The sequence below is a fragment of the Halorussus marinus genome, assembly GCF_004765795.1.
GTDB classification, from domain to species: domain Archaea; phylum Halobacteriota; class Halobacteria; order Halobacteriales; family Haladaptataceae; genus Halorussus; species Halorussus marinus.
In genome coordinates this window covers 52,799-106,341 of sequence record NZ_SBIV01000002.1, presented here as the reverse complement: position 1 = coordinate 106,341, position 53,543 = coordinate 52,799, and the positions used below count along the sequence as shown (strand labels likewise).

The window sequence follows — 53,543 nt, the reverse complement described above, 5'->3', positions numbered from 1 at the left end:
CGTCGACGAGTGTGCGGCCTGTGGCGGCCGCGTGGCCGAGGTCGAACTCGACGACCTCATCGGATTCTAGACGGGGGCGCCGAACCAAAGCGACCGAGACCGGGGGGTCTTTACTCGCTCGCGCCCGAATCGACGACCATGACCGACAACTGGGTGAGCCTCTTTTCGGGCGGCAAAGACTCCTCGTGGGCGCTGTATCGGGCCCTCGAGGAGGGACTGGACGTCGCCCGGCTGGTCACCGTCCACCCCGAGGGCGACTCGTACATGTACCACGTCCCGGCGACCGAGCTGGCGACTCTCGCGGCCGAGAGCGTCGGGATCCCACTGGTCGAGGTCGCGCCCGACGACTTCGAGGCCGAGGCCGCGACCGAGTCGGGCGCGCAGGGCGACGCCGAACTCCGGCCCCTCGAAGCCGCGCTCGGGGAACTCGACGCCGACCTCGAGGGCGGCGTCGCGGGCGTGACCGCCGGCGCGGTCGAGAGCGAGTATCAGACCTCCCGCATCGAGGCGATGTGCGACCGGCTCGACGCCGACCTGTTCGCGCCCCTCTGGCAGGAAGACCCCCGCGAGCTCGCCGACGCGATGCTCGACGCCGGCTTCGAGATCACCATCATCCGAGTGGCGGCCGACGGGCTCGACGAGTCGTGGCTCGGGCGCAGGCTCGATGCGGCGGCTCTCGACGAACTCGAAGCGCTCAACGAGCGCCGGGGCGTCCACATACTCGGCGAGGGCGGCGAGTTCGAGACGCTCGTAACCGACGGGCCACACATGGACCGCGCTATCGAATTGGAGTCCGAGACAGAGTGGGACGGGACCCGGGGGACGCTTCGGATCACGGACGCTCGGCTCGCCGACTGACCGCCGAGCGTCGCCGGAGCGTTGGGCTTATCGACTCGGGGCCACCATGCTCGCCGTATGGCCCCCGACCGAGAGACCGACGGAGCGGGCGACTACCGGGCGTTCGTCCCGGTTGCCCTCTCGAACCTCCTGCCGCTCGCGGGCGTGGTCGTCCTCGACTGGGCGGTGGTGCAGGTGCTTGCGACCTACTGGATCGAGATGGCCGCCATGCTTGGCGCCTACAGCGTGGCGGCGCTCTTCGCCGAGCGACCGATTCGACTCGAAGGGCGGAGCGTCTACCTCCCCGGCGTCGGCAAGAACACCGAACTCGACCCCAAGTGGCGCGAGGAGCCCGATCCCGTTGGCCTGCCGGGGCCGCTCCCGCCGGTGTACCGCCGGAACGCGTTTCTGGTGTTCATGTCGCTCGTCTTCGGCGTCTTCTGGATCGCCGTTCCCCTCTGGGGGGACTTCCCGTACGTCGACGTCGCGTCGGCGGTGTCGCCGGCGGTCCTCGCGGCCGCCGTCGGCATCCTCGTCTCCCAGCTCGTCGAGCTTCGCCGCGAGTTCTTCGGAAAGCGCCGCTACGAGGAGCTGTCGGTCCACATGGTGCTCGAGATTCCGATTCGGATCATCGCGTTCATGGGCTCGGTGCTGTTGGTCCTGCACGTCGGGGGCATCCTCCTGCTGATCGGGATCCAAGAAGCGCTCGGCCCGGCGGTGTTCGAGACCGTGCTGACCGGGCGGGTCATCGCGGTCTGTTACGCGCTCGTCGTGACTGCCGCCATGCTCGTCGTCGAGTGGTCCCGGTTCTGGGCCCGCCGCGAGCCCGACCTCGGCGGCGTCGCGACGTGGTTCACCCCAGAAGACCCCCGAGAGCCGTAACCCTCGGGGCTACTCGCCGTTCAGGATCTGGGTGTGGGCGCCGATCAGGGCACCGGCGAGGTCCATGTTCTCGACCCGGGTCTTCTCGTCGATGATGGAGTCGCGGATGTCGCAGTCCCGGATCGTCGCCGAGGGGAACACGATGGAGTTGTTGACGCTGGAGTTTATCAGTTCGGCGCCCGCCATGACGTGAACGTTCTCGCCGAACGTGGTGTTTTCGACCGTGGCGTCGTCGGCGATCCGGTTCTCGCCGTCTAGCTCCCACGCGACCGCGTCGAGGTAGCTCTCGGGGGTACCGATGTCGAACCACGCCTCGTCGAAGGTGTAGGCGTACACCGACTCGCGGGCCTGGAGCCACTGGAGGAACCACCCGGGCTCGTCGGGGTTGTTTCCGCCCTCGAGGTACTCCTCTAACATCGGGATCGTCTCGGCGGTGAAGGCATAGCAGGCGATCGAGACCAGCGTGCTCTTGGGGTCGTCTGGCTTCTCCTGGAAGTCGACGACCTCGTCGTCGTCGAGTTCGACCAGCCCGTAGGACTTCGCGCGCTCCCGGGAGCCGACGTCGTAGGCCGCGAGCGTCGGCGACTCTTTCGCCTCGAAGAAGTCGACGAAGTCGCTGACCCCGAAGCTGATGAGGTTGTCCCCCGCGATGACGAGGGTGTCGTCGGTCACGTTCTCGCGGTCGAAAAGCTGGGCCAGCGCGCCCACGACCCCGAACTTCTCGTCTTCCTCGGTGGTGTCCTCGATGGTGAGCGTCGGCTTGTCGAACTCGCTGTCGTCGAGGTGGTCGCGAAAGTCCTCGGCGAACCGCTCGTTGGTCGAGACGAACACCTCGTCGATCCGATCGTCGGCCTCGAGCTCGCCGAATATCTGGTCGATGACGGTCGAGTCGCCGACCGGGAGGAACATCTTCGGTCGATGTTTGGTTATGGGCCACAGTCGCGTCGCGTACCCGCCCGCAAGAACGACGGCTTTCATGCCCCGAGAGTCGACTCGGCGCGATAAGTCCTTTTTCATTTCGCAAGTCGGGCCGCCGACCCCCTCGGGCGGTCGCTCTCGTCGCCGTCGCTACCGGCGGGCGAACTCGACCCACGCCGTCACCGCTTGTGACCCGCGATAGCGGACCGTCTCGCTCCGGGCGTCGTACTCGACGAAGCCCTCGTCTTCGAGTTTCGGTAGGTGATTGTGGTGGAGCCGGAGGGTCGCGCGCTCGGGATCCTCGCCGTCGGCGATCCGGTCGGCGAGCTCGGGGAGCGTCGCGACGCCGTCGTCGGTCTCGACTAGATATGCGAGTATCTGCCGACGCTGTCCGTTCGCGAGAATCCCGAACAGCGAGTCGAGTTTCGCCGTCGCGATCGACTGTTCGTGGGCGAACTGCGAGACCGCCTCTCGCGGAGTGGTCGGCCCGTTCGCTCCGCCGCCGTCCGGAAACCCGTCTTTGCTCATGATGTATCCCCGTCGCTACGGTGTTTCGTACAGACGGTTAAGAACGGTCGGCCTAACTGTCTAGGGTCCGCCCAGCTCGTCGTCGAAGAACGCCCCGAGCAGTTCGCGTTCGGCCTTCCGGAGGTGCTGGTGGAGCGTCGGCGAGGCGATCCCCAGCGAGTCGGCGACCTCCTCGGCGGTGCTGTCGCGGGGCCAGTTGTAGTAGCCCGCGAAGTACGTCGCCCGGAGCGCGCTCCGCTGGGCCTCGGTCAGCCGGCCGCTCAGCTCTCGCCTGAACTCCCGTGCGCTTCGCACCTCGCGCTCGCGGTCGCGCTTGGCGACCAACTCTACGTCCGGGAACGCGGCCCGGACGCGCTCGATCACCGCCCGGAGGTCGGCGTCGGCCGGGAGCTCGGCGACGATCCGACCCTCCCCGCGGTCGGCCACGGCCTCGGTGGTGTGTGCTCCGTGCTCGGAGAGTGCGAGCACCACCGACGCGCCCGTGGCGGTGAACTCGAACAGCGTGCGCTCGGGACCGTCGCTGACGATCCTCGCGTCCTCGATCCCGTCCCAGTCGGCCGCGAACGCCAGCACGGCGTCGGGGTCGACGTCGGTCACCGAGTCGTAGAACAACAGCGATCCGTCCGGCCCCGGGGTCATCCCTTCGAGCTCGAGGGTGCAGTCGAACGCCTCGGTGAGCGAGAGGTAAAACGAGTCGGCGTCGGTCAGCCGGAACTCCACCTCGGTCACCGTCGGCGACAGCGCCAGCCGCCGGTGGTTGACCGCGTCGATCGCGAACCCGACCACCTCGCCCAGTAGCTCGAAGGCGTCGGTCTCGGGCTGGCTGAACGCCGCGGGCCGCTCCGAGCCGACCGCGAGGACGCCGTAGGTGGCGTCGCCGTACCGGATCGGCACTGCGATCCCCGACTCGACGCCGCGCTCGACGAACGCCTCCCGGCGGTCGGCGTCGAGCGACTCGTGGTCCGAGACGTTCTCGACGACCTGCGGTTCGGCGTCGTAGTAGGCGAGCGCGAGCGGTTGATCGCTGTCCTCGCTCGCGTCGGCGTCGGCGATAATCTCCCGGAGGTCGTCGTCGAGGCCCGCTCCGGCGACGCCGGTCACGCGCTCGCCGGCGGGCTCGGGCGCGCCGATCCACGCGAACTGATAGAGCGTCGACTCGAGCAGCCGCTCGCAGACCGACCGCTCGATGTCCTCGCGGCTCGGCTCGCCGATGAGTCGCCGGATCACGCCTCGGGTCACGTCGTTGATCCGGTTCAGCGTCGCCAACTGGTCGCGCTGGGTCTCTAAGGTCCGCTCGCGCGCGATCCGATCGGTCACGTCCCGACAGACCGTGACCGTCCCCGCGAGGTCGCCGGTCGGGTCGTAGTAGGGCGAGCGAGTGGTCTCGAACACCCGCTCGCGTCCGCCGACCCTCAGCGTCTCCTCGAACGTCTGGGTGCGTTCGGTCTCGCGGACGGCCCGTTCCTGTCGGCGGATCCGGCGGCCGGTCTCCGCGCCGAACAGGTCGACGTCGGTCGCGCCGACGACGTCGCTGGGCTCGCGGTCGAGGTACTCGGCGGTCGCGGCGTTGACGAATCGGTATCGGCCCGCGTCGTCTTTGAGGACCATCGGGTCGGGGGTGGTCTCGACGACGGCCTCGAGCCGGTGGACGCGCCGTCGGAGGTCGTCGAGGTCGCGTTGGGTCTCGGTCATCTCTCGGTCGTTCCGCGGTACGTCGCACGTCCGGTATTTAACTCCCCCGCCGGGAGAAGGGTTATGTCCGTGCGGGGGCGACCACCGGGCATGCGCGAAGCCGACGCAACCACCCGCGAGCGCATCACTACCCACCTCCGCGAGACCGCCGCGTCGCCGAGTTCGCTCGCGGCCGAGTTCGACGTGACCGCGAACGTCGCGGTCGAGCACGTCCGGCACGTCGCCCGGTCGCTGTCCGACCGCGACGAGGAGTTGCTGGTCGCGCCCCCGGAGTGTCGGGACTGTGGCTTCGACCGGTTCGACGACCGAGCGAACCGCCCGTCACGGTGCCCGGAGTGCAAGAGCGAGTCGGTCGCCGAGCCCGAGTTCCGGATCGCCGAGGAGTCCTGACTCCGAGTTGATCTCCCGGGGCCTCAGAACCCGAGCGATCGGTCCGACGAGAGGTCGTACTCCATCGCCGACCCCGTCTGGACGAACTCGTAGTCGTCGTCGGTGAGATACACCCCGTCGCCGTCGACCGTCACCTCGACCGACTGGAGGGTCGCGCCCTCGCAGGGACCGTGGGTACAGGTCCCGGTGTCGACGGCGAACAGCGCGCCGTGCTTGCCACAGACGAGTTCGCCGTCGCGTCTGGCCGCGCCGCTCCCCTTGTCGAGGCGCACGTCGGTCCAGTGCTGGCAGTAGTTCTCGTAGGCGACCGCGTCGCCGTCGTCGGTCCGGGTCAGGACGGCCTCGCGCTCGTCGAAGCCGTCCCGGACCGTGAACAGTAGCGTCGAGTCTGCGGGTACCGCGTCGAGGTCGGCGATCCGGCTCTCGTCGTCCATCGGCTCGTCGGTTGTCGCCCGCCCGGTTTGAACGCTTCCGTTCGCGAATGGGAACCTACTCGTCGCTCGCCACACTGGTTCCGTACCGAATGCCCGAGATGGAGATCTACCACGACCGACTCGCGGCCCAGTTGGACCGAGCCGACCGCGCACTCGCGGTCGTGACCGCGACGAAGCCCGACTTCTACAAGCAGGCGCCGCTGGTGACCGCGGCCGACCGGCGCGGCGTCCCGTGTTTCGTGCTCCACACCGGCCAGCACTACGACGACGTGCTCGGCCACGGACTGACCGAGTACGGCATCGAAGACCGGGTCGGGGCCGACCTCCGGGTCCGGGGCGACCTCTCGGAGAAGACCGCCCAGCTGATGCGGAAGGTCGAGCGGTTCGCCGAGACGCTCGACGAGCGGTACCCCGACACGACGGTGTTGCCGATCGTCCACGGCGACACCCTCGCGGCGGGGATCGTCCCGCAGGCGTGGCTGTTCGCGACGAACCAGCTGGTCGCGCACAACGAGGCCGGGCTCCGCGGGATGGCGCCGGTCGAACTGGAGCCGTCGGCCGACCCCGCCGAGGTCGTCGCCGCCCAGTGGGACGGCGAGTGGGAGCGCAACCGGACCGAGCCGTTCCCCGAGCAGTACGACACCTTCGTCGGCTCGGCGGCCGCGCTCTATCACTTCGCGCCGACCGACCTGAACCGCCGCCACCTCCGCGAGGAGGGCTATCCCGGCGCGGTCGACGGTCGCGAGCGCATCCCGGTGGTCGGAAACTCCGTGGTCGACGCGATCGAGGCGAAGAAAGACGCCGACCTCGACGAGAGCGTCTTCGACGTTTACCCGGTCTTAGAAGACCGCGACGACTGGATCCGGGTCGACATCCACCGCCGCGCGAATCTGCTCCCCGAGCGCTTCGAGAGCGTCGTCGACGCCGTGATCGGACTGGTCGAGGACGGCCACAACGTCAACTTCGTCGAGCTCACCGCGACCGAACGCGCCCTGCGCGAGTACGGGCTCCGCGAGAAGCTGGTCGGGCTCGCCGACGAGCGCGACAACTTCCTGTTCACCGGTCTGTGGAAGAAACACGCCCACGTCTACGAGTTCCTCGAATCGGGCCAGTGTTTCGCGGCGTTCACCGACTCGGGGAGCATGCAGGAAGAGCTCAACCACATCGACGAGGCGCTGTGTCTGACCGCGCGGTTCAACACCGACCGCCCCGAGACGGTGTTCGACGCGAACACCAACCTGCTCGTCCCGCCCGTCTCGGGCGAGTTCGTCCGCGAGATGATCGAGCACGTCTACGACGACGATCGGACCCGCGAGCGCATGGCGGCGGGGCCGGCCCTCTACGGGAGCGACGTCGGCGACCGGATCGTGGAGTTCCTCGCCGACCGAACCGACGAGCGCCCGTTCGAGTGGGCCCACGAGCGACAGGGGTTCGAGACCGGGACCGACCGCGAGTTCGACTACCTGTAGCCCGCCTCAGAACACGAGCACCGTCGAGCCGACGAGAAACAGCGTCACCAGCAGGCGGCCGACGCTCCCCGCGAACGTCGCCAGCGCGAACTTGCCGTAGTCCTCTTCGAGCACCGCGAACGCGTAGATGGAGATGGTGTCCGGGAAGAACGGCACCGAGAGCGCCAGCGCCATCCCGAGGTATCCCCACTTGCGGGCGAGCTTGACGGTGTTTTTCTCCGACCACTCGATGATGTCGAACCGCGATCGCCTGAGCGCGGAGATGATCGGCCCCGACTCTTTGGCCTCCTGTCCGATGTGGAACGCGAGCATGCTCCCGGCGGCCTTGCCGAGCCCGCTGATGACGATGATGACCGCGAGCTTGGCCGGCCGCGAGAGCCCGAGGTCGAGCGGCGCCGCGAGCACCACCTCGCTCACGCCGGGGAGCGCGAAGGCGATGAGAAACGAGTAGACGAAGATGATGACCAATCCGACCCACCCTGTCGCGGTCTCGACGGCGTGTTGGACCCACTCGAACGATCCGAGCGCGGGGACGTCGAGCAGCAGCGGCAGACCCAGACTAAACACGGCTCGTAGATGGGAAACCGCGGTCTTAGTTGTTGTGTCTCCCGGTGGCGAGCGCGACGGGCCGGCGCCGGCCGAGGCGGTGACGGCGTTCGCGAGAAACGCCGTGAGCGCGGTCCCCAGATCGTCCCGGCGGTCACGCCGCGTCGAGGTCGGCCACGAACGCTTCGAGCATCTCGCGGGTGACGTGGGGCATACAGACCACCCGGAGCTCGCCCGCGCCCGTCGGCGAGACCCGCCACCCCTCGGCCCGTAGCGACTCGACGGTCGCCGCCGGCACGTCGGCCGCGACGAGCGGGAGCACCGGCTCGATCACGTCGTACCCCCGCGATTCGAGGGCGTCGGCGAGCCACTCGGCGTTCGCGAGCCCACGCTCGTAGTTGCGGCGGTAGCCGTCGGGCCACAGCGCGTCGAGCGCCGCGCGGGCGCCCGCGACCCCCGCGCCGCTCCGGGTGCCGGTCAGGCTGGCCTGGGAGGCCGAATCGAGGTAGGGCGTGTCGACCGCGAGCCCGTCGACGACCGCCTGCTCGCGAGCGAGGAACCCGCCCGCCGGAACCGGCGCCCGGCCCAGCTTGTGGGGGTCTATCGTCATCGTGTCGACCGGGGCGTCGGCGAAGTTCCAATCGCGGTCGGTAAACGGGAGGGCGAACCCGCCCCACGCCGCGTCGACGTGCACCAGCGCCCCGACCTCCTCGGCGACCGCGGCGAGGTCGGGAATCGGGTCCACGCGCCCGTACTCGGTGGTCCCCGCGACGCCGACCACGAGCGCGGTGTCGGGGTCGGCGAGCCGCCGGACCGCGGCGGGGTCGGCCCGGCGGTCGGCGTCGACCGGAGCGAGCCGCAGTTCGACGCCGAGTACGTCCGCGGCTTTCCGGAAGCTGAAGTGGACGCTCTCGGGGGCCACGACGTTCGGGGCGTCGGCGTCCGAGCGATTCCGGGCGGCCCGCACCGCCTGGAGGTTCGCCTCGGTGCCCCCGCTGGCGACGTAGCCGTGGGGGTCCGAGAGGCCGGTGATCTCTCCCAGCGTCGCGACCACCTCCCGTTCCAGGTCGGCGACCGCGGGGTAGGTGGTTGGGTCGCCGGGGTTGCTCGCGAGGAAGCGGTCGGCGGCCGCGCGGGCGTCGGGGTGGGGCTTGGTACACATCGACGAGAGGACCCGCCCGAAGTCCTGCGGTTCGCGCTCCATGCGAGTAAAAATTGCCGGGATTCGTTTATCGGTTCCGTTCCCGACCGGCCTCGGGGCTCGGTCCGGCGTTGGGCCTTCGATTCGGAGCGATCCGGCGTAGAACGCGACTGCACTCGTGAAGACCGCGAGAACGGCGTCTGCCGGAACCGCGTCAGGCCTCGACCGCCAGCCCGGCCTCGCCGAGCGCCTCGTCGGCCGAGTAGCCCTCGTGGACCACGAGCGCGACGGCGTTCGAGAGCGCCTCGGGGTCGCCGTGCTGGAACATGGTCCTGCCCATCGACACCCCCGAGGCTCCGGCGTCCATCGCGCCCCGAACGTTTCGGAGCGTCGCGCGGTCGCCCTCGGGCTCGCCGCCCGCGATGATGACCGGCTTGGCGGTCGACTCGGTGACCCGCTCGAAGCTCTCGGCGTCGCCGCTGTAGGCGGTCTTCACGAGGTCCGCGCCGACCTCCTCGGCGAGTCGGACCGCGTGGCCCAGACTCTCCGCGTCGTGTTCGTCGACCCCCGGCCCGCGAGCGTAGGCCATCGCGAGCACGGGCATCCCGTACTCGTCGGCGGTGTCGGTGATCCGGGAGAGCGCTTCGAGCTGGTCGCGCTCGTAGTCGCTCCCGACGTTGATGTGAAACGAGACCGCGTCCGCGCCCGCCCGGACCGCTTCCTTGACGCTCCCGGTGAGCCGCTTGTCGTTGTTGTGGGGACCGATCGTCGTCGAGGCGTTGAGGTGGACGACGTAGCCTTTCCCGTTTTTGTTCGGGTGGACGCGGGGCGCGATGCCCTTCTGGGTGAGCACCGAGTCCGCGCCGCCGCGGGTCACCGCGTCGACGGTCGATTCGATGTCGACGAGGCCGTCGACGGCTCCGAGCGTGATGCCGTGGTCCATCGGGACCATTACGTAGTTTCCGTCTGTACCGATCCGGTCGAGTCGTGCCGCAGTTCCGGCGTCCATAGTATGTGAGTCTGTGGCAAGCGGCCGTTAAGTTCGTTCTGGTTCCGGTACTTTCTCCGCGCCCTCGACCGCGCCCGCCTTGAGTTCGCGGGCCTTGGCTTCGAGGCGGTCGGCCACGTTTTCCTGGGAGGCCACGATGTCCACGAACGCGCTCCCGACGATCACGCCGTCGGCGCCACCCGCGACGATCTCGCGGGCGTGCTCGCGCTCGCTGATCCCGAACCCGACCGCCTTCGGCAGGTCGGCGGCGTCCAGCCGGTCGAGGCTGACGTGGGTCTCGTCGCTCACGTCCGAACGCGCGCCCGTCGTCCCGAGCCGTCCCTGCACGTAGACGAACCCGGAGGCCCGCGCGAGCATCCGGTCGAGCCGGTCGTCGGTCGTGGTCGGCGCGACCATGAAGATCAGATCGAGGCCGTGGGCGTCGCAGGCCTCCTTTAGCGGGTCGCTCTCGTCGACCGGGAGGTCGGGGACGATCAGCCCCGCGATGCCCGCCTCGGCGGCGGCCGCGACGAAGGGCTCGACGCCCCGGTCGTCGCCGTACTGGTAGATCAGATTGTAGTAGGTCATACAGACAAGCGGCACGTCGACGTCGAGGTCCGCGACGAGGTCGAGATACGTCTGGGGCGTCATGCCCGCCTCGAGCGCGCGCCGGATCGCGCCCTGAATCGTCGAGCCCTCCGCGATCGGCTCGGAGAACGGCAGGCCCAACTCGACGATGTCGGCCCCGCCCCGGACCAGCGCCCGGACGTACTCCTTCGTACTCTCGGCGTCGGGGTCGCCCGCCGCGACGTACGAGATGAGCGCGGGGTCGTCGTCGAAGGCGGCTTCTATCTCACTCGCCACCGTTGAACACCTCCATGCTCGGCGCGGCGTCGATGTCGCGGGCGTCGCTCTCCTCGATGACCGTATCGAGGTCCTTGTCGCCCCGCCCCGAGACGTTGACGACCACGAGGTCGCCCAGTTCGTCGGCGCTGTCGTCTCCGGGCTCGCTTTGCTCGCCGCTCGACCCGTCGGCGACGCTACGCGCCGCGCGCTCCAGATAGGCCAGCGCGTGGCTCGATTCGAGCGCCGGGATGATCCCCTCTAACTTCGAGAGCCGGTGGAACGCTTCGAGGGCGGCGTCGTCGCCGACGTTGACCGGCGTCACCCGGTCGTCGTCGACCAGATGTGCGAGCTCCGGGCCGACCCCCGAGTAGTCGAGCCCCGCGCTCACGCTGTGGGACTCGAGGATCTGGCCGTCGGGGTTCTGGAGGAGCTTGGTGCGCGCGCCGTGGAGGACGCCCTCCTCGCCCGCCGACAGCGACGCCGAGTGGGGCGCGAGGTCGTTCTCCTCGTCGATTGTCAGCCCCGAGCCGCCGGCCTCGACCGCGTAGAGGTCGACCGCCTCGTCGTCGACGAACTCGTGGAACGCGCCCATCGTGTTCGAGCCGCCGCCGGCGCACGCGACCACGCTGTCGGGGAGCCGGCCCGCTTTCTCGCGGATCTGCTCGCGGGCCTCCTCGGAGATGACCGACTGGAAGTCCCGGACCATCTGGGGGAACGGGTGCGGGCCGACGATCGAGCCGATCACGTAGTGGGTGTCCTCGACGTTGGTCGCCCAGTCGCGCATCGTCTCGTTGATCGCCTCCTTGAGCGTGCCCGACCCCATCTCGACGGGGTTGACCGCCGCGTCGTGGATGCGCATCCGGAAGACGTTGGGGCGCTGGCGGTTGATGTCGGTCCGGCCCATGTAGATCTCGCAGTCGATGTCGAGGTGGGCCGCCGCCATCGCGGTCGCGGTGCCGTGCTGGCCGGCGCCGGTCTCGGCCACGATGCGGTCTTTGCCCATGTACTTCGCGAGCAGGACCTGCCCGAGCGCGTTGTTGAGCTTGTGGGCGCCCCCGTGGAGCAGGTCCTCGCGCTTGAGGTAGATCTCTCGATCGTACCGCTCGGAGAGGGCGTCGGCGCGCTGGAGCGGCGTGGGCCGGCCGCCGAAGTCGGCCAGCCGGCGCCGGAACTCGTCGACGAAGCCGTCCTCGTTTTTCAACACGTACCGCTCGTACGCGTCGGTCAGTTCCTCGACGGCGGGCATCAGCGCCTCGGGGACGTACTGGCCGCCGTAATCGCCGAACTTGGGTTCGCTACTCATGCGTGTGTCAGCCTCTGTGTGTTCTCGGTCACCGTTTCGAGGGCGTCGCCTTCGCCGTCCGCGACGCCGTCCATGATCGCCGAGCCGACCAGCAGCGCGTCGGCGCCGGCCGCTCGCATCCGCCGGGCGTCGTCGGGGGTCGCGATCCCGCTCTCGGCGACCAGCGTCACGTCGTCCGGGACGTGGGGCGCGACCGACTCGAACGTTTCGAGGTCGACCGCGAGCTTCGCCAGATCGCGGTTGTTCACGCCGACGATCTCGGCGCCCGCCTCGATCGCCCGTCTGAGCTCCGCGCGGTCGTGGACCTCGACGAGCACCTGAAAGCCACGGGCCTTCGCGGCGGCGACCAGCCCGTCGAGGTCGTCGACGAACCGCGCGATGAGCAAGACCAGATCCGCTTCGACGGTGTCGAGTTGGGCCGCTTCGAGCAGAAAGTCCTTCCGGAGCACGGGCACGTCGACCGCCGCTCGGACCCGCCGGAGGGTCTCGGGCGAGCCGCCGAAGTGTTCGGGCTCGGTCAGCACCGAGAGCGCGGCCGCACCGCCGTCGATCATCCGCTCGGCGAGCGCCACGGGGTCGGCCTCGCGGGTGCCCGCCGTGGTCGGGCTCGTCGGCTTGATCTCCGCGACGACCGGGAGGCGGCCGTCGGCCTCCGCCGACGCGACCGCGTCCGGGAACGATCGAGCGTCGACAGACAGTCGGTCGGCGTCGGGGTCGCCCCGGTCCTCCGCGGCCCGCAGGATCGATCTGACCGCGGGCGCGAGCGCGTCGTTTTCGTCCATCATTGTGCATTAACGGACGGAATTGTACATAAGGCTTGCGTCTGTCCGGGCCCGCCCGCGGAATCTTCAAGTCCGAACCGCTCGAAGCGGCGGGCATGGACGAGATGGACGACGTCGCCGGCATCTACGCGCGAGAATCGTCGTACCTCGACCGATACGTCCAACTCGGCATCGCGAGCGGGCGGGTGCTCAGCGTCTCGTTTCCCGACTCGCCCGACAAGGAGGCGATCGAGGACCACGACCTGCTCGACCGGATCACCGACTATCTCGGGGGCGTCGAGGACGACTTCTCGGACGCGGAGGTCGCGCTGACCGTGCCGACGACCCAGCGGGCCGTGCTAGAGCGCGTCCGCCGGGTCCCGTACGGCGACCAGATCACCGTCGAGACGCTGGCGCGGATGACCAGCGGCGTCGACCACACCGACGAGGCGGACCTCGACGCGGTCCGGACCGCGCTCGCCGAGAACCCCGCGCCGCTGGTGATCCCGGACCACCGGGTGCGCGACGGGCCGAGCGCCGCGCCCCCGAGCGTCGAGCAGAAGCTCCGGTCGCTGGAGGGGCTGTAAGACACCTTTTTGGGCCTCGGGTGTCCTCGCTCACGCCGTTCGCTGTGGGCACCGCTCGGCGCAAAAATCTGGACCAAAAAGACCGACCGCGAACGCGGTCGGTGAAACGCCACACTCCGTTCGGCGTACGCCGGCGACTACCGCTCTTCGGAGTCCAGCACCCGGATCTGGTCGCCCCGGACCGTCACCGGAATCGGGACCGTGGCCTCGTACAGTTCGACGGTCACCTGGTCTTTGCCCTCGTCGATGCGCTGGACCTGGGCCTTCTCGCCCTTGAACGGGCCGGCGATGAGTTCGACGATGTCGCTCTCGGCGATCCCCTCGACGTCCGGGGTCGGCGACAGGAAGTGTTCGACCTCCGAGATGTCGCTCTTGCCCGGCACGATGCTCTGGGCGTGGGGGATCTCTTCGAGGACCCGGCTGATGGCGGCGTCGTCGTCGGCCTCGACCATCACGTAGCTCGTGAGCGAGTCGGGCGCGAGCGCGGCGTGGATCTCGGGCTCCTCGCGGTTGATGATCATATCTGCGACGGTGCGTTCCTGGCTCGCGGTCGTCTTGACGGCGTACATTGGCATCCGAGATCACCTACGAGGGGAGGAAGCTCATGACCGCGAAGATGAGGAATCCGAGCAGGCCGACCAGCACGATTCCGGCGCCGGCGATCTTCGAGATCTTCGAGAACTCCTCCCACGACGGCGTGCTGGCGAGCTTCAGCACGCGGACGTACGACGAGAGGTCTAGCTTGACATCCATGTTATCGGGGGTTAGAGAGCGAGGGTTTTCTATCTATTGTTCTGGGGCGGGGGCGGCGATCGACAGAACGGGAGAGACGCGGGGCAGGGCGATCGGGGGGAGCGCTACTCGACGTAGTCGATGTCCTGGAGCTTCTGGTCGGCCTTGGCCTGCTGGGCCTCGTTGCGGCCGTAGATCTGGGGCGACTCGACGCCCGTGACGACGATCATCGTGCGCATCTCGCCGTCGAGTTCCTCGTCGATGGAGGTCCCCCAGATGATGCGGGCGTCGGGGTCGATCCGGTCGTAGATCTCCTCGACGACGCCCTCGGCCTCCTCGATCGACATGTCGTTGCCGCCCGTGACGTTCACCAGCGCGGAGTTCGCCCCGGAGATGTCGACGTCGAGCAGGGGAGAGCGGAGCGCCGACTTCACCGAGTCCTGGGCCTTGGCGTCCGAGTCGCTCTCTCCGAGCCCGATCATCGCGACGCCGCCTTTCTCCATGACGGTCCGGACGTCGGCGAAGTCGAGGTTGACGAGTCCGGGCTTGGTGATGAGTTCGGTGATGCCCTTGACCGACCGCATCAGCACCTCGTCGGCGACCTTGAACGCTTGGCGGACGGGGAGCTTGCCCACCGAGTCGAGCAGTCGGTCGTTGGGGACGACGATGACGGTGTCAGAGACGTCCCGGAGCCGTTCGAGGCCGGCCTCGGCGTTGGTCCGTCTGACCTCCCCCTCGGCGGTGAACGGCGTCGTCACGATGGAGATGGTGAGCGCGCCCGACTCGCGGGCGGCCTTCGCGACGACCGGGGCCGACCCCGTACCGGTCCCTCCGCCCAGACCCGCGGTGACGAACACCATGTCCGAGCCGTCGATGGCGTCGTAGACCTCGTCTTGGCTCTCGAGGGCGGCCTCCTCGCCGACCTGCGGGAGCGATCCGGCGCCCCGGCCCTGGGTCTTCTGTTCGCCCATCAGGATCTTGGTGTCGGCCTCGATCTCGACGAGGTGCTGTACGTCGGTGTTTGCGGCCACGAGCTTCGCGCCGTGGATGCCCTCCTCGGCCATGCGGTTGACCGTGTTGCCGCCGGCGCCGCCACAGCCGACCACCGTGATGTCGGTCTGGAGGTCCTGCAGAACGTCTTTCAGCTCCTCGTCGGTCATCGTTCCCGACGGGGTCACGTCTTGGGCGGCTCCCCCCGAAGTGGGCTGCCGGGAGGGCTCCTCGTCCTCCTCGGCTTCCTCGATGGCGTCTTCGACTAGCGAGTCCATGCTGAAGTTGGCTTGAGAACGGAGCTTAATTATCTTTCCCCTCTTCGTCGGACGAATGTCTGACGATTTCTGATATTTCCGGCCCGCCGGGAGGTCAAACCGGGAATTCGTGAACGCGCTCGGTCCGGACCGCCTCGGGGTCGATCTCCCGGCCGCCGAGCGTCACCGTCTCGCCGGTGGACAGTTTCCCGAACGCGGGACCCTCGGGGACGCCCAGCGTCTCGGCCTTCTCGGGATCGAAGGCGACCTCGCGCGCGAGGATCGCCCCGTCCGATCGTTCGATCGAGTCGTACTTCCGGGCCAGCACGTCGGCCAGCGCGTCGACGATCGCGTCGCGGTCGGCGGTCGCCCGGACCGCGACCCGGCCCGCCGCGCGGCTGGCGCCCTGCTCGGTCTCGAACGCGAGCGCCCGGGACGCGACCGCCTCCCGGACCGCGTCGGGGTCGATCCCCTGGGCCTCCGCGAGCAGTTTCCCGGGGAGCCCGACCACCTCGTAGTCGGCGTCCGGGCCCGCCCCGGTCGCCGGGTCGCCGAACCGAAGCCCCTCGGCGACCGACGCGAGGTCGGCTTCGAGGGCCTCGACCAGCCCGAGGGCGACGCCGGTCGTCTCGCGGAGCCACGTCTCGCTCACCACGTCGTAGCCCAGATCCGCGATCGCGGCCGCCAGTTCCGGGCGGTCGCCGTCGACCACCGCCCGGTCGGCCCCGCTCGCCGCGAAGGCCCGCCCGAGCACGTCGCGGTTCGCGTCGGGCGCGCCCATCGCGTCGAGCACCCAGTCGGCCGCGACGTGGCCGACCGCCCAGTCGGTCTCCCGGACGATCCGCTCGACCCGGGGTGCGTAGTGGCCGCCGCCGAACGCGACGACCTGTCGGTCGCGGTGGGGCTCGACTCCCTCCAGGTCCAGCACCGCACGGGCGACCGCTCGCGCGCCCTCGGGGTCGTCCCACTGGGGCTCGTCGCTACCCAACTCGACGAACATCGAGGGGACGCCGACCGACGACGGGCCGTGGTGGGTGCACTCGGTGCCGACCTCGTAGCCGCCGGGCGCGTGCTCGTCGAACGCCGCGAGCAGTTCGGCGTGGGCGTTCGGGCACGCCTCGGCGAGTCCGCCCGCGGTGCCCCCGAACTCCGCCGGTCCGAAGTTCCCCGTGAAGTGAGCGGTGAGAAGCGGGCCGGTCTCCCCCGAGTGTCGGGAGACGAACACCAGCAGATCCGGGGTCGCTCGCGAGCCCGCCGGCTCGCCGAAGGCGTCGGCGACGTCCTCGATTTCGAGGTGGAGGTCGTCGAACGTCCGGAGTTCGAACCCGTCGCGTCGGTAGTAGGTCCCGCCGCCCGCGCCGTCGGGCCGGGCGTCGTCCTCCCGGGGCTCCCAGTCGGCGAGTTCGAGCAGGCGGCCGCCGATGTGCTCGGACGCCGAGTCGGCTCTGCTGACGACGATGGCTATCACGGCCACACGTAGGGTCCGAACCGGGGAAAAGCGCGTCGGAAGGCGCCACGGGCTCGCGAACGACCGGCTCAGTCGGCGTGCTCGGGCGATTTCGAGCGACCCGGCAGGGCGCTCCGGGCGTTCGCGGCGGTGCGACCGAAGATTCCACGGACCTCGTCGCGACGCACGACGAACAGCGCCGCACCGATCGCGAGGTACACCGCGGTGTACGCGTAGAGAATGAGGATACTGAGCTCGGTGGCCGCCGGCTCGGCCGTAGTCCGGATCACGTAGAACTCCGCGAGCACCTGCGAGGCGAACAGCACGAGCACCACCAGCGCCTCCCGGACGCTGATCTCGAAGTTGGCGAGCACGCCGAGCGCGAAGAAGCTCTGGGCCGCCGTGATCCAGATCTCGGCCTGCTGTTTCTCGTCGAACGGGAGCGCGCCGACCGACCCCGCCGCGATGCTGTAGACGACCGCCAAGGTCCCGATGAGCAGGGTCCACTGGTTGAGCTTCGAGGAGATGAGCGCGTTGAACCCCGCGGTCGACCGGGCCTTGTTGACGAGGTAGGCGACGACGATGAGCTCGGGCGACTCAGACGCCAGCGGCGCGATCCACTGGATCATGAAGAACGGCGGGATCCCGAGCGCCAGTCCGATCTCCTCCAGCCCGTGGGCGAACGGGTGGACCGCGGTGTAGATCATCGCGCCCGAGTAGCCAAACAGCAGGAGGACGCTCGCGATCCGGCGCCCCTTGGGGAACGACTGGAGGTACGCCGGGATGCCGACCTGCTCGTCGTGGTCCTCGACGTCACCCCGGATGATGATGCCGATGTAGACCGCGTAGATGCCGACGAGAACGATCGTGTCGACGATGCCGATGCCCGCGCCGAACGGAACCACGAAGGCGTAGGCGGTCGCGGCCAGCAGGAAGGCGATCTCGGTCGCGAGGTTGCGGTCGAGCTGGACCGTGCTCCGCAGGAAGCCGGGCTTGCGGACGACCGCGGGGTCCGCCGAGCTCAGCGTGCGGTAGACGGTGAACAGCGCGATCCCCGACCAGCCGAGGCCGATGAGGATCCGGTTCGCGCCGGTCATGTTCGCGACCGCGAGGTTGGCGGCCTCGATCCCGCGCTCGGTGCCGACGTTGGCCCCGGCGGTCCACGCGTAGAGGGCGTCGACCGCGTACTCCGGGGCGACCGCCAGCACGGCGAGGATAGCGATCGCGAACGCCCGCGGGACGTCTTTCTCCGCGGTCTCGGCGCCCCACGCGAGCAGAAACGAGGCGCCGAGCACCGCCACGCCCGAGATCGCGACCGTGCCGAGCGTGCCGACCGCCTCGGCCGAGCCCGTGGCGTAGATCCCCAGCCACGGCACCGTCAGTAGAACCGTGGCCGCGACTGCGGTCAGCGGATGGCGGAGTCGAGCAGACATAGCGTTCCGCGTGGATAGACCGGGCGGAAAGGTAGGTTTTGCGCTCCGAACCGACGACGGTGCGCGCTCGTCCCGGCCGGCTCAGGGGAGCAGGAAGTAGACGAACACCGCGTAGCCGCCGAGCAACGCGACGCCGTTCGGTCGGGAGATCCGCCGGCTGGCGGCCATCAGCCCGATCGCGCCGACGGTGAACCCGATCAGGACCGGGAAGTGAAACGACTGGACGCTCGGGGCGACTCTGAGGGGGTCGACGACCGCGAGGACGCCGATAACCGCGAGCACGTTGTAGATGTTGCTCCCGATGACGTTGCCGATGCTGAACTCGGCCTCGCCCCGGAACGCGCTCACGACCGAGGTGGCGAGCTCCGGGAGCGACGTGCCGAACGCGATGACGGTCAGGCCGATGAAGAGGTTGCTGAACCCGTAGGCACGCAGGAGGTTCGTCGAGCCTTCGAGCAGTCCCATCGACCCCCCGAGCAGGCACACGCCCGCGCCGAGCAGGACCACGCCGTCCCGCACGGTAGCCGAGGCGCTGTCGTCGATCTCGACCTCCTCGGTGACCGCGACCTCGCCCTGCTGGGAAGTGTAAAACAGGTAGCCGGTGAACCCCGCCAGAAGCGCCAGCAACAGCGCGCCGTCGAGCGCGCCGAGCGAGCCGTCGAGCCCGAGCACCACGAGCAGCGCCGCGGCGGCGAACATGAACGGCCCGTGTTTCATCAGCACGTCCCTGTTGACGTTCATCGGCCGGACGAGCGCCGACGCGCCCAGCACCAGTCCGATGTTGGCGATGTTCGACCCGAGGATGTTCCCCAGCCCGATGTCGTCGCCGATGCCGATCGAGCCGACGGTGCTGACGAACAGCTCCGGGGCGGTCGTGGCGAACGCGACGATCGTGACCCCGACGGTCGCGGGGTTGATGCCGAAGCCGACAGCGAGCTTCGAGGCGCTGTTGACCAGCAGTTCCGCGCCGAGGTACAGAAACAGGATGCCCCCGAGGAGGAGCCCGAGATCGAGTAGCGGGCCGGTGGCGATCGCGAGTGGAGCCAGTGACATTTAGCGCTTCTTTCTGTGGGGGTGGTTAAAGTTCATCGAAACGCCGCGACCGAACCAACCGGGGGAACTATCGGGTTCGGCGCGCTCGGCCCAGACATGGACGTGTTCGGCCTGCTCGGCAACCCCGTCGGCCACTCGCTGTCGCCGCCGATGCACGAGGCGGCCTACGACGAACTCGGCCTCGACGCCCGCTACGTCACCTTCGAGCCCGACCCCGACGACCTCGGGGCCGCGATCGAGGGCGCGCGCGCGCTCGGGATCGCGGGACTCAACGTCACCATCCCGTTCAAGGAGGCGGCCCTCGATCGGGTCGAGCCCGACGACCTCGCGGCCCGGATCGGCGCGGTCAACACCCTCGATTTCTCCGACGCCGGGCCGGGCGACCCCCCGACCGGTCACAACACCGACGCCGCGGGCGTCCGGCGGGCGTTCGCCCACCACGACGTCCGACTCGCAGACCGGCACGCGGTCGTCGTGGGCGCCGGCGGGGCGGCGCGGGCGACCGCGTTCGCGCTCGCCGATGCGGGCGCGACCCTCCACGTCGCCAATCGGACCGCCGACCGCGCCGAGGCGCTCGCGGCAGACGTGGGGCGGGCGACCCCCTCGGCGTCGACCGCGCCGACCGCCGGCGGACTCGACGACCTCGACGACCGGGTGGCGGCGGCCGACGTGGTGGTCAACGCCACCAGCGTCGGGATGGAAGAAGACCGATCGCCGATCCCGGCCGACGCGCTCCACGCCAATCTGGCGGTGCTCGATGCGGTCTACCGGCCGCTCGACACCAGACTGCTCCGGGAGGCCCGCGAGCGGGGCGCGACCACCGTCGACGGGGCGTGGATGCTCCTCTATCAGGGCGTCGAGGCCTTCGAACGCTGGACCGGACTGGACGCGCCCGTCGACGCGATGAACGCGGCGCTCCGGGCACGACTTTAAGTAGTCCGGTCGTCTACTGTCACGCAAATGGGACTGCTCACCAAGCTGAAGTCGTTGCTCGGACTCGACGATGACCGCTCGCAGGTGCGCCGCACCGACTCGGGCGTCACCATCGAGCGCGAACCGGAGGCGTCGCCCGACACCGAGACCGAGAGCGCGGTCAAAGGCGTCGACGCGGGAGCCGAGGAGTCCTTCGAGGCGACCGACGAGTCCGAGACCGACGCGGACAGCGCGGAGACCGGCATCTCGACCGAGGACGTGACCACGGCGCCGGCGGCCCAGAGCACGGAGAGCCAGACCGACGACGCCGCCGAGCCGGCCGAAGCGGTCCAGCCGTCCACGGAGGCCGCACAGCCGACACAGACGGCGGGGACCGAGCCCGAGCCGACGCCGGAGTCGGACGTCGACGGCGACGACGAGGACGAAGCGACCGACGACGGGCTCGACGAAGAAACGACCGACGACACCGAAGACGAGGAAGTCGCCGACGACGAGGACGAAACGATCGACGGGGCCGGCGAGGAACCAGACGACCACGAAGAAACAGCCGACGAACAGGCGCCCGCCGACGAAAAAACGGACGACGAGGCGGAAGCCGACGACGAGCCGGCCGCCTCCGACGAACAGCTCGGCGAGGGCGAACCCCTCGACGACATCAAGGGGATCGGCTCGGCGTACGCCGAGCGGCTCAACGACGCCGGCGTCGGCGACATCGCCGAGCTCGCGAGGGCCGACCCCGAACAGCTCGCGGCCGAGACCGGCGTCTCCGAGAAGCGAATCGTGACGTGGATCGACCGCGCGAAGGCGCGGTGATCGCTCCGACTCGGCGACCGCGGTTCGCCGGCTGTGGTCTTCGAACCGCTTTTGTAGGCCGCCTCACTACCTCTCTCCAATGACGCGTATCGTCGTGGTCGACAACCACGGGCAGTTCACCCACCTCGAACACCGGACGCTTCGCGACATGGGGGTCGACACCGAGATAATCGACAACACCACGCCCCCGGAGGAGATCGACGCCGACGGGCTTGTCCTCTCGGGCGGTCCCGACATCGACGACGCCGGCAACTGCGCCGACTACCTCGAACTCGACGTGCCCGTGCTGGGCATCTGTCTCGGGATGCAACTCATCGCCGACGCGCTCGGCGGCGCGGTCGGCGAGGGCGACTACGGCGGCTACGCCGACGTGACCGTCGACGTTCTGGACGACGACGATCCGCTGGTCGGCTCGCTCGCGCCCGAGACCCGGGTCTGGGCCAGCCACGCCGACGAGGTCAAAGCGGTCCCCGACGGCTTCGCCCGGACCGCCGAGAGCGACGTCTGCGGCGTCGAGGCGATGAGCGACCCCGAGCGGGACCTCTACGGCGTCCAGTGGCATCCGGAGGTCGCCCACACCGCCGAGGGCGAGGAAGTGTTCGAAAACTTCGAAGCGATCTGCGAGTAGCATCTTTTAACCGTTCGGTCGCGTATCCTCCGCGTATGTCAGCGACGCAGGGCGATCTGGCGAGCCTGTCGCGGTACATCTTCCGCGCGCCTCGCTGGTACGCCAGCGTGGGCTTCGCGCTCCTCGTCGCCGCGGTCGCGGGCGTCGGCGCGTTCGACGCCGGCTACGTGCTGGAGGACGCCTGGCAGGGCGTGTTCTTCATCGGCGTTCCGACCGTGGTCGCCAGCCTGCTCACCACGCCGGTCGACCGACGACTCGGCGGCCAACTCACCTACAACCGATCGTCGTTGCTCGCGCTGACCTGCGAGGGCGTCGTCGTCGCGGTGATGGCGGCCGCGGGCGCGGCCACGGTCCTGTTCGAGGGGCTCGATCAGGGGTTCGTCTTCGACGCGCTCATCGTCGCGCTCGCGTCGGTGTTCGCGCTCCGACTGCTGGTCGTCCTCGCCATCTCCGGGACGTCGGTCGTCGTCGCCGCGATCCCGGCGAGCGTCCAGACCGCCGCGGCCGCGGTGCTCGTGTTCATCTACAGCGGCACCATGCAGTACCTCTACGTCGGCGGCGGCCCGCTGGTCGAGACGTTCATCGACATCACGATGACACGGGCCGCCGAGGCGCCGCCGGAGCTCGGCGCCATCGTCGCGGTCGACTTCGTGCTGTTGGGTCTGCTCTGTCTGCTCTACGGGGTGGCGGTCTGGGCGTTCGTCCGGTTCATCGACCGGCCGTGGGAGCGCAGTCTCGGGGTGAGCATGCTCGATTTCCTCCGCGGGTTCGTCGGCCACCTCGCGGAGGGGACCGACGAGCTCGAGGACTTCTTCGAACAGATCGGCGAGGAGGCGGTCGTGCCGGTCACGGTGCTGGCGTTCCGCCGACGAGACCACACCGAGAAGGCCCGGTTCGTGTTACCGATGATCCACCCGGGGCCGATGGGCGAGATCGGGGGCGGCAACCTCCCCAAACGAGTGGCCGAGACCGCGGACGGGCTCGGGTTCCCGCCCCACGCGACCGCCGGCCACGACTTCAACCTCGTCACCCAGCGCGAGCTCGAATCGGTGATCGAGACCGCCGAATCGGCCTACGACGACATCGAGTACGGCGAGACGGCGACGCCGCCGGTCCGATCGCAGGTCGGGGATGCGAAGGTGTTCGGACAGGCGTTCGGCGACGACCTCCTGTTGACCGCGACCTACGCCCCGGGGTTCGCCGACGACATCATGTACGCGGTCGGCCTCTCGGCCGCCGCGGAGGCCCGATCGAGCGGCTTCGACGACGTGCTGTTGGCGGACGCACACAACTCCAACGACGGGCTCAGCGACGTGGAGGACCTCGGCCACGTCTACCCCGGGAGCGAGCGATCGTTCGACCTGATGGCGGCCGCCCGCGAGGCCGCGACCGAACTCGACGAGACGACCCAGCGCCCGATCCGACTCGGCACCGCGTGGGACCCCACCGAGTGGGAGCCCCGCGAGGGGGTCGGACCGCTCGGGGTCCGGGTCGCGGTGTTCGAGATCGGCGACCGGACCGCCGCCTACGTGCTGGTCGACGGCAACAACATGGAGCCGGGGCTTCGCGATCGCATCATCGCCGCCATCGAGGGCGTCGACGACGCGGAGGTGTTGACCACAGACAACCACGTCGTCAACACGGTCGAGGCCGAGAATCAGGTCGGATCGTCGATCTCCCAGGACGAACTGGTGGCGCTGATCGCCGACCTCGTCGCGGAGGCCCGCGCGGACTGCGAGCCCGTCGAGGCCGGGATGGCGACCGAGCGTGCCGCGGTCACGGTGTTTGGCAACGACCGAACCGAGACGCTGGCGAGCCACGCCAACGCCGTCGTCTCGATGGGCGGGGCGCTGGCGGGCGCCGTCATCGTCGCCGCGATGGCGATCAGCCTCGTGATCTTCTTCCTGACGTGAGCACTACCGCCGACGGGTTCGGTCAGTTCCCCGCCGCGACCGGCTCGCGTTCTGTCGGAGCCGCAGTTTCGAGCAGCGACTCGACCGCAGGGTGCTCCCGGTAGCGGACCGTCTCGTCGGCCTCGTCGTAGGCGACGAGACCGACGTCGGCCAGCTTCGGCAAGTGAACGTGCCGGAGCGTCGCTTCGAACGCGCCGGGGTCGGCGCTCGCTGCTCGACACAGTTCGGCGGCCAGCGTCCCGACGTGGGCGGTTCGGTCGGTGCGGTCGATCAGATACCGGACGACGACGCGGCGCCGGCGATCCGACAGCGCGTCGAACAGCGAGTCGATCGACGGGGGTCGCTCGCTGTCGGGGAGAGTTTCTGCCATACTGTAGTGGTGGTCACATGGCTCCCTCCCGGTGTCGTGTGACGCGTCACATCGTTCATATGGGGTCAGAAATCGTGTACGAGCGTGTTCTCGACCAGGTTGCCGTACCCCCGCCGGAGCCGGGCCGAGGCGGCGTTCTTCGATATGTCGAGCGCCTCGGCCAGGTCCGCGAGACTGATCTCGCCCGGCACCTCGAAGTAGCCCCGCTTGTACGCGGCGACCAGCGCCTCGTACTGTTCGTCGGTCACGTCGTACTTGCCGAGCATCTCGGGGTACTCCGAGCGTCGCAGGCGTTCGAGGACGAACGAGACGTCGTTAGCCGCCGCGTACTCCTGGAACGACTGCAGGGCGTCCTCTTCGGGGAACAGAATCTGGACCGACCACCCGTCGGCCCCGCCCTCGGCGTCGAGAATCGTCGCGTCGGTGTCCGAAACCGCGTAGGTGACGTGCTGGTAGTTCTGGCGCCAGTTCGCTTGATAGAGTCGTCCGTCGTCATGGTCGTCGAGCATCCGAACGTCCTCGACCGACGGATCCTCCGCGAGGGCGTCCTCGAACGTCTCGAAGTCGCTCCCGCTCGCCCAGAAGAACGGCGTCACGTCGCGGCTCTCGACGACGACGCGCTCGATCTCGACGTGCATTTCGGGGACGCTCTGCAGCGACCAGTTCAGCAGGAAATCGTCGGCCGGAACCGAGAACTCGGTCAGGATACTCATCGAGGCGACTACGAGACACTAATAAATTAGATTTCTCATATTGAACCGCCGCCGTTCGGCGCGGTCACGAAAGAACACCGCGAAGTACCCCTACCCGCGGTGTTCGGACTGAGCCCAGGCGAACGAAATATACTTTGTGGTGTCACGCGGTTCGCGGGCGCGTCACAGTCTACGCTCGGGGTGAGAAAATGACGGCCGGATCGGGACCTCAGCCGTCAGTCTCGGCGAATAGGTCGTCGACCGCCGAACGCGCCGCGAGGGCGGCGTCCTCGGCGACCTGGTCTTCCTCGTCGCGGGCGTCAGGAACGTTGAGATACACGTCCACGTCGAGGATCCCGTCTTCGAACGTGACCGTCACGTCGAAGTCTTTCACCGCCGACTGCTTGAACCGGGCGAAGATGACGCCTTCGGCGGCCTCGGCGGCGGTCTGGACGACCTCGTCGTCGCTGGGCATCTATGCGCCGCCGGCGCCGCCGCCCATGCCGGGGCCCTGCGGGCCGCCGGGGCCGCCACCGCCGCCCAGCATCTGCTGGAGCTCCTGCTGGAGGCTCTCGAACTGCTCTTGAACGCGCTCTTCCTGTTTCTGGAGGGTCTCGACGCGGATTTCGAGGCTGTCGACCTTCTCTTCGAGGTCGTCCTGGGCCTCGTCGTAGCCGGTCTTGACGAGCAGTTCGCCGACCTCGCGGTACATCGTCGTCTCCTCGTCGATGTCCTCGAGCTCGTCGAGGGCGGTCTGGGCCTCGGTGAGCTGGGTCTCGGCCTGGTTCTTCTGGGCGGCGACCTGCTGGGCCGTCTCCTGAAGGTCCTGCAGATCTTCGAGTTTCTCTTGTGCTTCCGGTGGCAGATTACCCTGCATACGTCGATGGATGCTCCCCGGACTGAAAAACCCCCGCTTTCGGGTCCGGCGGCGCTGACCGGCGGTCGTCCCGGACTCGGCGACCCGGCGCGCGGGCGCTCGTACGCCGTCGGGAGTGGCCGCCGATCGAGCCCGAACTCACGCGGCCGCGGTCGTCCGCTCGGCCACCTCGACCAGCGACCCCCACGAGTTCAGCCCCGCTCGGAGCGCCACGAGGTCGTCGGCGACCACGCGGACCGCGACGGTCGCGCCCTCTCGGGAGACGCTCGCGGCCGACCGGTCGCCGTCGATCTCGCCGACCTCCCGGGAGACCGCGCGGGCGACGGTCCGGGCGCGGCTGGTCGATTCGTACGAAAAGCGGAGAACGGCGTCGTGCGGGCGGTCGCTCATGCGGGGGCGCGGACGCTCAGTTGACGCTGACTTCCTTGACGTCGCGGCTCCGCTCTTTCAGTAGCACGCGGTGGCCACAGTACGGACAGCGGACGCCGCCGTACTCGTCGAGTTCGACGTCGCGCTTGCACCGCGAACACTTGTAGCTCATTCGTCGCTTTCGTCGTCGCCGAGCGCGGCCCGGATGGATCGGGTGACGGTGCGACCGGCGGGCGTCTCGGGGCGGTAGGTGCCGCCGGCGAACTTGTAGTCGCACTTGCCACACTGCCAGATGCCGGTGCCCTTCCGGTCGACGGCGTCCGAGCCGCACTCGGGGCAGGCGTGGTCGTCGTTCATGTCGCTCTCGATGTCGGCGACGCGCCTGCGAGCGACGCGCCCGTATCGCGCTCCGAACCGCCCGGCGCTGCCGGTGCGGCTCTGAGTGTCTTCGGCCATAGTACTGCGAATTTATCCGGGCGCGCTCATAAAGCCTTTGAGTCGAGGCGGCGCTCAGTCGCCCGCGCCCGGCGGATCGAACAGTTCGTGACCGATGACCGCGAGCGACGCCACCAGCCCCGCGATCGCGCCCGGAAGCCCCGTGAGCTGTCCCACCAGATACCCGCCCCCGGAGAGTAGCGGTATCGCCGCGAGGACCGCGTCGTAGTAGCTGACCATCGCGTAATTAGATATAATTACTTCCCACAAGAAGCTTGCGGCGCTCGATGCGGACCGCCGCCGACGTAGCGTGCGCTGAACGCCTTCGGAACCCGTTTTTCGAACGGAGAACTCGACCCGGGACCGCCTACTGCAACTCCGCCTCGGTCAACACGTCGTTGAGGTCGGCCCTGACGCGCTCGCCGGTCTCGCGGTCTTTCGCGGTCGTGACGATCCGGTTTTCCTGCACGCTGGAGCCGTCCCGGAGCAAGAGTCGTACGTTGCCGTTCTCGCCGGCCCGGGTCGCCTTCGCGCGGATGCCGGTCCGGCTCCCCGAACCGCCGGCCTCGATCGGTCCCGGGATCACCTTCTTGACGTGCGGGTGGCCCGCGACCGTGTGGACGACCTTCCGGCCGGTGCGGCCCCCGATCAGCGTCGAGTGGCTCCCGCCGATCTTCTCGGCCGGCGGGGTCTCGACCACCTCCAGCGCGCGGTCGCCTCGCCGGGACTGGACCGCCGCCACGGGGTCGTCGTCCTCGACCCGGTAGAACGAGTAGCGCAACTGCCCGCGGGTCGCCCGGAGCACGTCGCGGTCGCCCGCGGCGTACACCTCCTCGGGGCGCTTTCGCCGGACCTCGTCGGCGACCCGCCCGGCGAAGTTCCGGAGTTCGACGACCCCCTCCTCGCCGCCGTCCTCGGGGGTGGTCGTGACGATGGTCTCGCCGACTACTTCCTCGCCGTCGAGCATCGTGAGCGTCGCCCGGTCGCGGTCGAGGTCCAGCACCACGGCGTCGGCGTTGGGCGTCCGACAGACCAGACAGTAGTCGCCCGGTCGTTCCAGCGGGGACGCACACTGCCGACACTCCATAGTCGGGTCCTAGCCGCGGGCGGGATTTAACCCCGGTGTTTCGCGTCGCGCCGATCGACTCCCGCCGGGCGCCCCGACGCGCGGCTCGCCTCGGCGACCCAGCCGGCGGTCGCTCACTCGTCGGCGGGATCGGTCTTCAGAAACTCCCGGAGCACGACGGTCGCGTACGAGCCCTTCGGGAGCGAGAACTCGAAGGTCACCGCCTCGTCTTCGATCGCGACGTCGAGGTCGGTCCGCACGAGGACGGGCCGACGGGTCCCGGTCGAGTCGAACTCCCCCGGCAGGTCGAAGTCCCCGGGACTCAGATCGAGATCATCGAGCACCTCGCGCTCGATCTCGCCGGGCTCGCCCGCCCCGAGTTCGGTCGCGGTCCCGACCAGCGGCGCGGTCACGAACGCCCGGCCGCGCTCGCAGTGGCGCGCGACCGTCTCGACCCGGCTCTCGGTCACGCGCTGTTCGCGGTCGGTGTCGGGCACCGTCAGCCCCGAGACGGTCTCCGAGAAGCAGACCACGTCGCCGGCGACCGGCCGGTCGAACGGGAGCCCGCGTTCGAGGCGCTCGCTCAGGATGCGGTTGAACGCGTACGACTGGGCGGCGTTGACGAACAGCCGCTGGAGGTTCGATGGCACCGCTTCGAGCGCCGCCCGGAAGTCCTCGGGGGCGTCGCCGCCGCGCTCGGCCAGCCGGTTCGCCATCGCGCGCTCGAAGCCGAGCCGCCGCGGGAGCGCCTCGACCACGCCCCGCCAGTCGCGGGCCGCGAAGGCGTCTGCGGCCTCCCGGCGCGCCCGCCGGGTGTCTTCGGGCTCGGTCTCGTAGGGTTCGACGACGTACGCCCGGACCGCCGCCTCCCACTCGCCGCGGACGACGGCGAGCCCGACCTCGTGGGTGACCGGCCGGTGGCTCCCGAACCGCTGTTGGCCGAAGAAGTCCGGGACGCCGACGGTCCCGGGGTCGCCCCCGCCGAACGCTTCGAGTTGCTCGCGGACTGCCGGGGCGTTGGCGGGGCGATCGGCGTCCCGGACGGTGATCTCGAAGGCGTTGCCCGCGAGGTCGCCGAACTCCAGCCCGCGGCCCGCGCGCCCGACGACGTCGAGGTCGACGTCCCGGACGTCGAGGCCGTCGAGGTCCTCCGCGTCGACCTTCCGGAGGCTGAACAGCTGGGTCGTCACCGCGTGCTTGTCCTTGGTGCCGGCCCACGAGACGCGCTCGCGGCTGATCCCCAGCGCGTCCGAGAGCCGTCTCGCGAAGTCGTTGGTGTCCCACCCACGGAGAGTCGCCCGGACCACGAGGTAGGGGTAGGCGCCCGGGTCGGCGCCGACCGGTTCGGCGTCGAACCGTTCGACCTCCCGGACCCGGAAGTCGGCGTCCTCTTCGCGGATGTGGCCGCCGACGCCGTCGGCGTCGCTGACGAAGTGCTCGATCCCGACCGCCCGCTCGACTGGGTACGCCTCGCGCATTCGTCGGCCCTTGGTCGAGGAACCGCTTGTATCTGGCTTCCGCCGACGGCCGACGGTCCCGCTCCGAGTCGCGGGTCGGCGAACGCGTCGCCGCGTCGGTGTTCGACCGCGATCGCGTTCACTCGGTTAATCAATACCCGCTCGATCGTGAAAAGCTCGCAAGGGTTTCCGTTTCGAGTCACAAATAGAGCTGATGTCCGATACAAACCGACTCGGAGCGACCGACGCCGAGAACGGGCTTCGAACCACTGAGACGGCCGACGACGCCGCGCTGAACCAGGCGTTCGACGTGCTCGGTGATCGGCGCCGGCGCGCGGTCCTCGAAACGCTGTACGCGGCCGACGAGCCGGCCCGCTCGATCGAGGACCTCGCCGGTGTCCTCGCCCGCGGTCCCGACGGCTCCGATCGGGAGCGCGCGCTGGTCGGGCTCCACCACAGCACCCTACCGCGGCTGGCCGACGAGGGCGTCGTCGATTTCGACCCCCGAACCGACGTCGTCCGCTATCGCGGGACCGATCCGCTCGACGAGCTTCTGGACGTGCTCGTCGACGAGTCCGACTGCCCGGATTAGTACAGCGAGAGGTCGCCCGTCACCTTGTCGACGAGCTCCTCGTCGGCGGGACCGACCGCGAGCGCGGTGACGGTGCCCGGGTCGAGTTGGGTGTGGCCCGCGTCCCGGACCACGGCGTGGGCGAGCCCTTCGGCTCGCGCTTTCTCGGCGAGCTCGAAGATCCGGTCTTCGCCGTCGGCCTGCAGGACGATCTTCTTCTGGCCGCCGCCTTTCCACTCTTTGCGGGCCTTGGTTCCGGTCTCCTCGTAGGCCGACAGCGAGGCGTGGGCGACCTGCGCGGCGAGCTTTCCCTGTCCCATGCCGACGTCCGTTCGGGCGACGATGGCCTGTTTCATGTCCGCTCGAACGCGGTCGGCCGTTAAATCGGTGACTACTCGAACCGGCGGTGGCGTTCGGGCTGAAACACGCCCGCGACCTCCCGACGCGCCCGGCGGCGTTCGCCGGGGGGACCGTCGCGCTCGCCGGCCTGCTCGTCTCGCTCGCCTGAGAGACCGGATTATTTAGGCACCCTCGCACTAACTGCCGGGTATGATACTCTCGGACGCGGACATCCTCGACCGGATGGAGGCCGGCGATCTCGTCGTCGACCCCCTCGACGACCCGGACCTCCAGATCCAGCCCGCCAGCGTCGACCTCCGACTGGGTCGGGAGTTCCTGGAGTTCCAACGTACTAACATCTCCTGTATCCACCCCGACAGCGAGCAGGAGATCTCCGAGTACGTCTCCGAGACGGTCGTCGAGGAGGGCGAAGAGTTCATCCTCCACCCCGGGGACTTCGTGCTCGGCACCACCAAAGAACGCGTCGAGATCCCGGCCGACCTCATCGCCCACGTCGAGGGCCGGTCGTCGTTCGGCCGGCTCGCGGTCGTCATCCACGCCACCGCCGGGGTCGTCGACCCGGGCTACTGCGGTCAGATCACCCTCGAACTCTCGAACCTCGGCACCGCGCCCGTGGCGCTCAAACCGGGCACTCGCATCTCCCAGCTCATCTTCACCGAGCTCCGGACCGCCGCCGACCGCCCCTACGGCGAGGAGCGGGGCTCGAAGTATCAGGACCAGTCGGGGCCGCAGGCCTCTCGGATCGGCGGCGACCACGAGTTCGGCGGCGACCAGAAGGCCCCCGACGGGTCGGGTGACTCCCGATGAGGTTCGTCGAGGAGATCGTCGTCGAGGAGTTGCTTCCGACGGTGCGGTCGATGCTGGCCGAGGACCTCCGCGAGCGCGGGCTCACCCAGAGCGAGGTCGCGGACCTGCTCGGCATCTCCCAGAGCGCGGTCTCGAAGTACGCCAACGGCGAGGTCGAACGCAACGACCGGGTGCTCCGGGACGACCGGGTCGAGTCCCTCGTCGCCCGGGTCGGCGAAGGGCTCGCCGAGGGGACGATGAGCCGAGTCGAGGCGCTGGTCGAGATCGAGGTGCTGGTCCGTCGGCTCGAAGACCGCGACCTGCTCGCGGAGATCCACGAGCTCCAGATGCCCGAACTGTCGGGCTACGGCGGCGACTTCAACGTCCACGATCCGGAGGGCGACCTCCGGGTGACCGAACGCGTCCGGTCGTCTCTGAGGCGCGGGCTGACCATCGTCGAGAGCGCCAGCGGGTTCGCGTCGCTCATCCCGGCGGTCGGGTCGAACCTCTGTGAGTGTACGCCCGACGCCGACGGAATCGACGACGTGGCCGGCGTCCCGGGCCGGATCTTCGACGTGAAGGGTCGGGCGACGATCCCCTCCGAACCGGAGTTCGGCGTGAGCGAGCACGTCGCCTCCGTCCTGCTGGCGGCCCGGGCCAACGGTAGCGACGCGCGAGCGGCGATGAACCTCCGCTACGACCCCGATCTGGTCGCGGCCCTGCGCGACCTCGGCCGCGAGACCGCGGCGTTCGACGCCGAGTACGACGACCTCGACGCCGCGGTCGGCGCCGCCCTGCGCGAGACGCCCGGCGCGACCGTCCTCTATCACACCGGCGGCTACGGGATCGAGCCGATCACGTACGTCCTCGGCGACGACGCCGAATCGGTGGCCGAGACCGCCCGCGACCTGCTGTGAGACGCGGCCGGGCGCCGTGACGGCGTCGGCGGGACGACCGCACGCCGGTCGACAGCTACGGCGCCCGACCGCGGACGCAGTCGGTCGCCCCTACGGCGGCGTCACGGCTTCGCCGCTTTCGTCGTTCCGTCGCGATCCCGTACCGTCCTCGTCGCCGTTCCGGGCCTCGTCGTTCCCGTGATCGCGGCCGTCGCTCGCCCCGCGGCCGTTCGCGTCCCGGTCGTCCGAACGCTCGGCGCTCGCGGCGTCCGGGATTCGATCGATCTCTCGGTCCCCGGCCGTCTCGAAGGATTCGAGCAGGGCGTTCAGGTCCTCGGCCCGATCGGCCAGCGCGGCCACGCCGTCGGCGGCGTCGTCCAGCGCGGTCGTCTGCTCGGTCGCCGCCGCCGCGACGGTCTGGGCTTCGGCGGCGGTCTCCTCGCTGATCGCCGAGACCGCTTCGACCGTCTCGACGACCTCGCGAGCCGACTCGGCCTGTCGCTCGGTCGCGTCGCTCATCGCTTGGATGTCCCGGTTCGTCTCCGCGACCCCGTCGACGACCGCCTCGAAGGCCTCGACCGCCTCGGTGACCGTCTCGGCGCCGTCCGAGACCGCCCGCCGGGTCTCGTGAATTCCCGCCGCCGCGTCGTCGGTCTGTTCGCGGACCCGGTCGATAGAGGCCGCGATGTCCTCGGTCGCGTCGCGGGTCTGGTCGGCCAATTCCTGTATCTCCTCGGCGACGACGCCGAACCCGTCTCCGGCGTCGCCCGCGCGGGCCGCCTCGATGGAGGCGTTGAGCGCGAGCAAGTTGGTCTGCTCGGCGATTTCGGTGATGAACTCCGTCACGTCTTCGATGTCCGCGACCAGATCGCGCAGTTCCTCGATCGCCTCGACGGTGTCTTGGGTCCGGGCCTCGATGGCGTCGAGGTCCCGGACCGCGGAGGCCGCCGACTCGCGCCCGTCCTCGCCGCGTTCGGCGACGCGCTCGGCCCGTTCGGCGGCCTCGTCGGCGGCGGCCGACACCTCCTCGACGGTCGTCGAAAAGTCGTTTATGTCGGCGACGGCCGTCTCGAGGTGGTCGCTCTGTTCGGCCGCGCCGTCGGAGATCTGCCGGACGGAGTCGCTCACCTCGGCGCTGGTCTCGGTCACCTGCGAGACCGTCTCGTTCACGAGGTCGCTCTCGTCGGCGACCGCCTCGCCGAACGCGCGAACCGACCGCAGGGTCTGGTCCCACTCGTCGAGCATCTCGTTGAAGGCGCGCGCGACCGCCGCCATCGCCTCGCTGTCGACGTCCTCGTCGAGCCGACGCGTCAGGTCGCCGTCGGCGCAGTCCGCCATCGCGTCGCCGAAATCGGCGGCAGTCGCCTCGAGTCGATCGCTGAGGCGCTCGGCCTCGGCGCGGGCGCGCTCGGCCTCCCGGCGCTCTCGCTCGACCTCCTCGCGGGCGCGCTCGGCTTCGGACTCGGCGGACTCGGCGGCTCGGATCTCGTCGCGCAACGAGTCGCGCATCGCGTCGAAGCCGTCGTAGAGCCGGCCGAACTCGTCGATACGCCCGGTTTCCAGCGGAACGTCGAGGTTCCCGCGTTCTATCTCCGCCGCCGACTCCGTGAGCGATTCGAGCGTCTCGGTCTGTCGCCGACCGAACCAGATCGCCGCGACGCCCAGGATGGCGATGGTCGCGACGACCATCGCCGCGAGGCTCGTCCCGACGCTGTCGCGCATCGCGTAGGCGCTGGCCTTCGGCGCGTGGGTCAACACGATCCAGTCGGTCCCCGTCACGGGCGCGTATCCGACGACCGACGACTCCGTCGCGGCGAATCCGGTCGCGTTCCGCGTCGCCGACCCATCGGCGTTCCCCTCTGTCCGCCGGGCCAGCGCCGCCGCGTCGAACGACTCGGCCTCGGTGTCGTCGGTGTCGAGCACCGTCTCGCCCCCGCCGTCCACGACCATCGTCTCGCCGGCGTCGACGGTCTGATGGAAGTCGCTCGCTCGCGCGCCCAGACTGGCGACCGCGACCACGGCGTGCTCGGTGTTTTTCGGCGGCGCGCTCACGAACGCGATGGACCGATTCCCGGAGACCGGGCTCTCGTACGGATCGCCGGTGACGTGGACGTACGACGGCTGGTTCGTTCTGTTGTCGATGGTGGCGGTGTCCCAGCCGGCGAGTTCGGACAGATTCCCGCCGACCGTTTCCCGCGAGGTACTGGCGAGTATCTCGCCCGAACGCACTCTGACGTAGTGGACCGCGACGAGGCTCCCGTCGAGCGACCGCTGTCGGTCCAGCAGATAGAGGCCGATCTCCTCGACGTTCCCGTTCTGGAACTGCTTGGCCTGCGAGAGGGTCTCAGTCTGGCGCGAGCGCCCCTCGATCCACCCGTTCAGGCCGTCGGCCTGCAGTTCCGCGGTCGAGGTGAGCTGATTCCGGACCTGCGACTCCAACCGCTCTTGGGTGTTCGCGTAACTGAACGCACCGACGGTCCCGGTCACGAGTATCACCACCAGAACGCCCACGAAGAACTTGCGAGCGTATCGACGCCGAATCGCATCGGGAACGAGCGACGACGCGTCGACCTGCCGGAACCGCCTGTCGGAGTCCGTCATCGCGCGGACCTCGATTTCACGACCGTATAAAACCTAAGAATATATAGGTAATGTACGGGAATATATTTCTCCCCTTTCGCCGCCCGAAGGCGGGACCGCTCGCGTCCCGTTTGGCCCGTACGATTTACCTGTCGGGCGCCGTATGACTCTCCATGTCACGCGAGGCGGCGGCCCAGCAGTTCTACGCCAGATGGGCGGATCTCTACGACGTGCTGGCGCGCTCGACGCCCGGCCTCGGACGGCTCCGCGGGCGGGCGGCCGACGCGCTGGCGCTCGAACCCGGCGACACCGTGGTCGAGATGGGCTGTGGCACGGGCGCGAACCTCCCGCACCTCCGCGAGCGGGTCGGTCCCGAGGGGCGAGTCGTGGGCGTGGACTTCACGCGGGGGATGTTGGCCCGGGCCCGCGACCGGATCGAGCGCGAGGGGTGGGCGAACGTCCACCTCGTGCGGGCCGACGCCGCCGAGGTCGAGTTTCGCGAGGCGGTCGACGCCGTCCTCGCCACGTTCGTCGTCGGGATGCTCGCGGACCCCGGCGCGGCCGTCGACCGGTGGGCGGACCTGCTGGCGCCCGGCGGCCGGATCGCGTTGCTCGACGCCGCCCAGACCGCGCGGTGGTTCGGCTGGCCCGTCAACCGGGCGTTCCGGGGGCTGGTCGTCGCGTCGTCGCCGACCGGCACGGACGGCTACGAGCGCGCGCCGTGGACGGTACTCGACAACCGCGTCGACGCCGCCCGGCGAGCGCTCCGGGCGCGCGCAGACGAGACGACCCACACCGAACACGCGCTGGGCGTGGTTCGGGTGACCGGCGGACGGATCCCGTAGCAGTCGCTCGGGGGCTGTCGGATCCGGAGGGATCGAAACAGTGGTTTCGGGGTGTCAGCCCGGGATGACAGACACTCCTTGACAGGCGTGTTCCGTGTCTGTCAATCGGTCACAGGGGTCAATGAACAATAAAACTAACTATCGGACAGATATGCGGAACCAGTCCGGAACCGGTCGCTCGTTTCGGTGACGGACCCAACTTCCGCGTCCGGGTCTCAGCGAAACGATGGCCCCGGAACCGACTCGTCTTCGGCCGTCCGCCAGGAGTGGTCGGGGGTCCAGCCGAACCGCTCGCGGGCCTTCGCGGTCGAGAACGCCGACTGCTCGCCGTCGAGATCGCAGTCGTCGGGCAGGCCGCCGAACACCGCCGCGACGGTCTCGGCGGTGGGCCGACCGAGGTAGTTGTCGTCGGCGACCGCGAGGTACGCCTCGTGGCCGGACCGATCGGCCGCCAGCGCCGCCGCGACAAGCGAGACCACGTCCCGGACGTCGACGTACGACCAGAAGTTGCCCGATCGATCGGCGGTCTCGGGGTCGAAGTCCTCCCGAACCTCGGACACCTCGTAGCGGCCGGGGTAGTTCACCCACGACGGGCGCAGGGAGGTGACCGCGATCCCGTACCGCCGGACGACCATCTCGGCGACCTCCTCGCCGACGAGCTTCGAGGTGCCGTAGGGGTCCTCGGGGCGCTTGGGGTGGGCCTCGTCGATCGGCAGGTAGTCGGGCAGCGACGGCTCGCGGGCGAACGGCATCCCGTAGAGGCTCTCGCTGGAGGTCCAGACCACGTCGGCGCCGACCGTCCCGGCGGCGACGAGCACGTTGTACGTACACTCGACGTTGTTGCGGAACGTCTCGGTGCCCGGGTGGGTGCCCGCGACCGGGATCGACGCGCAGTGGACGACCTGATCGGGGTCCTCGCTCTGGATCAGCTCCCACGCCTGCCCCTGGTCGGTCAGATCCGCCGCGTAAAAGCGGGCGTTCTCCCGGTCGCCGGGCGGGCGTTCGAGGTCGACGCCGACCACGTCGTGGCCGTCCGCGGCGAGGCGCTCGACGATCCAACTCCCGATGGCGCCGGTCGCGCCGGTGACGAGTACGTCCATAGTCTCGGCTCGGACCGCGGGGCAAAAACGGTAGGGCTTGCGGCGAACGCGGGGCGATCGCGCGGTCGGCCGGTCGGGGGTCGGTCGTCAGCGGGGTCGGTTCTGGGCCGTCGAGGTCGGGGCTCAGTCGTCGGCGGGCGCGGTCGGCGGGGACATCTCGACGGGGTCGGCGTCGACGCCGAGTTCGTCGAGGGCACACTGAGCCGCACGCTTGCCCGACACCAGCATCGCGCCGAAGGTCGGGCCCATCCGCGGGAGGCCGTAGGTCGTCGCGGTCGCCATCCCGGTCGCGATCAGGCCGTCGTGGACGACCCCCGTGTGGTCGACGACCGCGTCCTCGCTCTCGCCGACCCACATCGAGTCGTGGCCGGGTGAGTCGTGGCCGGGCGCGCCGTACGAGTCGTCGCCGGTCTGGTCCATCCCGGTGGCGTTTTCCTTCGCGTCGCCGATGCCGGGCGCGTCGAGTACGCCCCGTTCGTCGAGCTTCGAGACCGCCATCGCGTCGTGGCCGGTCGCGTCGATGACGAGGTCGGACTCGACGGCGATCGGGTCGACGCAGGTGATCTCCCGGGGCAGGGCGTGGACCGGCGTCCAGTTCATCACGATGCCGCCCACCCGGTGGTCCTCTCGGATCACGATGTCGGTGAACTCGGTCATGTTCTGCATCTTCGCGCCCGCGTCGCAGGCCGCCTTGATGAGGCCGGAACACGCCTCGGGACCGTTCGCGACGAACAGCCCCTCGCTGTCTTGGGCGGGCTTGTAGTCGACCTCGAGTTCGTCGAGGATCTGCTGGGCCGGGTCCCGGACGGTCACCTTGTTCATCAGGAAGCCGCCGAGCCAGAACCCGCCGCCGAGGTAGTTGTTCTTCTCGACGACCATCGCCTGGACGCCCCGGTCTGAGAGTTCCTTCGCGGCCATCAGCCCCGACGGGCCGCCGCCGACGATGATCACGTCCGAGTCGGTGAAGTCCATGAACTCCTCGGTCCACTCCTGTCCGATCGCGCGGGTCACTTCCGCCTCGCCGACGTCGCTGAACTGGTCGAATTCGCGCATACAACCTAGTAGTATTATTGCGTGGTGAAAGTCGTTGCGGTGCGGCTTCGGGCCCGCCCGGACGAGCAAATCACCGCTTTGAGGCGCCGAAAACCGTGATACCTCGACTCTCGGAACAGTTATGCGTGGCTGGCGCCTCCCTATACTTGCAATGGCAAACGGAACTGTTGATTTCTTCAACGACACTGGCGGCTACGGTTTCATCTCGACGGACGACGCGGACGGCGACGACGTATTCTTCCACATGGAGGACGTTGGCGGCCCCGACCTCGAAGAGGGAACGGACATCGAATTCGACATCGAACAGGCCCCCAAGGGCCCGCGCGCGACGAACGTCGTCCGCGCGTAAGTCGGAACACAACGTCCCGCACGGGACGCGATATAGCGATTTTTACGGACCGCTCCGGCCGAAAGCGACGCCGCCGTCACTCGAGGTCGCCCTGCCGAATCGCGCGCTCGGCCTCCCGGAGCGCGTCCTCGGGGTCGAACTCGGCGACGATTCGCTCTAAGGCGGCCTCGTCTGCGTCCCGCAGGTCGCGGGCGTGCTCGGTCACGTTCGGCACCGCCCGCAGGATGTTGTCCACGATCGGGACCGCGGCCGACCGCGCCGACCGCGAGAGGGGATTTAGATCGATCACGATCTCGGTCTTGCCCATCTCGGCGAGCGCCTCGGCCCGGTCGCCGTCTTCGAGCGGCACGACGACCACGTCGGCGGCGTGGATGCCGTCGGCGTCGACCTTCGCGCGCTCGTGGTCGAGCCCCGGAATCCGGGCGTCGGCCGCCAGTCCCTTCACCGACTCGGCGCCGTGCTCGCGGAGGTGGTCGGCGATGGCTCGCATCCGTTCGTCGGTCCGGTTGAACAGATTGACCTCGATGTCCGCCTCGACCGCCTCGGCGAGTTCGACGATCTCTCCCGGGACGAGCGCCGCGACGTTGCCGTTGACCGACAGCACCGGCCGGTCGGCCAGCAGGAGGTGGGCCGCGGCCGCCCGCGCGGCGTCGTCGGCGCTGGGCAGAGTGCGCTCGCCCAGCAGGTAGTCGAACGCCTCGCCGCGACCCTCCGCGATGAGCCCCTGTCTGCTGGTGATGCCCTTCTCGACGCCCTCCTCGATGCGGTGGCGGGTGAGCAACGACTCCTGTCGGGGGTGGTCCTCGGGAATCTCGGTCATACTCGTGGCTTGCCCCATATCACCGAAAAGGCGTCGTTACGTCCGACCGCGGGGCGGACGATCGCCGTCACTCGATTTCGGGGTCGCGTTCGGGCGTCCGGTCGCGCTCGTCGGCCGCGGGCTCGCGGTCGAGCGACGCCCGGGCGCTCTCGGGGGTCTCGGTTTCGAGCAGGCGTTCGAGCCGGCTCTCGAACTCCGCCTCGGTGAGTTCGCCGCGGGCGTACCGCGCCCGAAGCGCGTCGAGCGCGTCCTGCTCGTCGCTCTCGTCGACCCCGCGGTCGCGGTACCACTGGGCGAGACCGACCGCCAGCGGGATCAGTCCGCCGCCGATCGGGAACGCCATCCACCACCACGAGACGCCCGCGGCGAGCAACGCGACCGCAAGCACCCCCATGAGTACCATGCTCGCGCCGACGGCGATGGTTTCGAGCGCGCCGTCGGGGTCCTCGCCGTACCCGGAGCGGGTGTCGGGACTGCGGTCGCCCATACGCGATTTCGCGCCCGCGATCACCGAAAAGCTATCGCTACTTTCGGAGCGTCGCGCCCGCGGGATGGACCTCGCAGGCGTCGGCGTCGTAGCCCGCGTCGGTCAGGCCGGTCCCGAGCGCGAACACGGTCTCGCCGAGCATCGCCATCGCGGCCTCGCCGCCGGCGGCGGTCACGTCGGCCAGAACGCCCTCGACCTCCGGCGTGAGGAGGTCGGCCGATTCGGCGAACTCCCGGGAGGCGTCCATCAGCATCGGCAGGGTCGGCGTCTCGACCAGTCGGACCAGCATGTCGACCCCGACCGACGAGAGCCGTTGGGTGTTGCCCGACAGCACCGCCTCGGTTGAGCGTTCGCCGAGGGTGAGATACTCGATCCGACCCGCGGCGGGCACGCCGTCGAGCCGGTTGTACTCGGGCGCGCCGGGGTCGAGTCGGATCGGGACGCCCCCGCGGGCCTGCGCGACCACGTCGCCGAGCCCGGTGCCCGACTCGACTTCGGCGGCGTGGGCGAGCGCGATCAGTTCGTTCGCCGAGCGCTCGCAGTCGAACGCCCGGTTCGCGGCGAGCGCGGTCCCGAGCGCGGTCGCCCCCGAGACGCCGAAGCCGGCGCCGACGGGCAGGTCGGTCCGGGCGGTCACGCGCGCCTCGGCGTCGAGCGCGTCGAGCACTCGCGTCACCGCCTCGATCGCGGCGGGCTCGTCGTTCAGTTGCATCGCGGTCTCCGCGGCGGGCTCGACGTCGACGGTCACGCCCTCCGAGAGGGTCACCCCCGCGCCGCGCGACCCGGCCTGCTCGGGGTCGTCGGCGTCGTGGACGCTGAAAAAGCCCGTGACGTGGCCCGGCACGAACGCCCGCGCCGACTCTCGGTCGTCAGTCATCGCCCGCATCTCGGGAGCGGTCACGTTTAACGGTTACAATCTCGGGCCGCGGTGGCCCGTTTCGAGCCGGACCGCGGACCCCCGACCGAGCGCAGACTCCGGCGCGACGCCACAGAAACGGACGTCAGCTCAGAACGAGTCCTACGGGCTCAGCCGTTGGCGATCGCGCGGGAAGAGGACGGCCTCCCGGATGTTCTCCAGCCCGAGCATCGTCATGACGAGCCGTTCGCCGCCGAGCCCCCAGCCGGCGTGGGGCGGCATGCCGTACTTGAACATCTTGGTGTAGTAGTCGAACGCCTCGGGGTCGAGACCCTGCTGTTCGAAGCCCTCCACGAGCCGGTCGTAGCGGTGCTCACGCTGGCCGCCAGAGACCAGCTCCATCGAGGGGTGCATCAGGTCGAAGCCGGTCGACAGCTCCGGATCGTCGTCGTGGTCTTTGATGTAGAACGGCTTGATCTCGCTGGGCCAGTCGGTGATGAAGTAGTGCGAGCCGACGTCGTCGCCGAGCGCGGTCTCGCCCTCGGTCGGCAGGTCGTCGCCCCACACGAGCTGGTCGTCGAGCGCGCCCGTGGCGTTGATGCGCTCGATGGCCTCCTCGTAGGTCAGCCGGGGGAACTCGCCCGACGGCGCCTCGAACTCCTCGTAGCCCAGCGCTTCGAGCTCGGCCTGACAGTTCTCGGCGACGCCCTCGTAGGCGGCCTTCACGACCGTCTCGCAGGCGTCCATCGCGTCCTCGTAGTCGAAGAAGGCGCTCTCGAAGTCGATCGAGGTCGCCTCGTTGAGGTGGCGGGGCGTGTTGTGCTCTTCGGCCCGGAAGATCGGCCCGATCTCGAAGACGCGTTCGAGCCCGGAGCCGACCATCAGCTGCTTGAACAGCTGGGGCGACTGGTTCATGAACGCCTCTTGGCCGAAGTAGGTGATCGGGAACAGCTCGGTGCCGCCCTCGGTGCCGGTCGCGACGATTTTCGGCGTGTTGATCTCGGTCGAACCCAGCTCGCGGAACGCCTCGCGGACCGACCGCAGGATCTCCGCGCGGATCTCGAAGATGGCCTTCTGCTCGTCCTTGCGGAGGTCGAGGGTCCGGTTGTCGAGTCGGGTCGAGAGGTCGGCGTCGACCTTGCCCGAGGGGTCGAGCGGGAGCTCGGGCTCGGCGGCGGCGATGACCTCGACCGAGTCGGGCACGATCTCGACGTCGGTCGGAGCCCGGGGCTCTTCCTCGACGTCGCCCGAGACTTTCACCACGCTCTCGCGGTTGACGTCCGTCCCGGTCTCGACCAGGTCGTCGTCCATCTCGTCTTTCTCGAACTTGACCTGAATCTTGCCGGTGGTGTCCCGGACGATGAGAAAGGCGATGCCGCCGAGGTCGCGGATCTCGTGTGCCCACCCGGCCACGGTGACCGTGTCGCCGGGTTCGGCGTCCGCGGTGTACGTTCGGTCTTGCATACCTCTCGATTCACGCGGCCCGGTCTTAAACGCGGTCATTTTCCGCGCGACCGGTCGCCGCGCTCGCGGTGGGCGCGGCGTCCCGACACCGGAACCGCCGCGTGCCGGCCGCCACCGGCGTCGCTGTATCCCCGGGTAGCGAAAACGGAACAGTTCTTTTGAGGCCGCCCTACGACACCGAACGTATGAGCGACGAACGCCTCGACGACCTCGACAAGTACATCATCCACATGCTCCAGCGCGACGCCCGGAAGGCGTCGACGAGCACCATCGCCGAACACGCCGACGTGTCGGCCAGCACCGTCCGCCACCGGATCCGCCAGCTCGAGGACGACGGTATCATCACCGGCTACCATCCGGCGGTCGACTACGAGGCGGCCGGGCTCCAGCTCCGGACGCTCATCGTCTGTTCGGCCCCGATACCCGACCGCGAGGCGCTCGCCCAGAGGGCCAAAGAGGTCGAGGGCGTGGTGGCGGTCCGCGAGGTGATGACCGGCCACGAGAACATCCACATCGAGGTCGTCGGCACCGACGGCGACGATCTGAGCCGGATCGGCCAGGAGCTCGACGAGCTCGGGCTCGAAATCGAGGACGAGGATCTGATCCGCAACGAGTACGAGAACCCCTACGAGGGCTTCCGGACGTTCGAAGCCGACGACGCCTGAGGAGCGTTTCTCCCCGGATTCCCAGCCGCGGTAGCCACGGCCGTCGCGATCTCATTCCTCATCCCCGAAACGACAATATATTCTAAATATATTCACGGACCGGGCATTAATCCGATCCATTTATTGCTATCCGTGGTCTACGGTCGGGTGACGGAACCATGCAATCGTTACGACTCGACCGTTCGTCGAGAGACGCCCGCGGACCGACCACGTTAGACTCACGGCCGAGAATCCCTGCCGTTTCCTTCGGAGGAGGTGAGTTCGAATGTCCCGAAACGGACCGACCGCCGGGCTGATGTCGGCCGTCGGATCGGGGACCGCCGCCGGGTCCGCCCGTCGGCGTCGTGCCCTCGTCGTCGGGGGCGGTCACGTCGGGCGCCTGCTCGCCGAGCGTCTCGCAACCGACTACGAGGTGACGTTTCTCGCCACGGCGCCGGAGGCGGCCCAACGAGCCGACGAATCGACCGTGACCGCCAGACACGTCGAAGAGATCAGCGCAGAAACGCTCGATCGGATCGGCGCCGGGGAGGCGTCGCTCGCGGTCGTCGCGTCGCGGACCGACGGCAGTAACCTCCTCGCCGCGCAGTTGCTCCGGACCCGGTTCGGCGTCGACAGGATCCTCATGCTGGTCAACGACCCCGACCGCGTCGACTCGCTCGAAACCCTCGACGTCGACGCGGTGTGTGCTTCCGATCTGGTCGCGTCGGGTGTCAACGACCGCCTCAAACGCTCTTCCGGGGAGAGCTGACCATGGGAAAGGAACTCGAACGAGACCTCGGACTGTTCGCGGTGATCGCTATCAGCATCGGCGCGATGATCGGCAGCGGTATCTTCATCCTCCCCGCGCTCGCGCTCAAGATGGCGGGTCCGGCGGTCATCCTCGCGTATCTGGCGGCGGGCCTCCTCGTGCTCCCCGCGGCGTTGAGCAAGGCCGAGATGGCGACCGCGATGCCCGAAGCCGGCGGGACCTACATCTTCATCGAACGCGGGATGGGCCCGCTACTGGGCACCATCGCCGGGCTCGGAACCTGGTTTTCGCTGTCGTTCAAGGGCGCGCTCGCGCTCGTCGGTGGGGTTCCGTACCTCGTCGTACTGTTCGACCTCCCGGTGAAGCCGGTGGCGCTCGGACTCGCCGCCTTCCTCGTCGCGGTGAACATGCTCGGCGCCAAGCAGACCGGCCGGCTCCAGGTCGGCATCGTCGCCGCGATGCTCGCCGCGCTCGTCTGGTTCGTCGGCGGCGGGGCCGGGTCGATCGAGGCCGCCCAGTACGAGGGCTTTTTCGCGAAGGGCGCCGGCGGACTGTTCGCCGCGACCGGACTCGTGTTCGTCTCCTACGCGGGTGTGACGAAGATCGCCAGCGTCGCCGAGGAAGTCGAGAACCCCGACCGGAACATCCCGCTCGGGATCCTCGGCTCGCTTGGCTTCACGACGTTGCTGTACGTTCTCATCGTGTTCGTCGTCGTCGGGATCGTGCCCGGCGAGGTGCTGTCCGGGTCGCTGACGCCGATGGCCGACGCCGCGGAAGTCGCGCTCGCCCAGCCCGGGGTCGTCATCGTCGTCGTCGCGGCGGTGCTGGCGCTCGTGAGCACCGCCAACGCCGGCATCCTCTCGTCGTCGCGGTACCCCCTCGCGATGAGCCGCGACAAGCTGATGCCCGACTCGCTCAGCACCGTCAGCGATCGGTTCAACACGCCGACGCGCGCCATCTCGCTCACCGGCGTGGTGATGCTCGCGCTGATCGCGTTCGTCCCGATCCTCGACATCGCGAAGCTCGCGAGCGCGTTCCAGATCCTCGTGTTCGTGCTCATCAACGTCGCCGTCGTGGCGTTCCGCGAGGGCGACGTCGAGGACTACGACCCGGCGTTCGAGTCGCCGCTCTACCCGTGGACGCAGGCGTTCGGCGCGGTCGGCGGCCTCGCGCTCCTCACCCAGATGGGGACCGTGGCGCTGCTCGGGTCGGCGGCTATCATCGCGGGATCGGCGGTGTGGTACGTCGTCTACGTCCGCGACCGCATCGACCGCGAGGGCGTCGCCAGAGACGCCGTCAGGCGGTCGATGGGCCGGCGCGTCGTCGAACGGACCCGCTCGGCGGTCGACGGCGCCGGCGGCTACGAGGTGCTCGTCCCCGTCACCGAGGACACCTCAGAGGAGCGCGAGGCCGCGCTCCTCGGCGTCGCGGCCGACCTCGTCAGGCAGGGCTCGGGGACGGTCCGGGTGGTCCAGTTCGACGAGGTGCCCGACCAGACGCCCCTCGAACAGGCCTCGGCGACCCAGTCGCCGGCCGACATCCGGTTCGAAGAACGGACCGACCGGCTCGCGGCCGACGTCGACGTGCCCGTCGAGTACGGCGAGATCGTGAGCCACGACACCAAGCACGCGGTCGTCAACTTCGCCGACCACCACGACACCGACGTGATCGTGCTCGAACGCGACTCGACGCCGCGCCGGTTCGGTCTGTTGCGCAACGACTTCGAGTGGGTCCTCGACCACGCGCCCTGCGACGTGCTCGCGGTCGACGACCGGGGGTTCGACGCCGTCGGCGTGCTCGGCATCGTCACCGATCGGGGCCCCTACGACCCGCTGAAGGTCGAAGTCGCGAACGCGCTCGCGGCGCAAGTGGGCGCGGAGATCGAACTGCTCTACCCGGTTTCGCCGTCGGCCACGCCCGAACGCCGCGAGACGCTCCGGGACTACCACGCCGAACTCGAATCGGTCTGTTCGGTGCCGGTCGAGTCTCGACTCGTCGAGACCGACGGCGACGCGCTGGCGGATCTGGCCGACGCGACCCACGCGGTCGACATCGCGGTCGTGGGCGACGACGGCGGACAGGTCCGCCGGATCCTGTGGAGTCGCTCGCACGAACAGATCGTCGACGAGTCCGAGACGCCCTCGATCCAGGTGTACCCCCACCGGTCGCGGCGTCCGGGGCCGGTCGGAAAACTCCTCGAACGACTCGCCTTCTAGGCGTCTTTCGCGGCGTCGACGGTCTCTGCGACCGCGTCGACGCCCTCCTCGTGGACGAGATCGCCGACGACCACGGTGTCGGCGTGCTGGGCCATCGCGTACGCCGAGTCGTAGTCGTGGATGCCGCCGCCGTAGAAGAGCGTGGCCGCGTCGAGCGCTCCCTGAGCCGCCGCGACGACCTCCGGGTCGCCGAAGGTGCCCGAGTACTCGACGTAGACGATCTCCTGGCCGAGCATTTGTTCGGCCAGTTCGGCGTAGGCCGCCACGTCCTCGACCGACTGGTCGCAGTCGGCGCCGGTGAGTTCGGCCACGCTCGCGTCGGGGTTCATGATGATGTAGGCTTCGGTCGTCGTCCGGTCCCAGTCGACGTCGGTGATCCGGACCCACTCTTTGTGTGCGCCCGTCACCCACGAGACGCCGCCCGCGTTGAGCACGACCGGCACGAGGTAGCCGTCGAGCGCCTCGTCCTCGACGACGACCGCGGGGTTGCTCGGCTCCTGATACAGGGGGACGTCGTACTTCGCGCAGGCGTCGATGACCTGCTCCATCTTCTCGCTGGTCACGTCGAGCGTGCCGCCGATTTCGAGCGCGTCGGTTCCGGTCCGACAGACGTCCTCGAAGGTCTCGCCCTCCACGAGACGCTTGTCGGGGTCGATCTTCAGGACGTGGTCCCAGTCGTCCCACGGTGCAGTCATTGTTCGAGTTAACCCCGAGGCGGGCTAAAACCCCTTCGGAACGACCTTTCGTTGCGGGCGGTGCCTGAACGCGTCGCCCTTGCAAACGCTCGATCGAAAACCGCCGAAAGAGCAGAGTCCCCGAGCCTGCGTTCGCTTTTCCCGGCCAGACGCCGTCACGGAATCTCGCTTGTCACTTCCTCCCGCCCGCACTGTGGCGCGATTAGTTGTGCCAACCACGATCGGGTTCGGTCGGTGGAAAGGCGTAGCCGACGACGAGCATGCTCGTCGCCACCGAGACGACCAGCACATCCGCGAGCCACGATGGATATGCGCCCGACAGTTTTGCCACAGCCAGCGGGATGGCCCACCCGGACGCAAACAGCACCAGCGATCCACCGAGCAACCGGGTTCGGTCGTCCCGGAAGAAAACGACTCCGAACACCGCGATACCAATCGCAAACAGGCCCAAAAGCGTGAAAAAGGCGGTACTGATCGTGACCGGCAGGACAGTCACGTTGGGTACGAGATCGCTGGCACGCGCCAGGCTGGCCCACCCAACCAAGACGATGGTCCCCACCGGTAGTGACGCCACGAACGCAACCCCGACGATTGCTGTCATCGGGGTGCGGTCGGCGAGAGACTGATACGACCTGAGCAACACGAGCGGTGCGAGGGCGAATCCGATGCCGAACGGAATCGCAGAGAGCGCCCACGAAAACGGAACGCCGGCCAGACTCTCACCGTAGAGGCCACTGGCGGCCTCGATCAAGAGGGTCGCGCCAGCGACCCCCAGTAGTCGCCCAGTCCAGCGCTCGATTTCGGGCCGTCCGCTGTCGGCGAGGGACATATCGGAGAGATCCGAGGCTCGACCATAATAGTAATGCATTCTACAACTCTCCTCCAAACCGGTCTGATTCTGATAGGTGCCGCACCGGAGAGCAAACACCACGACCCTACCGAACCGGGTGTCTCGGGTCCGGTCTCGCTTCCAGACAGCGACTCCGGACTCCCTTACACCTAGTCGGCTTTCGCCTGCCAGCTCCGGAGCCGGTCTTCGCTCACGCCCTGCACTTCCGACGCCACCGTCTCGACCTCGGCGTCTTTCAGGTCGTCGACGCTCTCGATGCCCGCGGCTTCGAGCTTCTCGGCGGTCTTCGCGCCGATGCCGTCGAGGCTCTCGAGGTCGGTGCCCGACTCGCTGTCGCGGGCCTGAAACTCCCGGTAGTTGCAGATCGGACAGCCCAGTTCCCACGGCTCGTCGCCGTTGTGGACCACCAGCTCGGGCAGGTCGTGTTCCTCGCACCGCTCGTCGGTGACCTCGATGTCGCCCCGACGGGGGAGCGGCAGCGAGTAGTCGCAGTCGGGATAGCGCGTACAGCCCACCAGCCGCGAGCCGTTCTGGAGGTGCTTGATGGCGAGTTCGCCGCCGTGTTCGTCGGCGCAGTCCGGACACTCGCCGATGACCTCGTCGTCGGCCTCGTCGGCCTCTTCGGCCTTGCAGAGCGGACAGCCGTGGACGAACGTCTGGCGGCCCGCGAGCATCTTGACGTGGTGGAGGTCGTGGTCGTCGCAGGTCTCGTCGAGGATCAGCGGCTTGCCGGTGTTTGGCAACGGCAGGGTGTACTCACAGTCGGGGTAGCCGTCACAGCCGACGAAGTACGACCCCCGACGACTCTGGCGCACCAGTAGCTCCTCGCCGCAGTCGGGACACGGCCCGAGGGTCTTGTCGGCCTTCAGCGACTTCTGGAGCAGATCGCCGACCTCCTCGCGGGAGTCCCGAAGCTCGTCGAACACCTGCTGGAGGTACTCGCGGGACTCGTCGGCCACCTCGTTCAGGTCGGCCTCGCCCTCCGCGATGGCGGTCATGTCGGCTTCGAGGTCGCTGGTCATCTCCTCGCTGACCACCAACTCGGCGTACTCCTCGGCGGCCTCCACGACCGCCTTCGCCAGCTGGGTCGGGCGCGGCGGGTCGCCCTCGACGTAGCCCCGGTCGTAGAGTTTCTCGACGGTGTTGTGGCGGGTCGACTTCGTCCCCACCCCAAGCTCCTCCATGGTCTCGATGAGCCGCGACTGGCCGTACCGCCGGGGCGGCTGGGTCTGTTTGTCCTCGATGCGGGCGTCGGTGATCGCGAGGGACTCGCCCTCGGTCACGTCCGGGACGTAGTTCTCGGTGCTGTTGAAGTAGGGGTAGACCGCGTGGTAGCCCTCTTCGAGCAGGCGCTTGCCGTTGGCCTTGAGCCGGTGGGTGTCGCCGTCGGCCTCGACGCCCGCGACGACCTTGAGGTGTTCCCACGTCGCCGACTCGGCCACCGTGGCGAAGAACCGCCGGACGACCAGCTCGTACACCTCCCACTCGTCGTCGTCGAGTTCGCCCTTCGTCGGGACGTCCTCGGTCGGGTGGATCGGCGGGTGGTCGGTGGTCTCCTCGTCGCCCTCGGTCGGTTCGATCTCGTCGGCCCCAAGCAGGTCCTCGGCGTCGTCGCCGAAGTGGTAGTCCCCGGCGAAGGCGTCGAGCAACTCCTCGGGGTCCAGATCGTCGGGGTACACCGTGTTGTCGGTCCGGGGGTAGGTGATGTACCCCGCGGTGTAGAGATCCTCGGCGATGCTCATCGCGCGCTGGGCCGAGTAGCCGAGGCTCCCGGCCGCCCGGATGAACTGGGTGGTGTTGAACGGCGCGGGCGGGTCGTCGGTCCGGGTCCGCCGCGAGACGCGCTCGACGATCGCCTCGGTCGCGGCTTCGAGCGCCTCGAAGGCGGTCTCGGCGGCCGCCTCGTCCCAGACGCGCTCGGCCTCGTTGTCGTCCTCGTCGAGATAGAAGTACTGGGACTCGAACTCGGCGGTCTCCTCGTCGGTCTCTTTCAGGAGGTCGGCGAACAGCTCCCAGTAGTCCTCGGGGTCGAACGCCTCGATCTCGCGCTCTCGGTCCACGATGAGCTTGAGGGTCGGGCTCTGGACGCGCCCGACGGAGATGAAGTCCTCGCCGAGCTGGCGGGCCGAAAGCGAGAGAAATCGGGTCAGGGCCGCGCCCCAGATGAGGTCGATCTCCTGGCGGGCCTCGCCCGCGGCCGCGAGGTCGAAATCGAGCTCGTCGGGGTCGGCGAACGCGTCGACGACCTCGTTTTCGGTGATCGAGGAGAACCGGACCCGCCGGATCGGCACGTCGTCGTTGGCCTCCCGGACGAGCTCCCAGGCCTCCTTGCCGATGAGTTCGCCCTCGCGGTCGTAGTCGGTCGCGATGGTGACCTGATCGGCGTCCCGGGCCAGCAGTCGGAGGGTGCGGACGATGTTCTCCTTGGTGGCTTTCTTCTCGATGGGCGCGTCGATGAGCTCGACCGGTTCGACGTCGCGCCAGTCGTTGTACTCGTCGGGGAAGTCGACCCCCACGACGTGGCCCGACAGCCCGATGCATCGCTTGCCGCCCCACTTGTAGACGTTGACGCCGTTTCGCCGCTCGGCCTCCGCCGACTCGCCGCTCAAAATCGCGGCGATGCGCCGGGCGGCGTTGTCCTTCTCGGTGATTATCAGCTCCATGCCCCACCTCCGGTCGGCTCGCGTCGCCCGGCGCGAAGGCCCGCCGGGGGTCGCTGGTCGGTCATCGTGTTCCCGGTAGGACAACAGACCGCCTAAAGCTTTCGCCGCGAGAAATCGCAAGCGGGCGGCGGGACAGACGCGCTCACGCGCGGGTCCGTCGCGGGCGCCTGACGCGTGGCGACCGGCCGCTCGCGACCCCCGCGACGCCGACCGCGACTCCCGGCAGGTCCGACGGGGAACCCGCGCGTTTAAGAACTGATCGCCCGATTGACCACTGAGTAGTGTCCGAGAGCACCGACAGCCGCGTCGACATGACGACCGGAGCGATCACGCCGAAACTGACGAGCCTCGCGTGGCCGCTGGTCGCGGGCAACCTCCTCCAGACGTTCTACAACCTCGCGGACATGTTCTGGGTCGGCCGAGTCAGCCCCGAGGCGGTCGCGGCGGTCTCGCTGATGTTCCCGACCTCGTGGATGTTCGTCTCGGTGGCGATGGGGCTGACCGCGGCCTCGGTCGCGCTGGTCTCCCAGCACGTCGGCGCGGGCAACGACCGACAGACCGACAACGTCGTCGCTCAGACGCTGTTGCTCACGGTCGCGGTGTCGGTGACGCTGGCGACGGCCGGCTACACGTTCCGCGAGCCCCTCGTCACGCTCGTCGGCGCGCGCGGGGAGGTCTACACCGCGGCGCTCGCCTACATCGAGGTGCTTTTCGTCGCGATCCCGTTCACCTTCCTCTTTTTCGTCTTCCGGGCGGTGCTCCGGGGCGCCGGCGACACCAAGACCGCGATGTGGCTGATGGTGTTTTCGGCGGGGCTCAACGTCGTGCTCGACCCCTTCCTGATCCTCGGGTACGGCCCGTTCCCGGCGTGGGGCACTCGCGGCGCGGCGGTGGCGACCCTGATTTCGCGGGTCCTCGTCGCGATCGTGGGCGTCTACATCCTCGTCAAAGGCGAGTGGGGCGTCCGGCTCCGGCTGGCGGATCTCCGGCCCGACTGGCCGGTGCTCAAGAAGCTCGTCACCGTCGGCTCGCCCGCGACCGTCGACGGCGCGGCCCGGAGCTTCGCCGCGGTCGCGATGGCGGCGCTGGTCGCCCGGTTCGGGCCCATCCCGACCGCGGCCTACGGGGTCGGCGTCCGGCTGATGTCGGTGTCGTGGACCGTCTCGGGCGCGGTCGGACAGGCGGCCGCGACCGGCGTCGGCCAGAACCTCGGCGCCGACACCCCCGACCGGGCCGCTGAGGTGACCTGGAAGGCGACCGCGGGGACGATGGCGGTGCTGTTCGGGGCCGGCGGGCTCATGTTCGCCTTCCCCGGGGCGGCGATGCGGATCTTCATCGGCGATCCGGCGGTCGTCGCCGAGGGCGTGCGGTTTCTCCGCATCATCGGACCGTTCCTCGCCTTCTTCGGCGGGCTGATGGTCGTACAGGGCGGGTTCCGGGGCGCGGGCGACACGCTGGTCGCGATGGCCCTATCGTTCCTCTCGCGGTGGGTGCTCCGGATCCCGCTCGCGGTGCTGTTCGCCTACGGCGGGACGGTCACCGTCGCGGGGCTCACCCTCTCGGGGTTCGGCTGGGGGGTCACCGGCCTCTGGTGGTCGTGGGCGGCGTCGGCGATCGGATCGTTCGTGGTCGGCGTCCTGTGGTTCGCGCTCGGCCGGTGGAAACGCGGCGTCGTGGAGAAGGAGCCGGCGGCCACGCCCGGCGACTGAGGACTTAAATCGGAAGGCGCGGCCACCTCGTCGCGTGACCTGACAGCACGCCGCAACGGGGTCGAGACAGGAGCGCGGCGCGCCCCTCGCGGTCCGAGAACCGACGCGTCGCCCGTCCGCTACTCGTCGAGGCGCTCGCGCAACAGCCCGTTGACCGACCCGGGGTCGGCGCTCCCGCCGGTCTTCTGCATCACCTGCCCGACGAGGAAGTTGAGCGCGCCGTCCTCGCCGGCGTGGTAGTCCTCGACCGCGTCGGGGTTCTCCTCGATCGCGGCCGCGACGGCTCCCTCGACGGCGCCCTCGTCGGCCTTCCCGAGCCCCTCGCGGTCGATGACGGTCTCGGGGTCGTCGCCCTCGTCGAGCATCTCGCGGAGGACGACCTCCTCGGCGTTCTTCGTCGTTATCTCCCCGTCGGCGACCAGTTCGACGAGTCGCTTGAACTCCCCGAGCCGGTCGGCGACGTCGGTGATCGCCATGTCGCGGTAGTTGAGTTCGCCGAGCAGGTTGTCCGCGACCCACGTCGCCGCGAGGTCGGGGTCGTACTCGCCGGCCACGTCCTCGTAGAAGTCCGCGACCTGCTTCGTCGAGGTGAGCTTGCTCGCGGCCTCCGCGCTCAGGCCGTACTCCTCGCGGAACCGTTCGCGGCGGGCGTCGGGGAGTTCGGGAATCTCCAGTTGTTCCTTCCAGTCGCTGACCCGCAGGGGCGGCAGGTCGGCCTCCCGGAAGTACCGGTAGTCTTTCTCCTCTTCCTTCGAGCGCATCGAGACGGTGATGCCCCGCGACTCGTCCCAGTGGCGGGTCTCCTGGGCGACCTCGCGGCCGCGCTTGACCGCGTTCTTCTGGCGGGTCGCCTCGTAGGACAGCGCCTTCTCGGCGCCCTTGTGGCTGGAGATGTTCTTGACCTCGGTGCGGTTTGCGTCTTCGAGGGCCTCGTCGCTGATCGCGCCGTCGTCGATCTCCTCGCCGGGCACCACGCTGAGGTTGGCGTCGATCCGGAGGCTCCCGTCGCGCTGGCTGTCGAACACGCCGAGGTACTCGAGCACCTCTTCGAGCTTCGCGAGGAACGCCCGGACCTCGGCCGCGCCCCGGAAGTCGGGCTCGGTCACGATCTCCATCAGCGGGACGCCCGCGCGGTTGTAGTCGACCAGCGTGTAATCGGCGGTGTCGATGCTCCCGCCCTCGTGCTGGATGCTCCCGGGGTCCTCTTCGAGGTGGGCGCGCCGGATGCCGACGGTCCTGCGCTCGCCCTCGACCTCGACTTCGAGCTCGCCGTCCTGACAGATCGGCGCGTCGTACTGGGTAATCTGGAACCCCTTCGGGAGGTCGGGGTAGAAGTAGTTCTTCCGGTGGAACGCCGTCTCCGCGGGGACGTCGGCGTCGATGGCCTTCCCGACCTTCACCGCCGACTCGACGGCCGCCTCGTTCAGGACGGGGAGCGCTCCCGGCAGGCCGAGACACACCGGACAGGTGTGGGTGTTGGGCTCGTCGTCGGCCACGTCGGTCGAACAGCCACAGAAGATCTTCGTGTCGGTCTCCAGCTGGACGTGGACCTCCAGTCCGATGACGACCGCGAGGTCCTCCTGCTGGACAGCCTGAGCAGTCATTACCCGGCCGTTCGGGGTGTGAGCGTTAAAAGGCTACGGGAGCGAGCGGGCGGCTCCGAGCCGACCCCGGTCTGCCACAGCGTTTTGACCGCGCGGCCCGTATCGCCGGGCGTGACCGACGACACCCCTTCGCTGTCGCCCGAGGAGCTGTACGACACGCTCGCTCGCGGCGATCCCGTCCACCTGCTCGACGTCCGAAATCGCGACGAGTTCGAGGCGTGGCGGATCGCGGGCGAGACCGTCACGGCGACGCAGGTCCCCTACTCGGAGTTCGCCGCCGCGAAGGCCCGCGGCGAGATCGACGAGTTCGCGGCCGACCTCGACCTCGACTCGCCGGTGATCGCGGTCTGTCCCCGCGGCGAGGTCAGCGCGACCGTCGCCGACCACCTCCGGGCGGCGGGGATCGACGCCCGGAACCTCGCCGGCGGGATGCACGGCTGGGCCCGGGTGTACGTCGCCAGCCAACTCCCGGCGGCGTCCGCGGACGCGACGGTCGTCCAGTACGACCGACCGGCGAGCGGCTGTCTGTCGTACCTCGTCGTCTCCGGCGGGGCGGCCGCGGTCGTCGACCCGCTCCGGGCGTTCGCCGACCGATACGTCGCGGACGCCGAGGCTCGGGGCGCCGCGGTGACCCACGCCGTCGACACCCACGTCCACGCCGACCACCTCTCGGGCGTTCGGACGCTCGCCGAACGCGACGGCGTCGAGGCGGTTCTCCCGGCGGGCGCCCGCGACCGGGGGTTGGCGTTCGACGCGCGCTTGCTGGCTGAGGGCGACGAGCTCCGGTTCGGCGACGCGACCCTCACCGCGCTCCACGCCCCGGGCCACACCACTGAGCTCACCGCGCTCAGACTCGGCGACGCGATCTTCACCGGCGACGCGCTGTTTCTCGACGGGTTCGGCCGCCCGGACCTCGAACGCGGCGCCGACGGCGCCGCCGACCTCGCCGAATCGCTGTACGACACCCTCCGGGATCGACTGTTCGCGCTCCCCGACGAGACGGTGGTCGCGCCGGGCCACCGATCGCCCGACGCGCCGGTCGATTCTGGGGAGGCCCACGCCGCGGCGCTCTCGACGGTTCGGGAGCGGATCTCGCTGGCCGCCGACCGCGAGGCGTTCGTCTCGCGGGTGACCGACTCGCTTCCGCCCCGACCCGCCAACTACGAGCGGATCATTCCGGCGAACCTCGGGACCGAGCGCGTCGACGACGAGGCGGCGTTCGAACTCGAACTCGGGCCCAACAACTGCGCGGTCACCCCGGACTGAGACCGGCGAACCGCGACCGCAATCCCTTCATTCTCGCGGGCCGTTCCGGAGGTATGGAACTCGACCCGGACGAGCTGTCCTCGCTCTACCGGACGCTGGCCGGTGCGGTGGTCCCGCGCCCGATCGCGTGGGTCAGCACGACCACCTCCGACGGCGTCGACAACCTCGCGCCG

59 protein-coding genes (2 of these 59 running past the window's edge) are annotated in these 53,543 nt (G+C 69.2%); 21 read left to right on the top strand and 38 right to left on the bottom strand.

All coding sequences use genetic code 11. The features are described from left to right. The 3 genes from EPY72_RS19225 to EPY72_RS04460 form a co-directional block, all read left to right on the top strand. Positions 1 to 70 carry the 3' portion of a hypothetical protein gene (locus tag EPY72_RS19225; RefSeq protein ID WP_167599399.1) on the top strand. 74 nt of this gene lie to the left of the window's left edge, so 70 of the gene's 144 nt are visible here — the last part of the coding sequence; the start codon falls outside the window, past its left edge; its stop codon occupies positions 68 to 70. Between the two features lie 68 nt (positions 71 to 138). Further along, positions 139 to 858, top strand: coding sequence for a diphthine--ammonia ligase (locus EPY72_RS04465; protein WP_134669253.1), 720 nt, complete (start codon positions 139 to 141; stop codon positions 856 to 858). 57 nt (positions 859 to 915) lie between these two features. Further along, the gene (locus tag EPY72_RS04460; RefSeq protein ID WP_135805695.1) at positions 916 to 1,719 is read left to right on the top strand and encodes a DUF6498-containing protein; all 804 of its coding nucleotides are present in this window, start codon (positions 916 to 918) and stop codon (positions 1,717 to 1,719) included. A 9-nt stretch (positions 1,720 to 1,728) separates the two neighbouring features. Here the strand turns inward: EPY72_RS04460 and EPY72_RS04455 are convergent, their stop codons facing one another. The 3 genes from EPY72_RS04455 to EPY72_RS04445 all read right to left on the bottom strand — a co-directional run bounded on the left by EPY72_RS04455 (position 1,729) and on the right by EPY72_RS04445 (position 4,857). After that, entirely contained in the window at positions 1,729 to 2,697 is a 969-nt protein-coding gene (locus tag EPY72_RS04455) for a nucleotidyltransferase family protein (protein ID WP_134669250.1), read from the bottom strand. A 90-nt stretch (positions 2,698 to 2,787) separates the two neighbouring features. Continuing rightward, positions 2,788 to 3,165 carry a DUF7344 domain-containing protein gene (locus EPY72_RS04450; protein ID WP_209019550.1) on the bottom strand — a complete coding sequence of 126 codons (378 nt, stop codon included), beginning with the start codon at positions 3,163 to 3,165 and terminating at the stop codon, positions 2,788 to 2,790. A gap of 60 nt (positions 3,166 to 3,225) precedes the next feature. Next, a complete protein-coding gene (locus EPY72_RS04445; protein ID WP_135805694.1) occupies positions 3,226 to 4,857 on the bottom strand; it encodes a bacterio-opsin activator domain-containing protein in 1,632 nt (543 codons plus the stop codon). Between the two features lie 90 nt (positions 4,858 to 4,947). Between EPY72_RS04445 and EPY72_RS04440 the strand changes: the two genes are divergently transcribed. After that, the gene (locus EPY72_RS04440) at positions 4,948 to 5,247 is read left to right on the top strand and encodes a transcriptional regulator (protein WP_135805693.1); all 300 of its coding nucleotides are present in this window, start codon (positions 4,948 to 4,950) and stop codon (positions 5,245 to 5,247) included. Positions 5,248 to 5,270: 23 nt separating this feature from the next. Here the strand turns inward: EPY72_RS04440 and EPY72_RS04435 are convergent, their stop codons facing one another. Then, the gene (locus tag EPY72_RS04435) at positions 5,271 to 5,681 is read right to left on the bottom strand and encodes a Rieske (2Fe-2S) protein (RefSeq protein WP_134669245.1); all 411 of its coding nucleotides are present in this window, start codon (positions 5,679 to 5,681) and stop codon (positions 5,271 to 5,273) included. An 89-nt stretch (positions 5,682 to 5,770) separates the two neighbouring features. Here EPY72_RS04435 and EPY72_RS04430 point away from each other — a divergent pair, with 89 nt between their 5' ends. Further along, the gene (locus tag EPY72_RS04430) at positions 5,771 to 7,150 is read left to right on the top strand and encodes a UDP-N-acetyl glucosamine 2-epimerase (protein ID WP_134669243.1); all 1,380 of its coding nucleotides are present in this window, start codon (positions 5,771 to 5,773) and stop codon (positions 7,148 to 7,150) included. A 6-nt stretch (positions 7,151 to 7,156) separates the two neighbouring features. Here EPY72_RS04430 and EPY72_RS04425 read toward each other — a convergent pair whose 3' ends face one another. From EPY72_RS04425 to trpC, 6 genes are all read right to left on the bottom strand, one after another. Further along, entirely contained in the window at positions 7,157 to 7,708 is a 552-nt protein-coding gene (locus tag EPY72_RS04425; protein WP_244605536.1) for a YqaA family protein, read from the bottom strand. A gap of 142 nt (positions 7,709 to 7,850) precedes the next feature. Beyond that, on the bottom strand, positions 7,851 to 8,900 hold the full coding sequence (gene mfnA, locus EPY72_RS04420) for a tyrosine decarboxylase MfnA (protein ID WP_135805692.1): 1,050 nt from the start codon (positions 8,898 to 8,900) through the stop codon (positions 7,851 to 7,853). A gap of 151 nt (positions 8,901 to 9,051) precedes the next feature. Beyond that, complete coding sequence (locus EPY72_RS04415) at positions 9,052 to 9,846, bottom strand: 2-amino-3,7-dideoxy-D-threo-hept-6-ulosonate synthase (RefSeq protein ID WP_135805691.1); 795 nt, start codon at positions 9,844 to 9,846, stop codon at positions 9,052 to 9,054. A 27-nt stretch (positions 9,847 to 9,873) separates the two neighbouring features. Further along, positions 9,874 to 10,689 carry a tryptophan synthase subunit alpha gene (gene trpA, locus EPY72_RS04410; protein ID WP_135805690.1) on the bottom strand — a complete coding sequence of 272 codons (816 nt, stop codon included), beginning with the start codon at positions 10,687 to 10,689 and terminating at the stop codon, positions 9,874 to 9,876. Further along, the gene (trpB, locus tag EPY72_RS04405; RefSeq protein ID WP_135805689.1) at positions 10,679 to 11,974 is read right to left on the bottom strand and encodes a tryptophan synthase subunit beta; all 1,296 of its coding nucleotides are present in this window, start codon (positions 11,972 to 11,974) and stop codon (positions 10,679 to 10,681) included. The genes trpA and trpB overlap by 11 nt, the downstream gene beginning before the upstream one ends. Next, positions 11,971 to 12,756 carry an indole-3-glycerol phosphate synthase gene (trpC, locus tag EPY72_RS04400; RefSeq protein WP_135805939.1) on the bottom strand — a complete coding sequence of 262 codons (786 nt, stop codon included), beginning with the start codon at positions 12,754 to 12,756 and terminating at the stop codon, positions 11,971 to 11,973. The genes trpB and trpC overlap by 4 nt, the downstream gene beginning before the upstream one ends. Before the next feature lie 104 nt (positions 12,757 to 12,860). Here trpC and EPY72_RS04395 point away from each other — a divergent pair, with 104 nt between their 5' ends. Then, positions 12,861 to 13,322, top strand: a complete 462-nt coding sequence (locus EPY72_RS04395) for an MGMT family protein (RefSeq protein WP_135805938.1) — start codon at positions 12,861 to 12,863, stop codon at positions 13,320 to 13,322. A 137-nt stretch (positions 13,323 to 13,459) separates the two neighbouring features. On the opposite strand, the gene EPY72_RS04390 is transcribed toward EPY72_RS04395, so the two are convergent. From EPY72_RS04390 to EPY72_RS04365, 6 genes are all read right to left on the bottom strand, one after another. Further along, positions 13,460 to 13,897 carry a transcription elongation factor Spt5 gene (locus EPY72_RS04390; RefSeq protein ID WP_134669235.1) on the bottom strand — a complete coding sequence of 146 codons (438 nt, stop codon included), beginning with the start codon at positions 13,895 to 13,897 and terminating at the stop codon, positions 13,460 to 13,462. A 10-nt stretch (positions 13,898 to 13,907) separates the two neighbouring features. Beyond that, the gene (locus EPY72_RS04385) at positions 13,908 to 14,075 is read right to left on the bottom strand and encodes a protein translocase SEC61 complex subunit gamma (protein ID WP_134669233.1); all 168 of its coding nucleotides are present in this window, start codon (positions 14,073 to 14,075) and stop codon (positions 13,908 to 13,910) included. 104 nt (positions 14,076 to 14,179) lie between these two features. Continuing rightward, positions 14,180 to 15,322 (bottom strand): cell division protein FtsZ, encoded by a 1,143-nt coding sequence (ftsZ, locus tag EPY72_RS04380; RefSeq protein ID WP_134669232.1) that lies wholly within the window; start codon positions 15,320 to 15,322, stop codon positions 14,180 to 14,182. A gap of 94 nt (positions 15,323 to 15,416) precedes the next feature. Next, positions 15,417 to 16,769 (bottom strand): D-aminoacyl-tRNA deacylase, encoded by a 1,353-nt coding sequence (locus EPY72_RS04375; RefSeq protein WP_135805688.1) that lies wholly within the window; start codon positions 16,767 to 16,769, stop codon positions 15,417 to 15,419. Positions 16,770 to 16,837: 68 nt separating this feature from the next. Beyond that, positions 16,838 to 18,181 carry a sodium:calcium antiporter gene (locus EPY72_RS04370; protein WP_135805687.1) on the bottom strand — a complete coding sequence of 448 codons (1,344 nt, stop codon included), beginning with the start codon at positions 18,179 to 18,181 and terminating at the stop codon, positions 16,838 to 16,840. A gap of 81 nt (positions 18,182 to 18,262) precedes the next feature. Next, positions 18,263 to 19,234 (bottom strand): calcium/sodium antiporter, encoded by a 972-nt coding sequence (locus EPY72_RS04365; RefSeq protein ID WP_135805686.1) that lies wholly within the window; start codon positions 19,232 to 19,234, stop codon positions 18,263 to 18,265. 96 nt (positions 19,235 to 19,330) lie between these two features. Here EPY72_RS04365 and EPY72_RS04360 point away from each other — a divergent pair, with 96 nt between their 5' ends. The 4 genes from EPY72_RS04360 (at position 19,331) to EPY72_RS04345 (ending at position 23,521) form a co-directional block, all read left to right on the top strand. Further along, on the top strand, positions 19,331 to 20,167 hold the full coding sequence (locus EPY72_RS04360; protein ID WP_135805685.1) for a shikimate dehydrogenase: 837 nt from the start codon (positions 19,331 to 19,333) through the stop codon (positions 20,165 to 20,167). A gap of 27 nt (positions 20,168 to 20,194) precedes the next feature. Further along, positions 20,195 to 20,980 (top strand): helix-hairpin-helix domain-containing protein, encoded by a 786-nt coding sequence (locus tag EPY72_RS04355; protein ID WP_135805684.1) that lies wholly within the window; start codon positions 20,195 to 20,197, stop codon positions 20,978 to 20,980. A 79-nt stretch (positions 20,981 to 21,059) separates the two neighbouring features. Then, positions 21,060 to 21,608, top strand: a complete 549-nt coding sequence (locus EPY72_RS04350; protein ID WP_135805683.1) for a GMP synthase subunit A — start codon at positions 21,060 to 21,062, stop codon at positions 21,606 to 21,608. Between the two features lie 35 nt (positions 21,609 to 21,643). Then, positions 21,644 to 23,521, top strand: a complete 1,878-nt coding sequence (locus EPY72_RS04345) for a DUF2070 family protein (RefSeq protein ID WP_135805682.1) — start codon at positions 21,644 to 21,646, stop codon at positions 23,519 to 23,521. Between the two features lie 22 nt (positions 23,522 to 23,543). Here EPY72_RS04345 and EPY72_RS04340 read toward each other — a convergent pair whose 3' ends face one another. From EPY72_RS04340 to truD, 10 genes are all read right to left on the bottom strand, one after another. Further along, on the bottom strand, positions 23,544 to 23,891 hold the full coding sequence (locus EPY72_RS04340) for a DUF7344 domain-containing protein (RefSeq protein WP_135805681.1): 348 nt from the start codon (positions 23,889 to 23,891) through the stop codon (positions 23,544 to 23,546). Between the two features lie 65 nt (positions 23,892 to 23,956). Then, positions 23,957 to 24,604 (bottom strand): helix-turn-helix domain-containing protein, encoded by a 648-nt coding sequence (locus EPY72_RS04335; protein WP_135805680.1) that lies wholly within the window; start codon positions 24,602 to 24,604, stop codon positions 23,957 to 23,959. Between the two features lie 208 nt (positions 24,605 to 24,812). Further along, entirely contained in the window at positions 24,813 to 25,058 is a 246-nt protein-coding gene (locus tag EPY72_RS04330) for a DUF3194 domain-containing protein (protein WP_135805679.1), read from the bottom strand. Beyond that, a complete protein-coding gene (locus tag EPY72_RS04325; protein ID WP_134669215.1) occupies positions 25,059 to 25,460 on the bottom strand; it encodes a prefoldin subunit beta in 402 nt (133 codons plus the stop codon). Positions 25,461 to 25,598: 138 nt separating this feature from the next. Next, positions 25,599 to 25,850: a KEOPS complex subunit Pcc1 gene (locus tag EPY72_RS04320; RefSeq protein ID WP_134669213.1), complete on the bottom strand. Its 252-nt coding sequence runs from the start codon at positions 25,848 to 25,850 to the stop codon at positions 25,599 to 25,601. Positions 25,851 to 25,866: 16 nt separating this feature from the next. Next, positions 25,867 to 26,001: a DNA-directed RNA polymerase subunit P gene (locus EPY72_RS04315; RefSeq protein ID WP_134669211.1), complete on the bottom strand. Its 135-nt coding sequence runs from the start codon at positions 25,999 to 26,001 to the stop codon at positions 25,867 to 25,869. Then, entirely contained in the window at positions 25,998 to 26,285 is a 288-nt protein-coding gene (locus EPY72_RS04310) for a 50S ribosomal protein L37ae (protein WP_134669210.1), read from the bottom strand. The genes EPY72_RS04315 and EPY72_RS04310 overlap by 4 nt, the downstream gene beginning before the upstream one ends. 54 nt (positions 26,286 to 26,339) lie before the next feature. Next, positions 26,340 to 26,504, bottom strand: a complete 165-nt coding sequence (locus tag EPY72_RS19220; protein WP_168215997.1) for a DUF8015 family protein — start codon at positions 26,502 to 26,504, stop codon at positions 26,340 to 26,342. Positions 26,505 to 26,631: 127 nt separating this feature from the next. Beyond that, positions 26,632 to 27,351 carry a DUF2103 domain-containing protein gene (locus tag EPY72_RS04305; protein ID WP_134669208.1) on the bottom strand — a complete coding sequence of 240 codons (720 nt, stop codon included), beginning with the start codon at positions 27,349 to 27,351 and terminating at the stop codon, positions 26,632 to 26,634. Positions 27,352 to 27,464: 113 nt separating this feature from the next. Continuing rightward, positions 27,465 to 28,808 carry a tRNA pseudouridine(13) synthase TruD gene (gene truD / locus EPY72_RS04300; RefSeq protein ID WP_134669206.1) on the bottom strand — a complete coding sequence of 448 codons (1,344 nt, stop codon included), beginning with the start codon at positions 28,806 to 28,808 and terminating at the stop codon, positions 27,465 to 27,467. Between the two features lie 193 nt (positions 28,809 to 29,001). On the opposite strand from truD, the gene EPY72_RS04295 reads away from it, so the two are divergent. Next, positions 29,002 to 29,379 carry a DUF7344 domain-containing protein gene (locus tag EPY72_RS04295; protein WP_135805678.1) on the top strand — a complete coding sequence of 126 codons (378 nt, stop codon included), beginning with the start codon at positions 29,002 to 29,004 and terminating at the stop codon, positions 29,377 to 29,379. Here the strand turns inward: EPY72_RS04295 and pth2 are convergent. Continuing rightward, a complete protein-coding gene (gene pth2, locus EPY72_RS04290; RefSeq protein WP_135805677.1) occupies positions 29,376 to 29,714 on the bottom strand; it encodes a peptidyl-tRNA hydrolase Pth2 in 339 nt (112 codons plus the stop codon). The two genes, EPY72_RS04295 and pth2, sit on opposite strands and share 4 nt — an antisense overlap. Before the next feature lie 193 nt (positions 29,715 to 29,907). Here pth2 and dcd point away from each other — a divergent pair, with 193 nt between their 5' ends. Continuing rightward, positions 29,908 to 30,525 carry a dCTP deaminase gene (gene dcd, locus EPY72_RS04285; RefSeq protein WP_134669200.1) on the top strand — a complete coding sequence of 206 codons (618 nt, stop codon included), beginning with the start codon at positions 29,908 to 29,910 and terminating at the stop codon, positions 30,523 to 30,525. Further along, positions 30,522 to 31,421: a thiamine-phosphate synthase family protein gene (locus tag EPY72_RS04280; RefSeq protein WP_134669198.1), complete on the top strand. Its 900-nt coding sequence runs from the start codon at positions 30,522 to 30,524 to the stop codon at positions 31,419 to 31,421. Before dcd ends, EPY72_RS04280 begins: the two co-directional genes overlap by 4 nt. Before the next feature lie 90 nt (positions 31,422 to 31,511). Here EPY72_RS04280 and EPY72_RS04275 read toward each other — a convergent pair whose 3' ends face one another. Further along, positions 31,512 to 34,001, bottom strand: coding sequence for a methyl-accepting chemotaxis protein (locus EPY72_RS04275; RefSeq protein WP_135805676.1), 2,490 nt, complete (start codon positions 33,999 to 34,001; stop codon positions 31,512 to 31,514). A gap of 152 nt (positions 34,002 to 34,153) precedes the next feature. Between EPY72_RS04275 and EPY72_RS04270 the strand changes: the two genes are divergently transcribed. Beyond that, entirely contained in the window at positions 34,154 to 34,825 is a 672-nt protein-coding gene (locus tag EPY72_RS04270) for a class I SAM-dependent methyltransferase (protein WP_134669194.1), read from the top strand. A gap of 215 nt (positions 34,826 to 35,040) precedes the next feature. On the opposite strand, the gene EPY72_RS04265 is transcribed toward EPY72_RS04270, so the two are convergent. Both EPY72_RS04265 and EPY72_RS04260 read right to left on the bottom strand, forming a co-directional pair. Next, entirely contained in the window at positions 35,041 to 35,925 is an 885-nt protein-coding gene (locus EPY72_RS04265; protein WP_134669193.1) for an NAD-dependent epimerase/dehydratase family protein, read from the bottom strand. A 123-nt stretch (positions 35,926 to 36,048) separates the two neighbouring features. Then, positions 36,049 to 36,978 (bottom strand): sulfide-dependent adenosine diphosphate thiazole synthase, encoded by a 930-nt coding sequence (locus EPY72_RS04260; protein WP_134669191.1) that lies wholly within the window; start codon positions 36,976 to 36,978, stop codon positions 36,049 to 36,051. Between the two features lie 151 nt (positions 36,979 to 37,129). On the opposite strand from EPY72_RS04260, the gene EPY72_RS04255 reads away from it, so the two are divergent. Further along, positions 37,130 to 37,327, top strand: a complete 198-nt coding sequence (locus EPY72_RS04255; RefSeq protein WP_134669189.1) for a cold-shock protein — start codon at positions 37,130 to 37,132, stop codon at positions 37,325 to 37,327. A gap of 76 nt (positions 37,328 to 37,403) precedes the next feature. Here the strand turns inward: EPY72_RS04255 and EPY72_RS04250 are convergent, their stop codons facing one another. The 4 genes from EPY72_RS04250 to aspS form a co-directional block, all read right to left on the bottom strand. Then, positions 37,404 to 38,147: a 4-phosphopantoate--beta-alanine ligase gene (locus tag EPY72_RS04250; RefSeq protein ID WP_135805675.1), complete on the bottom strand. Its 744-nt coding sequence runs from the start codon at positions 38,145 to 38,147 to the stop codon at positions 37,404 to 37,406. Positions 38,148 to 38,214: 67 nt separating this feature from the next. Further along, positions 38,215 to 38,634, bottom strand: a complete 420-nt coding sequence (locus EPY72_RS04245) for an SHOCT domain-containing protein (protein WP_134669185.1) — start codon at positions 38,632 to 38,634, stop codon at positions 38,215 to 38,217. A gap of 37 nt (positions 38,635 to 38,671) precedes the next feature. Continuing rightward, a complete protein-coding gene (locus EPY72_RS04240) occupies positions 38,672 to 39,511 on the bottom strand; it encodes a pantoate kinase (RefSeq protein WP_134669183.1) in 840 nt (279 codons plus the stop codon). Between the two features lie 141 nt (positions 39,512 to 39,652). Further along, positions 39,653 to 40,954 (bottom strand): aspartate--tRNA(Asn) ligase, encoded by a 1,302-nt coding sequence (aspS, locus tag EPY72_RS04235; RefSeq protein ID WP_134669181.1) that lies wholly within the window; start codon positions 40,952 to 40,954, stop codon positions 39,653 to 39,655. Positions 40,955 to 41,139: 185 nt separating this feature from the next. Here aspS and EPY72_RS04230 point away from each other — a divergent pair, with 185 nt between their 5' ends. From EPY72_RS04230 to EPY72_RS04220, 3 genes are all read left to right on the top strand, one after another. Next, entirely contained in the window at positions 41,140 to 41,619 is a 480-nt protein-coding gene (locus EPY72_RS04230; protein WP_135805674.1) for an Lrp/AsnC family transcriptional regulator, read from the top strand. Between the two features lie 265 nt (positions 41,620 to 41,884). After that, positions 41,885 to 42,367, top strand: a complete 483-nt coding sequence (locus EPY72_RS04225) for an NAD(P)-binding protein (RefSeq protein WP_135805673.1) — start codon at positions 41,885 to 41,887, stop codon at positions 42,365 to 42,367. Positions 42,368 to 42,369: 2 nt separating this feature from the next. Then, positions 42,370 to 44,583 (top strand): amino acid permease, encoded by a 2,214-nt coding sequence (locus tag EPY72_RS04220; RefSeq protein ID WP_135805672.1) that lies wholly within the window; start codon positions 42,370 to 42,372, stop codon positions 44,581 to 44,583. Here the strand turns inward: EPY72_RS04220 and EPY72_RS04215 are convergent. The 3 genes from EPY72_RS04215 to EPY72_RS04205 form a co-directional block, all read right to left on the bottom strand. Further along, positions 44,580 to 45,278 (bottom strand): phosphoglycerol geranylgeranyltransferase, encoded by a 699-nt coding sequence (locus tag EPY72_RS04215; protein WP_135805671.1) that lies wholly within the window; start codon positions 45,276 to 45,278, stop codon positions 44,580 to 44,582. The two genes, EPY72_RS04220 and EPY72_RS04215, sit on opposite strands and share 4 nt — an antisense overlap. Positions 45,279 to 45,480: 202 nt before the next feature. Then, on the bottom strand, positions 45,481 to 46,107 hold the full coding sequence (locus tag EPY72_RS04210) for a hypothetical protein (protein WP_135805670.1): 627 nt from the start codon (positions 46,105 to 46,107) through the stop codon (positions 45,481 to 45,483). A 170-nt stretch (positions 46,108 to 46,277) separates the two neighbouring features. Then, positions 46,278 to 48,791 carry a DNA topoisomerase I gene (locus tag EPY72_RS04205; RefSeq protein ID WP_135805669.1) on the bottom strand — a complete coding sequence of 838 codons (2,514 nt, stop codon included), beginning with the start codon at positions 48,789 to 48,791 and terminating at the stop codon, positions 46,278 to 46,280. 311 nt (positions 48,792 to 49,102) lie between these two features. Here EPY72_RS04205 and EPY72_RS04200 point away from each other — a divergent pair, with 311 nt between their 5' ends. Next, positions 49,103 to 50,500 carry an MATE family efflux transporter gene (locus tag EPY72_RS04200; protein ID WP_135805937.1) on the top strand — a complete coding sequence of 466 codons (1,398 nt, stop codon included), beginning with the start codon at positions 49,103 to 49,105 and terminating at the stop codon, positions 50,498 to 50,500. 119 nt (positions 50,501 to 50,619) lie between these two features. Here the strand turns inward: EPY72_RS04200 and gatB are convergent, their stop codons facing one another. Further along, positions 50,620 to 52,104: an Asp-tRNA(Asn)/Glu-tRNA(Gln) amidotransferase subunit GatB gene (gene gatB, locus EPY72_RS04195; RefSeq protein ID WP_135805668.1), complete on the bottom strand. Its 1,485-nt coding sequence runs from the start codon at positions 52,102 to 52,104 to the stop codon at positions 50,620 to 50,622. 132 nt (positions 52,105 to 52,236) lie between these two features. Between gatB and EPY72_RS04190 the strand changes: the two genes are divergently transcribed. Beyond that, entirely contained in the window at positions 52,237 to 53,370 is a 1,134-nt protein-coding gene (locus EPY72_RS04190; protein WP_135805936.1) for an MBL fold metallo-hydrolase, read from the top strand. A gap of 53 nt (positions 53,371 to 53,423) precedes the next feature. Next, positions 53,424 to 53,543: the start of a flavin reductase family protein gene (locus tag EPY72_RS04185; RefSeq protein WP_134669167.1), read on the top strand. The gene runs 474 nt beyond the window's last position; the window shows 120 of its 594 coding nt (coding positions 1-120); it begins with the start codon at positions 53,424 to 53,426; its stop codon lies off the right edge, out of view.

Bases quoted from the DNA above. Each gene is read 5' to 3' on its own strand.
- EPY72_RS04465 (WP_134669253.1), top strand. From the start codon at position 139: ATGACCGACAACTGGGTGAGCCTCTTTTCGGGCGGCAAAGACTCCTCG.
- EPY72_RS04460 (WP_135805695.1), top strand. From the start codon at position 916: ATGGCCCCCGACCGAGAGACCGACGGAGCGGGCGACTACCGGGCGTTC.
- EPY72_RS04455 (WP_134669250.1), bottom strand. From the start codon at position 2,697: ATGAAAGCCGTCGTTCTTGCGGGCGGGTACGCGACGCGACTGTGGCCC.
- EPY72_RS04450 (WP_209019550.1), bottom strand. From the start codon at position 3,165: ATGAGCAAAGACGGGTTTCCGGACGGCGGCGGAGCGAACGGGCCGACC.
- EPY72_RS04445 (WP_135805694.1), bottom strand. From the start codon at position 4,857: ATGACCGAGACCCAACGCGACCTCGACGACCTCCGACGGCGCGTCCAC.
- EPY72_RS04440 (WP_135805693.1), top strand. From the start codon at position 4,948: ATGCGCGAAGCCGACGCAACCACCCGCGAGCGCATCACTACCCACCTC.
- EPY72_RS04435 (WP_134669245.1), bottom strand. From the start codon at position 5,681: ATGGACGACGAGAGCCGGATCGCCGACCTCGACGCGGTACCCGCAGAC.
- EPY72_RS04430 (WP_134669243.1), top strand. From the start codon at position 5,771: ATGCCCGAGATGGAGATCTACCACGACCGACTCGCGGCCCAGTTGGAC.
- mfnA (WP_135805692.1), bottom strand. From the start codon at position 8,900: ATGGAGCGCGAACCGCAGGACTTCGGGCGGGTCCTCTCGTCGATGTGT.
- EPY72_RS04415 (WP_135805691.1), bottom strand. From the start codon at position 9,846: ATGGACGCCGGAACTGCGGCACGACTCGACCGGATCGGTACAGACGGA.
- trpB (WP_135805689.1), bottom strand. From the start codon at position 11,974: ATGAGTAGCGAACCCAAGTTCGGCGATTACGGCGGCCAGTACGTCCCC.
- trpC (WP_135805939.1), bottom strand. From the start codon at position 12,756: ATGGACGAAAACGACGCGCTCGCGCCCGCGGTCAGATCGATCCTGCGG.
- EPY72_RS04395 (WP_135805938.1), top strand. From the start codon at position 12,861: ATGGACGACGTCGCCGGCATCTACGCGCGAGAATCGTCGTACCTCGAC.
- EPY72_RS04390 (WP_134669235.1), bottom strand. From the start codon at position 13,897: ATGCCAATGTACGCCGTCAAGACGACCGCGAGCCAGGAACGCACCGTC.
- EPY72_RS04385 (WP_134669233.1), bottom strand. From the start codon at position 14,075: ATGGATGTCAAGCTAGACCTCTCGTCGTACGTCCGCGTGCTGAAGCTC.
- ftsZ (WP_134669232.1), bottom strand. From the start codon at position 15,322: ATGGACTCGCTAGTCGAAGACGCCATCGAGGAAGCCGAGGAGGACGAG.
- EPY72_RS04370 (WP_135805687.1), bottom strand. From the start codon at position 18,181: ATGTCTGCTCGACTCCGCCATCCGCTGACCGCAGTCGCGGCCACGGTT.
- EPY72_RS04365 (WP_135805686.1), bottom strand. From the start codon at position 19,234: ATGTCACTGGCTCCACTCGCGATCGCCACCGGCCCGCTACTCGATCTC.
- EPY72_RS04360 (WP_135805685.1), top strand. From the start codon at position 19,331: ATGGACGTGTTCGGCCTGCTCGGCAACCCCGTCGGCCACTCGCTGTCG.
- EPY72_RS04355 (WP_135805684.1), top strand. From the start codon at position 20,195: ATGGGACTGCTCACCAAGCTGAAGTCGTTGCTCGGACTCGACGATGAC.
- EPY72_RS04350 (WP_135805683.1), top strand. From the start codon at position 21,060: ATGACGCGTATCGTCGTGGTCGACAACCACGGGCAGTTCACCCACCTC.
- EPY72_RS04345 (WP_135805682.1), top strand. From the start codon at position 21,644: ATGTCAGCGACGCAGGGCGATCTGGCGAGCCTGTCGCGGTACATCTTC.
- EPY72_RS04340 (WP_135805681.1), bottom strand. From the start codon at position 23,891: ATGGCAGAAACTCTCCCCGACAGCGAGCGACCCCCGTCGATCGACTCG.
- EPY72_RS04335 (WP_135805680.1), bottom strand. From the start codon at position 24,604: ATGAGTATCCTGACCGAGTTCTCGGTTCCGGCCGACGATTTCCTGCTG.
- EPY72_RS04330 (WP_135805679.1), bottom strand. From the start codon at position 25,058: ATGCCCAGCGACGACGAGGTCGTCCAGACCGCCGCCGAGGCCGCCGAA.
- EPY72_RS04325 (WP_134669215.1), bottom strand. From the start codon at position 25,460: ATGCAGGGTAATCTGCCACCGGAAGCACAAGAGAAACTCGAAGATCTG.
- EPY72_RS04320 (WP_134669213.1), bottom strand. From the start codon at position 25,850: ATGAGCGACCGCCCGCACGACGCCGTTCTCCGCTTTTCGTACGAATCG.
- EPY72_RS04315 (WP_134669211.1), bottom strand. From the start codon at position 26,001: ATGAGCTACAAGTGTTCGCGGTGCAAGCGCGACGTCGAACTCGACGAG.
- EPY72_RS04310 (WP_134669210.1), bottom strand. From the start codon at position 26,285: ATGGCCGAAGACACTCAGAGCCGCACCGGCAGCGCCGGGCGGTTCGGA.
- EPY72_RS19220 (WP_168215997.1), bottom strand. From the start codon at position 26,504: ATGGTCAGCTACTACGACGCGGTCCTCGCGGCGATACCGCTACTCTCC.
- EPY72_RS04305 (WP_134669208.1), bottom strand. From the start codon at position 27,351: ATGGAGTGTCGGCAGTGTGCGTCCCCGCTGGAACGACCGGGCGACTAC.
- truD (WP_134669206.1), bottom strand. From the start codon at position 28,808: ATGCGCGAGGCGTACCCAGTCGAGCGGGCGGTCGGGATCGAGCACTTC.
- EPY72_RS04295 (WP_135805678.1), top strand. From the start codon at position 29,002: ATGTCCGATACAAACCGACTCGGAGCGACCGACGCCGAGAACGGGCTT.
- pth2 (WP_135805677.1), bottom strand. From the start codon at position 29,714: ATGAAACAGGCCATCGTCGCCCGAACGGACGTCGGCATGGGACAGGGA.
- dcd (WP_134669200.1), top strand. From the start codon at position 29,908: ATGATACTCTCGGACGCGGACATCCTCGACCGGATGGAGGCCGGCGAT.
- EPY72_RS04280 (WP_134669198.1), top strand. From the start codon at position 30,522: ATGAGGTTCGTCGAGGAGATCGTCGTCGAGGAGTTGCTTCCGACGGTG.
- EPY72_RS04275 (WP_135805676.1), bottom strand. From the start codon at position 34,001: ATGACGGACTCCGACAGGCGGTTCCGGCAGGTCGACGCGTCGTCGCTC.
- EPY72_RS04270 (WP_134669194.1), top strand. From the start codon at position 34,154: ATGTCACGCGAGGCGGCGGCCCAGCAGTTCTACGCCAGATGGGCGGAT.
- EPY72_RS04265 (WP_134669193.1), bottom strand. From the start codon at position 35,925: ATGGACGTACTCGTCACCGGCGCGACCGGCGCCATCGGGAGTTGGATC.
- EPY72_RS04260 (WP_134669191.1), bottom strand. From the start codon at position 36,978: ATGCGCGAATTCGACCAGTTCAGCGACGTCGGCGAGGCGGAAGTGACC.
- EPY72_RS04255 (WP_134669189.1), top strand. From the start codon at position 37,130: ATGGCAAACGGAACTGTTGATTTCTTCAACGACACTGGCGGCTACGGT.
- EPY72_RS04250 (WP_135805675.1), bottom strand. From the start codon at position 38,147: ATGACCGAGATTCCCGAGGACCACCCCCGACAGGAGTCGTTGCTCACC.
- EPY72_RS04245 (WP_134669185.1), bottom strand. From the start codon at position 38,634: ATGGGCGACCGCAGTCCCGACACCCGCTCCGGGTACGGCGAGGACCCC.
- EPY72_RS04240 (WP_134669183.1), bottom strand. From the start codon at position 39,511: ATGACTGACGACCGAGAGTCGGCGCGGGCGTTCGTGCCGGGCCACGTC.
- aspS (WP_134669181.1), bottom strand. From the start codon at position 40,954: ATGCAAGACCGAACGTACACCGCGGACGCCGAACCCGGCGACACGGTC.
- EPY72_RS04230 (WP_135805674.1), top strand. From the start codon at position 41,140: ATGAGCGACGAACGCCTCGACGACCTCGACAAGTACATCATCCACATG.
- EPY72_RS04225 (WP_135805673.1), top strand. From the start codon at position 41,885: ATGTCCCGAAACGGACCGACCGCCGGGCTGATGTCGGCCGTCGGATCG.
- EPY72_RS04220 (WP_135805672.1), top strand. From the start codon at position 42,370: ATGGGAAAGGAACTCGAACGAGACCTCGGACTGTTCGCGGTGATCGCT.
- EPY72_RS04215 (WP_135805671.1), bottom strand. From the start codon at position 45,278: ATGACTGCACCGTGGGACGACTGGGACCACGTCCTGAAGATCGACCCC.
- EPY72_RS04210 (WP_135805670.1), bottom strand. From the start codon at position 46,107: ATGTCCCTCGCCGACAGCGGACGGCCCGAAATCGAGCGCTGGACTGGG.
- EPY72_RS04205 (WP_135805669.1), bottom strand. From the start codon at position 48,791: ATGGAGCTGATAATCACCGAGAAGGACAACGCCGCCCGGCGCATCGCC.
- EPY72_RS04200 (WP_135805937.1), top strand. From the start codon at position 49,103: ATGACGACCGGAGCGATCACGCCGAAACTGACGAGCCTCGCGTGGCCG.
- gatB (WP_135805668.1), bottom strand. From the start codon at position 52,104: ATGACTGCTCAGGCTGTCCAGCAGGAGGACCTCGCGGTCGTCATCGGA.